Genomic DNA, 57,357 nt, shown 5'->3' with positions numbered 1-57,357 from the left:
GCCCTGCGCAACGCTCTCCAGCGCGCGCTGTGCGCGGCCTTCCCCGAAGCGGTCGTTTCGGGCCATAAGAAGCATCGCCTCCCGGGCAGCCTGCATATCGCCTTCCCTGGCATCGACGCCGAGCGCATCGTCTTCAAGCTGGAAGACGTGGGCGTGCTCGTGGGCACGGGCGCGGCCTGCGCGGCCAATAAGGACACGCGCAGCCACGTGCTCACGGCGATCGGGATGCCGCCCGAGCTGGCCGACGGCAGCTTGCGTCTGACGCTGGGCCATCTTTCGACCGAAGAGAACACCGCCCGTGCCGCCCGCCTCATCATCGAAGTGGTGCGCGGGGAATACGAAAGGATGGCGCGCTAGTGGAATCGGTGGAAACGACGCGCGCTGCGCTCGCGGGCGCGCGGAAACGGTGGGAGGCCGCAAGCGGCCGGGTGCCACGCGTGCTCGTGGGGATGAGCGGCGGCGTCGATTCGAGCGTGACGGCGGCGCTTCTGGCCCAAGCGGGCTTCGCGGTGACCGGCGCCTACATGAAGAACTGGATCATCGACGTGCCGGGCATGCGTTGTCCCTGGGCCGACGACCTGGCCGACGCCAAGCGCGTGGCCGTGCGGCTCGACTTGGATTTCCGCGTCTTCGACTTCCAGGATGCCTACAAACGGGCTGTGGTCGACTACCTGGTGGGGGAATACAAGGCGGGTCGCACGCCCAACCCCGACATCATGTGCAACCAGGACGTGAAGTTCGGCATCTTCTTGGATGCGGCGCTCGAGGGCGGTTTCGATTTCATCGCGACGGGCCACTATGCGCGCTCGACGGTGTGGGAGACGGCAAACGCCCTGATGGCGGGCGAGCCGGCTACCGAGCCCACGCGTTTGCTGCAGGCGGTCGACGCCCGCAAGGACCAGACCTTCTTCCTCTACCGCATGCATCAGCGGGCCCTCGCTCGCACGCTCTTCCCCCTGGGCGGGCTTGAGAAAACCGACGTGCGCGCCCTTGCGGACGACTTCGGGCTGGCCAATGCCCATAAGGCCGACTCGCAGGGCATCTGCTTCGTGGGCGAGGCGGGCATTCGCGACTTCCTGAGCCTCTACGTGCCGCCGGTGCCGGGGCCGATCGTCGACGAGGCCACGGGCTCGGTGGTGGGCTACCACGACGGGGCGATCAACTTCACCATAGGTCAGCGCAAGGGGATCGGAATCGGCGGTGGCGCCCGCTACTACGTGTGCCGCAAGGACATGGAGACCAACACCGTCTACGTGCGCGACGGCGAACCTTCGGCGCACCGGGCTTGCGGCCTTGCGCTGGAAGACGTCGCCTGGCTTTCGGGCGCGGTGCCGGCGACGGGGGCCTGCCAGGTGCGCACCCACCACGGCGAAGCGCTCTGCGAGGCGCAGCTCGAGAGCGACGCGGACGGGTTCCGCATCGTCTTCGCGCAGCCTCATGACGCGGTGGCGCCCGGCCAGTCGGCCGTGGTCTATCGCGGCGACGAATGCCTGGGCGGTGGCATCGTGGCGTAAGCCTGAGGCGATGGGGCAAGACGCCGCGACGTGGTGGTCCCATCGCCCCAAGCGGGCCGCAACGTGGGGGTCTTGTCTCATGAAACGAACATTTAACTTGACGCCGGGTGGGGCGTTTTCTAAAGTCACGTTCAACAACTGAATAGCTGTTAAAACCGTTGAAGCGAAAGTAACGTTGGCAAAGGCCTTCACAGAGAGCGGGCGATGGTGGAAATCCCGCAGGACACCGGTCAGCAAATGGTTCGCCGAGGTGAAAGGGGAAAGGCCTCAGGGCCGAGTATCCGGACCGTACGCCCACGTTACGGGCAGAACATGTGTTGGCATGTTCGTGAGAGGGTTCTCTAGCCGGAACCAAGCAAAGGTGGCACCGCAGGTTATATTGCCTGTCCTTTGGAGCTCGCAAGGGCTCGAAAGGACAGGCTTTTTTAATGTGCGGACCCGCTTCGCCGTAAGTCGCTCAAGGCGCGGTAAGACGAAGGCTCATCCGGCGCGCGCATCCTCGTTCGAAACGCCGACATGCACACCGGCCGCACGGCCACGTCGGCGGGCAACCGCCAAGAAAGGAACGAGGACAATGGCTACGATCGAAGCAATGGGACAGAAGCGCACCGTCACCGCCGTCGAGGACGCGAAGGGCTTTTCCACGCGCGACCTCATCCTTATCGCCGTCCTGCTCGCTGCGGGCGCGGTGCTCAAGCTCACCGTGTCGAGCTTCCTCACATTCGCCGGCATGAAGCCGAACTTCATGATTGCGATGTACTGCCTGGCGATTATCCTCACGCGGCCGAGGGTCTATCAGGCGGGCATTATCGGCCTGATCACGGGCTTCATCAGCCAGATTCCGATGCTCAACGCCACGCCGTTGGTCAACATTGCCTCCGAACTGGTGGGTGCGCTCGTGTGCGGCATCCTGCTCGCCGCCTTCCTGCGCGTGGCCAAGGGCAACGCTAGTCTGCACAACGTCGTCTCCCCCTTCATCATCACCTTCGTCGCGACCGTCTTTTCGGGGTACGTGTTTGCCCTCATCGTGGGCAGCGCGATGAACGGGCTGCCGGTGGCCGCTATGTTCGTGACGTACGCGGTCATGGTGTTCGGCACCGCCACCCTGAACGCCATCCTGGTCGCCATCCTCACCCCGGTCCTGAAAAAGGCCCTCAAGCTGGCCTAGCGCAGGGTGCGTACGGTTTCGGAAGGCGAACGAGAAAGGACGGGCGATGATCGAAATCGAGAACCTGAGCTTCCGCTATCGGGAAGGCGCGGACCTGGTGCTGCGCAACGTGAGCCTGACCGTCCCCACGGGCCAGTTCGTGGGCGTAACGGGTGCGGCCGGCTCGGGCAAGTCGACGCTCACCTACGCCATCAACGGTATCGTGCCGCATTGCTACCCGGGCGACTTCTACGGGTCGGTGAAAATCGACGGCCGCGATACCGCCGACACCTCGCTCACCGATCTCTCGCGCTTGGTGGGCAGCGTCTGCCAGGACATCGACTCGCAGATGGTTTCGAGCGTGGTGGAAGACGAGATGCTCTTCGGCTTAGAGAACTTCGGCTTCCCGAAGGACGAGATAGCGGGGCGCGTGGCGCAGGCCCTGGCCGACATGGGCATCTCCGACCTGCGCGACCGCACGATCGCGAGCCTTTCGGGCGGGCAGAAGCAGAAGGTGGCCGTGGCGGCGATCTTGGCTCTGGGACCGGCGGTCCTCGTGCTCGACGAGCCGACCGCCGAGCTCGATCCGGCCAGCTCGAAGGGCGTGTTCGACCTGCTTGCCCGCTATGCGCGCACGCACGGCACCACGGTGGTCGTCGTCGAGCAGAAGATCGCCCTGCTTTCGGCCTACGCCGACCGCATCCTCATCGTGAAGGACGGCGGTATCTTGCTGGACGGCGCGCCCGCCGAAGTGCTCGAGCATGCCGACGACCTGCGCGCGAGCGGCATCAACTGCCCGCGCGCCACGAGCCTGGGCAACCGCCTGCGGGAGCGGGGCCTCTACACGGGCCCGGTGTGCCGCAACGTCGAGGACGCTGTGGCGGCGGTGGAGGGGGCGATCGCATGATTCGGTTCGACCATGTATCGGCGGCCTACGCGGCGCAGACGCCCGTGGTGCGCGACGCGGACTTCACGATCGAAGACGGGGAGTTCGTCGCCTTCGTGGGCACCAACGGCGCGGGCAAGTCGACGACGATGCGCCTGTGCAACGGGCTGCTCAAGGCGACGGAAGGCCGGGTCCTCGTCGACGGCACGCCCACGACCGAGCTGCGCACGAGCGAGCTCGCGCGGCGCGTGGGATTCCTCTTCCAGAACCCCGACCGGCAGATCTGCTGCAAGACGGTGCGGGAAGAGCTCGCGTTCGGCTTCCGCGCGCAGGGAGCCCTGACCGACGAGGCCCGCGCCCGCGTGGACGCGACGATCGAGCGCTTCGGGTTCGACGCCGCAGCCGAGCCCTACCTGCTCAACCGCGGCACGCGGCAGCTGCTTGCGCTGGCTTCGATCGTCGTGATGGAGCCCGACACGATCATCCTCGACGAGCCCACCACCGGCCTGGACTTCCGCGAATGCGAGAAGGTCATGGGCGTGATCGCCGATCTGCACGCGCGCGGCACGACCGTCGTCATGGTCTGCCATGACATGGAAGTGGTGGCCGACTACGCCGAGCGCGTGATCGTGATGGCCTCGGGCGAGGTGGTGGCGTCGGGGCCCACGTTCGAGGTGCTGCGCCGCCGCGACGTGCTCGAGCGGGCGGGGCTCGTCGCCCCTCAGGTTGTCGACGTGTCGATGCGCCTGGTGGAACGCCACCCCGAGCTTGCTGCGACCCCGATCGCCCGCGCGAACACGCTCGACGAGATGACGGCGGCGATCGAAGCGTACGTCGCCGAAGCGAAGGAGGACCCGCGATGAAGGGCTTTTTGGAATACGTCCCGGGCGACAGCCTGCTGCACAGGATGAACCCGGTTGCCAAGCTCGCGGTGTCGCTGCTGATCGTGTTCGCCTGCTTCATCACGCGCAGCTTCGCCGTGCTCGTCGCCATCCTCGTGCTCGACTACGCGCTCGCGGCCCATTGCAAGTTGATGCCGCAGACCGTTGGGCTCACGAAAGCGGTCGCCGGCTTTTCGGCCGTCCTCGCGCTCATCGCCCTGTTCACCACGCCGTCCGGTGCGCAGCTCGTGCCCCTGCCGTGGGGCTATATCGGCACCGGGTCGGTGCTTGCGGCCGTGCGGATCGTCCTGCGCCTGGTCGCCTGCGCCATCCCCCTCTTCCTCACCTTCTACGTCACCAAGATCAACGACCTCTCGAATTCCCTGGTGAAGGTCTGCCGCGTTCCGTACCGCTACGCCTTCGTGTTCAGCTCGACGGTGCACTTCATCCCCGTGTTCATGAACGACATGAGCGCGATCATGGAAGCGCAGACCGCGCGCGGGGTGGAGTTCGACGGCGGCTTCGCCAGGAAGGTGCGGCTCATGGTGCCCCTGTGCGTGCCTCTGCTCGTGGGCTCGGTGCGCAAGACCAACAGCGCGGCCATCGCCGCCGAGGTGCGCGGGTTCAACCTGCGCACGCGCGCGAGCGGCTACAAGGAGTACCCCTTCGCCGGGCACGACTTCGCGGCGCTCGCACTGGGTGTGGCCCTTCTCGCGTCAAGCTTCGTCGCGTGATGCGCGCCGGGCGGGTGCGGCCCTGCGTCCGCCCGGCGCGCCCCGGTTTGGGGATTGTAGGCGCCGCGCGGAATCGCGGGCGTTCGATGCCATTCAGCGAGCGCACCACTATAATGGTGCGCATCCGAAAAGCGATTCGCTTGGCACGTTTTTGATTCGAGAAGGATCACGATGAAAGAATACAATCCGCACGAAATAGAGCCGAGGCTGCAAGGGGAATGGGCGAAGGCCGACTTGTTCCACGTGCCCGACAACGACGAGAAGCCCAAGAAGTACATTCTCGAGATGTTCCCGTATCCTTCCGGCGACATCCACATGGGCCACGTGCGCAACTATTCGATCGGCGACGTGCTCGCGCGCTACCATCGCATGCGCGGCTACGACGTGCTCCATCCCATGGGCTGGGACGCCTTCGGCCTGCCCGCCGAAAACGCCGCGATCAAGCATCATAGCCATCCCGCCAAGTGGACCTACGCCAACATCGAAACGCAGAAGTCCAGCTTCAAGCGCATGGGCTTCTCCTACGACTGGGACCGCACCGTGGTGGCCTGCGATCCCGAATACTACCGCTGGGGCCAGTGGATCTTCGAGCAGTTCTGGAAGAAGGGCCTCGTCGAGCGCCGCAATTCCCCGGTGAACTGGTGCCCGAGCTGCGAGACCGTGCTCGCCAACGAGCAGGTCATCGAAGGCCGCTGCTGGCGCTGCCACAGCGAGGTGGAAAAGCGCGACCTCACCCAGTGGTACTTCAAGATCACCGATTACGCCCAGGAGCTGCTCGACGACCTCGACCAGCTCGACGGCTGGCCGGAGCGCGTGAAGCAGCAGCAGGCCAACTGGATCGGCCGCTCCGAAGGCGCCGAAGTCGATTTCATCCTGTGCGATGCCGACGGGAACGCCCCGGCCGATCCCACCGACGACGACATCATCACCGTGTTCACCACGCGCGCCGACACCCTGTTCGGCTGCAGCTTCTTCGTGCTCGCTCCCGAATACAAGGGCCTCGACAAGCTCGTTGCGGGCACGGAATACGAACAGCCCGTGAAAGACCTGGTCGAAGCGGCCAAGAAGGTCACCGCGGTCGAGCGCGCCCAAGGCAACCATGAAAAGCACGGTGCCTTCACCGGCCGCTACGTGATGAACCCGATCAACGGCCAGAAGGTGCCCGTGTGGGTCGCCGACTACGTGGTGGCCGACTACGGCACCGGCGCCGTCATGGCCGTGCCCTGCGGCGACCAGCGCGACTTCGAGTTCGCCCGCGCCTACGACCTGCCGATCGTGCCGATCATCCTGGGCGAGGACGACCCGCTCTACGACACGCTCAAAGACGAGCAGAACCGCGTGGTGACGTCGGTCGACTGGGACGAGGCCTACGCAACCGAAGGGCGCCTGGTGCAGTCGGGCCCCTACACGGGCATGGTGGGCGGCAAGCACTCCGAAGGCGAGGCCGCCGTGGTCAAGGCCCTCGAGGAGATGGGCCGCGGCCGCCGCAAGGTCGAATACCGCCTGCGCGACTGGTTGATCAGCCGCCAGCGTTACTGGGGCAACCCCATCCCGGCCATCCACTGCGAGCACTGCGGCACCGTGCCGGTTCCCGAAGAGGACCTGCCCGTTATGCTGCCCAAGGACATCGACCTCGCCGCCGGCGAGACGCTGGCCACCCATGAAGAGTTCATCAACACCACCTGCCCGGTATGCGGCCGTCCGGCCAAGCGCGAAACCGACACCATGGACACCTTCACCTGCTCCAGCTGGTACTACATGCGCTACACCGACCCGCATAACGACCAGGCGCCGTTCGATTCGGCCAAGGTGAACTCCTGGATGCCCGTCGACCAGTACATCGGCGGCATCGAGCACGCGATCCTCCATCTGCTCTACAGCCGCTTCTACACCAAGGCCCTGCGCGACCTGGGCCTCGTCAACTTCGACGAGCCCTTCACCAACCTGCTGTGCCAGGGCATGGTGAAGGACAGCAACGGCGAGACCATGTCGAAGTCGAAGGGCAACGTGATCGCCCCCGAAGACATGATCGCCGAATACGGCGCCGACGCCGTGCGCACCTACATCCTGTTCATGGCTCCGCCCGACAAGGACCTGCAGTGGGACGAAGAGGGCCTGGCCGGCATCTACAAGTTCCTCAACCGCGTGTGGCGCCAGGTCTTCGACCTGGTGGGCGCCGCCGGAGAGGACACCCTCTACCAGCCGGCCAACAAAGGCAAGGAAAAGCCGGCCGACGCCGCCAAGACCCTGCTGCGCGAGCGCCATCGCGTGGTGGGCAAGGTGGGCGACGACATGGAGCGCGACAACTTCAACACCGCGATCGCCGCGATCATGGAGCTTTCCAACGCCGCCGGCACCTTCCTGCACGTGACCAGCGCCGAAGATCGCGCTGCCAATTCTGAATGGGCCGCGCTTGCCCGCGATGCCGCCGAGACGATCGTCAAGCTGCTGGCTCCGATGGCCCCGCACTGGGCCGACGAGCTGTGGAACACCGCGCTCGGTCACGAGGGCTTCCTCTACAACGAGCCGTGGCCCACGTTCGATCCCGAAAAGGCCAAGGCCGACGAAGTCGAACTGGCCGTGCAGGTAAACGGCAAGGTGCGCGCCCGCATCACGGTGGCTGCCGACGCCGCCGAAGACGACGTGCGCGCCGCGGCTTTGGAGGCCGTGGCTGCCCATACCGAAGGCAAGCAGGTCGTGAAGGCCATCGTGATTCCGGGGCGCCTGGTCAACATCGTGGTGAAATAGCCGCCGATGCACCGAGTTCTCAGGCTCATAGTGCGCGCAATCGCCATCGCCGTCCTTGTCGCGGCGGTGGCGATTGCCGTTCCCAACGTCTACGAAGTGGCGACCGAAGCGGGGCATATTCGCCCGGCGGACGAGGTGGAGCAGGCGGCGTCCCAGGGCGAGACCTACGACTGCATCCTCGTGCTCGGTGCCTCGATGCTGCCGAGCGGCGAGCCGTCGACAATTCTGAAGGACCGGCTCGACGTGGCGGTCGAACTCTACAAGGCGGGCGTGGCCCCCAAGATCGTCATGAGCGGCGACAACGAGAGCGACGCGACCTACAACGAGGTCGTGAACATGAAGAAGTACGCCGTCAACCAGGGCGTTCCGAGCGAGGACATCTTCTGCGACCATGCCGGCATCGACACGTACGACAGCATGTACCGCGCGCGGTTCGTGTTCGATCCGCACTCGATGGTTGTGGTCACGCAGACCTACCACATGTACCGCGCCCTGTTCGATGCGCATTCTTTCAACATCAACGCGATCGGCGTCACGAGCGACCTGCACTCCTACGAAAAGCAGGCCTACTTCGACATCCGCGAGGTGGGGGCCCGCGTGAGCGACATGATCAACGTGGCGACCAATGCGGAGGCCGCCTTCAAGAGCGCGCCGGTCTCGCTCGACAGCTCGGGCGACGCCACCGACTGGTAGGTACGCCGCCTCGCAGCGGGGCGCTCGGTGTCGCCCTACGGCCGGTCGATCAGCGCCACGCGGACGCGGCCGGTGTAGGGGGCTGCTTCGGGGACGAGCAGGCCGGGTTTTGCCACGAGCATCGTGATCGTCTCATCGGCTGTCACGCAAGCGCGAGCGGCGGTGCCGCGCTGAGCCGAAAGGCCGCTCGGCACGTCGGCCGCGAAGGTGACGAAACCGGCGCGCCCCTTCTCCTCGTTGTGCAGGCGAATCCAGCTGGCCAGGGGCTCGCGGACCTCGGCGGCATCGAAACCGGTGCCGAGCAGGGCGTCGACGACCGCGTTCGACGTGCCGAGGGCTCCCTTCAGCGCCGAAGCCTGCGGGTCCACCGTTACGGTGAGGGCGTCGCCCGCCCGGGTTGCCGCTCTGACGGCCGCCTCATGTGCGGGATGGGCGGAAATGCACGCGGCCGCCTTGGGCGAGACGAGCGTGACCTGCCATCCGCGCGCGCAGAGGCGCTCGGCCGCCACCCAGCCGTCGCCGCCGTTGTTGCCTGCGCCCGCGAGCACGGTGGCGCGGCCGGCGGCGGGAAAGAGTTCGACGACGGCCTGGGCGATCGCCTGCCCGGCGCGGTCCATAAGGGTGGCGAGCGAGGTTCCCTCGGCGGCGATGCGCTGCTCGAGTTCCACCACCTGGGGCACGTTCAGGGTCTCGGCGGCTTCGGGGGCGGCCAATTCGATCTGTTCCATGGTTCTTCCTTTCGCGTGGGCTATTCGGGCGCTTGCGCGTATTCTCGGGTCTCACTGTAGTATGCTAAAGCGAAACTATCAGGGAGGACAACATGGTCAATCAGGATATGCTCGGCTACGGCGTCGCGCCCAGCCCCATTCGCAAACTGTTCGCTTACGGAGCGGCCCGCAAGGCCGAAATCGGTGCCGACAAGGTGTTCGACTTCAGCATCGGCAACCCTTCGGCTCCCGCGCCCGCATCGGTGACCGAGGCCATTCGCGACCTGGCCCAGCAGGACCCGGTCTATGTGCACGCCTACTCGCAGTCGGCCGGCCACCCCGACGTGCGCCAGACGATCGCCGAATCGCTCAACCGCCGGTGGGGCACGACCTACACCTACGAGAACCTCTATCTGACCTACGGCGCCTCGGCTTCGATCAGCATGGTCTTCAAGGGGCTGATCGAGGACGGCGACACGATCGCCACCGTCGCCCCCTACTTCACCGAGTACCGCGTGTGGGCCACGACTCACGGGGCCGGCTTCGTCGAAGTCCCGGCGCGCGCGACCGATTTCCAGATCGACGTCGACGCGATGGACCGCATGCTCGACGAGCACACCAAAGCCGTGATCATCAACAGCCCCAACAACCCGGTGGGCACGGTGTACACGCGCGAGAACCTCGAGGCGTTCGCCGCCCTGCTCGAGCGCAAGCAGGAAACTTACGGCCACCCGATCTTCCTCATCTCCGACGAGCCCTACCGCGAGATCTCCTACGGCAAGGAAGTGCCCTGGGTGCCCGCCCTCTACGCGAACACCATCGTATGCTATTCGTATTCCAAGGCCCTGAGCCTGCCGGGCGAGCGCATCGGCTGGGTGCTCGTGCCCGACACCTGCGCCGAATGGCGAACGGTCTTCAACGCGGTGTCCGGCGCGGGCCGCGCGCTCGGCTACATCTGCGCGCCCGTGCTCTTCCAGCGCGTGATTCAGACGTGCGTGGACGATTCGGCCGATGTGTCTCAGTATCGTGTGAACCGCGATCTGCTCACCGGCATCATGGACCGGTGCGGTTTCGAGTACATCGCGCCCGACGGGGCCTTCTACCTGTGGGTGAAGGCGCTCGAGCCCGACGCTCAGAAGTTCAGCGACCAGGCCAAGAAGCACGAGTTGCTCATCGTGCCCGGCGACGGCTTCGGCGGAAAGGGCTGGGTGCGCCTGAGCTACTGCGTCGACCAGGGCGTAATCGAGCGTTCGGAGCCGGCGTTTGCCGCGCTGGCGGCCGATTACGCGTAAGGCTGCGGCGACAGATGCAACTGAAAGGGGTCCCGTCGGCACCTGCCGGCGGGACCCCTTTGCGCGGGCGGGGTGCGGGATGCCTGCGAGCGGCGCGGGCTACTTCCCGATCTGGTTGAGCTGCTGGACGATCTGCCCCAGAAGGTCCTGGCCCTGTTGGGCGCCCCAGTCGCGCAGGGCCGACTGCAGGTTCTCGAACCAGTAGGGGTTGAACTGCACGTAGTAGATGATCGCGAAGGCGCAGAGGACGGCGGCCACGATGAGGGCGATTTTGCCGGCCGACCAGCGGCGGGCCGTGGTGTTTTGGGCGGAATAGATCTGCGGAGCGCCGAAGACCCCGGCCGCTTCGCGCGCTTCGTCGGTGATCGGCGACATGATGTCGGTGTCGCCGCGCTGGTTCATGTTGGTCACCGGCGTGGCCATGACCGACGTGCGCTGGGGGTTGAGGCCCGACGTCCAGCCTTCGGGGCGTTCGGCGGCCCATTCGTCGGTCGCGCTGCCGAAGCCCTGGTCGCTCGTTGCGGTGCTCGCGGCGATTTTGGGGCCGTAGCCGTTGCCGGGAACCAGGTAGTTGTCATCGTCGAAGAAGGGCGTGGCCGGCACGTCGAAGCCGGAGAGGTCCTTGTCGGCCGATTCGGTGGCGACCGGCTCGTTGTCGGTGAGGGGCGTGTTGAAGTGGAGCACGCGCGTTTCGTCGGCGCTCACGTCGGTCGACCAGTTGAGCATCTGGGTGGCCTCGCACGAAAGAGCGCCTTCGGCGCTCTGCGGGGCAGGCGTGTGCGCCACCACGTGTTCCATATCGGGGCGGGCGAAGGCCGCGGCGCTCGGGCTGATCGTGGGGATGTTGAGCGATCGCGGGCGCGGCGAGATGAAGGGCACGTCCATAATGGGGGCCGTGGCCTCTTCGGGCATGGCCCCGTCGATGAGGACGTCTTCGACGGGCACGTCGCTGAAGTCGGCATCGGCCGCTGCAGCGGCTTCGGCCTTGACTTCTGCGGGGGCTGCGACGGCTGCGGCGGCGGCTGCTGCGGGCGAAAGCGGGTTCTCTTCGATGGGGGCCCCGCAATTCGCGCAGAAATGGGCGCCCGGCTTCAGAGCCTCGCCGCAGTTTATGCAGAAATTGGGAGTCATCGCACCGCCCTTTCGTGGAAAGGATCGAACCGTCAGCTGGAAGTAATCCCCCATCTTACCCGTCTCGCCCACCGCCGAAAGCTCTGTGGGCGAATTGATACGAATTCTTTAACGGGCGTGAGGAGTCGCGTGCGGCGGGCGAGACGAAACCGCCCCGGAGCGATCTTGCGGGAAGGGAGTCGCGCGCTCGCGCCGGGGCGGTAGAAAAGGCAGTTCTAGCGATGGTCGACGAGCCATTGAATGCGCAGGTCGCGCAGGCTGCAGTGCTCGCAGAGCAGGCAGTCGATCGCGTCTTGGTCGCAGGGGGCGACGCGATCGACTGCCTCGAGCCCGCCGTTTGCGAGCAGGAAGTCGCCGATGGCCGCATGCAGGGCTTCCACGGCGAACACGGGCGTGTCGTTCTTGTCGGCGGGTACGCCGTCGACGGCGCGCACCACATCGGCGGGGGAAAGCTTCAGGGCCTCCTCGATCGTGAGCCCGCAGGCGAGCACGCAGATCTCGCTCGCGCAGCCGGTCATGGCCAGGCAGCCGCGGCTGCGGAAGCCGATGTGCTCGATTACGTGCGTGTCGGGGTTGATGACGGCGAAGAGCTGGCAGGCGACTTCGCCGCGCTTGGATTTGCCGGCCATGCCTTCGGCGTTACACCCTTCGGGGACACCGCTGTTTTTGAAGTCGGCCACGATCGAGAGCAGCTTGTCCGAATAGCCGCGCGTGCCGATTTCCGTCTGCGTTTGGTAGACGTCGGCCGTGCGGATGACGCGACGGTCGGGGACGTCCATGTACACGTTGCGAACCTGGTCTTGCATAAGGGCCTCCAAAATGAGCGTTGCAGGGGAGTGGAAGGTGCGGGTCGCGGCGGGCTGGGGCCCGCACCGTCGTTAGGGGTTCATCCAGCGTTCGACCGAATAGTATTCTGCGAGCGCCTTGGCCTGCGCTTCGCTCAGGTAATCGGAGGAATAGAAGTAGGCATCGCCGTTGCTCGCGCTGCAGGAGGCGATGTCGGGGAACTTCTCGCTTTCCTGCACGGTCTTCCAGCAGTCGAGCACCTCGTCTTCGGTCATGTCGAAGGGGTCGTTGAGCAGGGCGCGGTAGACCATGGGGCGCGGGTAGACGCGGCTTTCCTCGCGCACGATGTCGACGAACGTGGCGACCTTGTCGTCTTCGAGCGCCAGATAGGACCAATGGGCGAACGAGTCGGTCATGAAGTCGGTCGAATACAGGTAGCGGGACTTGGCGCCCTGCAGGACCGCGATGTCGGCGGTAGGCACGGCGAACGTGCCGGCGGCCAGGGCGGCGAGCACCTGGCCGGGGAGGGATGGGGCCTCCGCGCCGGGAGGGGTGGGGGGGCGGGGGGGGGGGGGGGGGGGAGGGGGTGGGGTGGGGGGGGGGGGGGGGGGGGGTGAGGGGGTGGTGGGGGGGGGGTGGGGGAAGGGCGACTGGGTCACGGTGGGGTGGGCCGGTGTCGTGTACGCAGGGAGAGGGGTATAAGGGGGAGCTTCGGGGGGAGCGTCCGGGGGGTCGGCGGCCCGCTTGGCGTTGGCGTCGATCACGTCGAAGACGAGCTGGGCGAAGACGGCCGGGTCCATGCCGGCGGGCGCTATCTGCGCGGTTTCCCAGCGCTCGGGGGTCACGAGCGCGCTGTCGGCGCTTTGGGCGCGCACGTCGGCGAACGCGCGCGCGAGGGCCTCTTCGACGTCTTCGGCCGTGGCGGGCGCGGGCGCGCTTTCGGCTTCGGCTACCGCGTCGCCTGCTGGTTGCGCCGCGTCGCTCTCTGTTCCCATTGCGTCGTCGGCGTGGAACGCCGAATTCTGCGGGAAGGTGGGAATCGTGCTGTTCGTTTCGGCCATGAGAACCCCTTTCGTTGCTTTTAGTATGGCCGTTTCGCCTGCTCCTTTCGTACCCTCTTTGGGGGTAACGTGCCCACGGGCGCCCGTTCGCGTGAGATGTGCCCGAAAGAGGTGAAAAAAGCGGCCGTTGGACAGCGGCTTTCCTCATCGTAAGAGCGATGCGCTAGGATACGGAGAGCTGCGCTACATTCCTAGAGAGAACCAGGTAAGCAGGAAGGGCGGTTCTATGAACGAAGCGAACGCGGACGTAGCAGAGGAGAGCCCCACGCCTGTTCCCGGCTTGAAGGCGACGAGGGAAAGCCTGGCGGCCATAGCGCCGCTGTGGCCGATTGCCGTGGGCCTTGCCGTCGGCCGTTGCTCGATCATCGTTCCCACCTATGGAAGCTATGTGAACAGCGACGAGGGCGTCTACACCGACGGGGCCACCATGGTTTTCACCGCTCTCGCACTCGTCTTGGTGCTCGTTATCGCCAAGGCCGACATTCATTTGGAAAAGAAGCAGGTGCGCAGGCTCATGATCGGGGCTGTCGCGACTCAATGCGTTGTCATGCTGTGCGCGGGATATGCGAGCTCTTTCGGCGTATGGCCGCCTTCGGTGAGAATCCTGGTCAACGGCCTCAACACCCTGCTTGGCGTGATCATATTGGGATATTGGCTTCGCTACGTGCGCGGCTCCCTGTTGAGCACGGTGGTGGTCGTGCTGTTTTCCGCCCTGGCGATAAGCGAAGCGGAGCTCCTCGTGTGTGCCGTGCTGTCGAACGCGGGAGACCTTCTGCCGCTTCCCTTGTCCCTGTCGGGCATGTGGGACGATATGCTCTCCTGCGCCCTTCTCGTGCTCGAGTTCCCCCTGATGCAACAAGCGCGCAGGGCTCCGCTTGCCTGCCGGGTGGAGGTGCCGGGGCCCAGCCTCATGGAAAACGCGTCCAAGGACCGGGGCTCCGTCGCCCGCCTTCTTATCGACAACGGCGTGAGCATTGCCGTGCTCGCCCTTGCCATCGGCCTTATGCGCGGCTTTCCAGCAGGCTTGCCCATTCCCTTTACCTTCGAGGCGCGCGTGATCTGCTGCCTGGCGATTGTGGCGATCTGCCTGGGAGAGGTGATCGCCCAGCTGGCTGTGCCCCATCGCTTCCCCTTCTCTTTGCGGATGTGGACCCTTCTGCTCGTCCTTGTTGCGGTGGTGCTCATCCTCTACGCGTTTTTGCCCGATGCTCTTTATGTGGGCGCTGTGGCGACGACGGTCCTCAACGCGCTCATGGTCGCCTTCGAATGGGCTCTTATCGTGGCCTTCATGAGCTTCGGTTGGCGCGATCCCTACTATTACCTGTTCGGCGGAATGATCGTCTTTCTTTTCTTCCGCGCCCTGGCGCGCATCGGCGAATTCGGATTGGCGATGGTCGGGGTGACCCCTTCGCAGATGCTCGTGCTCATCGCTGTGCTCGCCTTCGCTTCGGGCATCTTGGTGGCGTCGCTCTACGTGCGCGTGCTCATGGACGAACGCGACCGCGTGGCCGCCCGCAAGTCGACGGCGCTGCGCGCCATGATGGGCGTCGACGCCGACAAGAAGCCCGCTTCGCTGGAGGAGCTGCGCACCGAGGCCATGCGCGAGAACGTGCGGAAGCTGGGTGAGAGCTTCTTGCTTTCCGATCGCGAAATCGAGGTGCTCACTTTGTACGCGTTGGGACACACCCAACGCAAGGTGGCCGAAGAGCTGGTGATTTCGCCCGATACGGTGCATGCACACATCAAGCGCATCTATGCGAAGACGGGCTTGCATTCCCGGCAGGACATCCTTGATTTCGTGGCCCGGTATTCGGAATAGCGAGCGCGCGGGGCGACGGGCGAAGGCCGTCCCACGATGAGTCGGAGAGATGTGGTCCCTTTGACTCATCCACACGAAAAAGCCCCCGGCCGCGAGGATGCGGTCGGGGGCTTCGCGGCGGATGAGTCAAAGGGATGTGGCCCCTCCGACTCATCCGCCGCCGCGGAGGAAGGAGGCGGGCCTACATGAGGCCGGCTTGCTGCAAGGCTTCCTTGACGTCGGACATGCCGTTCTCGTCGAGGTACTCTGCGGTCGGGCAGCCCTTCTGCTCGTCCCAGCTGAAGCGCTTGTAGAACATCGTGAGGGCGGTCTGCCAATCGTTGGCTTCCATCTTGTCGGTGCCCGCGGTGAACGGCTGGATGTCGGGGTCTTTGGTGAAGGGCCACTTGGTCACCGTGTCGTGGACGTTGCGGAAGTCGTCGGTGCCCATGCCGCGCTCGGTGTTGCAGCGCTGCAGGGTGATGATCTTCTCTCCCGCCTTGTAGAGGTCGTCGGTCGTGACGTCCTCGCCGGTGACGGCCTTGAAGAACTTGGCCTCCAAATCGAGGTCGCCGCGGTAGTCGCGGGCCTTGGTCGGGCTCATGGTCATCGGCCACACCCAGTTGCACAGGGTCAGGCTGTCGTGCAGGACGTCGGTGACGACGCTCCACCAGGCGAAGTTGGCCTTGTGCTCGTTCATGGGCGTGTAGTTCTTGTTCTGGTCGATGGCGTCGGCGCCGCCCCAGACCTCTTCGGCGATCTGCTGCTTCACGTCGAAAGGCAAACCGCAGCCTTGGAAGTTCACGGCCGAATGGATCATGTCGTCGCGGTTGAAGACCATGTTGTAGAGCAGGCCCACCTGGGCGAAGCACTCATGCGCATGGTGCACCGGCCAGCCGCGGTAGTTGATCAGGCAGGACGCCGTCGTGTCGAACCAAGACTGGTCGTTCCAGCGCTCGCACCAAACCAAGGGGCCGTGGCCCACGTAGGCCATCTCGTTGTCGTTCTGGGCGATGTGCTTGAGAATCTGCACGTAGACCGAGGGGTCCTGGGTGTCCTTGTTGAATTTGGTCCAGTCGAACATGTTGTACTCGTCGGCCGGAAGGACGCGCTGCCAGATGCCTTCCTTGATGCAGTGGCCGATGTCGCGGTAAAGCTGGGCGTAGTTGCACCACAGGCCCAGGTCGTCCATCGTCGTGCCGATCGCGTTGTTCCAGTTGATGAACTCGTTGGGCATCTGCTTCTGGTTGATGCCGGTTTTCATGATCGACTCGGTGTAGAGCCACGGGAAGTTGGAAGCGCAGGTATTGCCCGCCGTGGCGTAGGCGCCCGCATCGGCGGATGCCTGATTGCGCAGGTCGCTGTAGCAGTGGATCGGGCAGCCGTGGCAACCGTTCATCTTGATGGTATAGGCGCTGGCCGCCGCACCCAAGTCCTTGGTGGACTTCATGCAGCGGTAGCCCACGGTGTTGAGCTCGCCGGGCTTGGGCTCGCCGGTTTCGATGGGACCGTCTTCGCCCAATTCCCAGTTGAGACCCTTTTTGGCCGTCCAGCGCGAGCCCTCGTCGTAGTACTCGGCCCATTCCTGCTGGGTGCTCGGCACCACGTGGTTGTTGTTCGAGCCGATGACCTCGCGCAGCATGTAGTCGGAAAGGTCGGCCACGGCCTGGGGGTCCTTCACGTAGACGGGGCGGTTGCCCTCGACCACGAGCGCCTTGAGCTTCTTGGACCCCATCACCGCGCCCGTGCCGGCGCCGGCGGAGTGGTTGCGCGAGTTAATGATGCAGGAGTAGGGCAGGAGGTTCTCGCCGGCCGGCCCGATCGCGGCCACGCAGGCGCGGGTCGACTCGGCGCGCGAGAGGGCCTCGGTGGTGGCGCGGGTGCCCAGGCCCCACACGAACCCGGCGTCCTTGATTTCGACCTTGTCGTTGACGATGTTGAGGTAGACCGGCTTGTCGGAGGCACCCTCCACGATGATGGCGTCGTAGCCGGCCTGCTTGATGCGGGCGCCGATCATGCCGCCGCAGTGGGCGTCGACGACCAGGTGGTCCTTGGTGAAGGTGGACAGGCTGCAGATCGTGGTGCGGCCTGCCAGGGGCACGCCCGTCGCGGTGAGCGGGCCCACGGCGAAGATGATCTTGTTCTCGGGAGACAGCGGGTCGGTCCCCGCCGGCACCTCGTCGAACATGATCTTGTTGGCCAGGCCCATGCCGCCGATGTAGTCCTTGTAGGGCTCGGTCGGCTCGGTGGTGATGGAGCCCGTCGTCAGGTTGACGCGGAGCATCTTGCCCGCCCAACCGTATGACTTTTCATCAGCCATGTTGTTCTCCAAATCTCCTCGATGTTCGGGCGTTGTGCGAAACCGGGAACTATGGAGATCGCTTGTCGGGCGGGCGGTGCGCCGCGCGTCCGATACCAAGAAGAATTTCACGCGTCGCGACGTGCTCGCCATGTGCGGGTGCGGCGTCGCCGGCTTGATCGTCGGCGGGGTCGTCGCGAAGTGGGGCGTGACCGAGGATGCGATCGCGTCCGGTCGCATCGAACTTTCCACCACACCGCAGAAGATGATCGTCACCGACCGCGGCCGCTGCTCCGGTTGCCAGCGCTGCGAGATGATGTGCAGCCTGCGCAACGACGGCTGGGTTTCTCAGGAAACGGCCCGCGTGCGCGTGTGGGAAAGCTACAACTTCGGCGCGAGCCCCGATACCGAAGACGGCATCTACGGCAACTGCCAGTTCACCATCAAGGCCTGCAAGCAGTGCGAAGATGCCTGGTGCGTCAAGTACTGCCCCGTACACGCGATCCATTCCGACGAGAAGACGGGCGCGCGCGTGGTAGACACCGACGTGTGCATCGGCTGCGGCATGTGCCATGAGGCCTGCCCCTGGAACATCCCCGTGGTGAGCAGCGAAACCGGTCGTTCGACCAAATGCATCTCCTGCGGCCGCTGCGCCGAGCAGTGCCCCAACGGAGCCATCAAGTTCATCGATTGGCAGGACATCGCCGAAGAGGCGCTTTCCAAGGGCATTATCAACACCACCGAGCTCACCGGCGACCTGGTGCGTCCCTACCAGGGAAGCTGATCGGGCACAGCGTAGGTGTTGGATAGGTAAGGAAGGAGGGAAGCATGGATGCGGAAAAGAAAGCTCTCGTGTTCGACGTCGTGTGCGCGGGCTTTGCTCCCGCAGAGCTCGATGGATGGAATGCCCTCACGGGGTTCTCTGCGTGGTCGGAATACCTTGACGCGTGCGAGACGATCGCAAACGACGAGTGCTCGGTCCTGACCGACGTGCTTGCGTCCGGCGAACTCATGGCGCTGCGTCACCCCCTCGGCTTCGAAGAGGTACGCGCGTTTGCCGCGCGGCATTTCACAGGAGGGCTTCCGCAAAGCGCCGTGCCGGTGGAATCGCTCTATCGAGCGGGCGCCTCTGGCGTGCCGGCATACGACGGCATCTCTGCCCGCTACATGGGCGATCTCATTTCTTCCATGGAACTCGACGTGCCCGAACGCCTGGTATCCACGCCCGACCATGTGGCGGTAGAAGCCGGCTTGGCGGCTTCGCTCTATCGCTCCGATGAGTCCCTTGCCGATTCCTTCGTATCCGAACGCTTTACCTGGCTTGCCGACTACCGACTGGCGCTGGTGGCTTTGCATGACGATGACCGCATGTTTTTCTGCGCGCTCATCGACGTCGTTCTGGCCCTCGTCGAGTGCGTGCGGTCGCGCAAGCATGAGGCAATATCCGAGATCAATCTCGAGAGGAAATGACATGTCAGGAAACGCTATATCCAGGCGCGGCTTTCTGGCTGGCACCGCGGGCGTTATCGGCGCCGCCGGTCTTGCCGGCTATATGAGCTTCGACGCATGGGAGCAGGCGTATGCTGACGATTCCGAGAAACACGGTACCGTCAGCACGGTGCACTCTCTGTGCAACGGCTGCTCTAATAAATGCGGGTTCACGGCGTATGTCGTCGACGGAAAGCTGCGCAAGCTTATCGGCGACGAACGTCACCCAATGGCGAAGGGCAAGTTGTGCGCGCGCGGCTATGCATACGCAGAAATCGCCTACTCGAAAGATCGCCTGACCGACCCGCTCAAGAAAAACGACAAGGGCGAGTTCGAAGCGATCTCATGGGAACAGGCGCTTTCGGAAATCGGCGACAAGGTGAAGGAAATTGTTTCTTCCGACGGTCCGGGCGCCCTCATGATGGTGCAGGACCCGCGTCCTTCAGGCTCCTACTATGCGAAACGCTTCATGGCTGCGTTGGGCTCGCCGAACGTCTACACCCACGGCGCTGCGTGTTACGAATCGCGTGAGTCCGCAATCAAGCAGGTAATCGGCTCGAACAGTTGGACGAGCGATGTCGCCAACGCCAAGATGACCATCTTCATCGGCCGAAGCTATGCGGACGGGTTGCGTCCCGCAGCGCTCATGGCTGTGGAAAAGGCGCATGAGGCGGGGTCCCATATCGTCCTCATCGACCCGCGCTTCACCAATTCTCAGAAATTCGCCGATGAATGGGTGCCCATCACTCCCGGTACCGACCTTGCGCTGGTGCTCGCCATGTGCCAGGTACTGGTGACCGAAGACCTCTACAACGCCGATTACGTGGCGGCGAACGCGGTGGGGTTCGACGAATTCCGCCAGAACATCGCTCAGTACACGCCGCGCTGGGCGGCCGAAAAGACCGGCGTCGACGAAACGACGATCAAACGCCTGGCCCATCAGATGGCCGAGGCAGCACCGGCGTGCTCGATCGAATCGGGCTGGCGCGGTCCGTCCGGCTGCCAATACAAGAACTCCGGAGAGTTGGCCCGCGCCGTGGCGTGCTTCAACGCGCTTCTCGGCGTGTACAACCAGAAGGGCGGCGCCCTGCTTTATCCGGGCGTGTCTGCGGGAAAACTCGACGAGACGAAATTCCCGTCGACGCCCAAGCCCCAGTCTGCCCAGGTGGGATCGGACGAGTTCCCTCTTGCGGTGGACGGGTCGGCGCTCGCCGCAGTCAAGGCGGCCGACGAAGGCAAGATCAAGGGCTTCTTTTCCTACAACGCCAACATGGTGGGCGGGTACTCCAACCCCTCCTACCTCGCTTCGGTTGTGTCGGGCTGCGACTTGTCCGTGTGCATTGACGTGCAGATGAGCGAAACGGCAGCCGCATGCCAGTACGTCCTGCCCGATACGAGCTACCTTGAGCGTTCGGAGCTGCCGGCGTTCGCGAGCGGAGCGGTGCCCAGCGTGTCTATGCGCACTCAGGTTATCGACGTCGTTCACCCCAACACCAAGCCGGTCGACGAGATCTTCACCGAGCTGGCCAAGGCGTGCGGAGTGGGGCAGTACTTCGATTTCACGATGGAAGAGCTTGCGAAGGCCCAACTTGCAAGCGTGGGCGTCGATGTGGACGCCGCCCGCCAGATGGGCACGGTCTACTTCAACGACAAGGCCTTCTCTTACGGCACGACTCCGAAATGGAAGACGCCAACGGGCAAGATCCAGTTTGCGAGCGATGCGTGCAGGCAGGCCGGGTACGAAGCCACGCCGTCTTGGGTCGAACCCGAAACGATGCCCATGGGTAACGAGCTTCGACTGATCGAGGCCAAGCAGCCCATCCATAGCCACACGATGACGGCCAACAATGAAACGCTTATGGGGATCACGAAGAAATACGATTTGACACGCGCATGGATCAACCGTTCGTTCGCCGAGCGATTGGGCATCGAGGACGGGGATACCATCGAGGTGTCCAACGAGAAGTTCACGGGAACGATCGGCGTTCACGTGACGGACCGCATCGTCCCTGGGGCCCTCTACCTGCCTTCCGCGTACGGCGTGTCGGTGAAAGAGCAGCATACCGCCTATGGCGTGGGCTTGCGTCCCGCCGACTTCCTGGCGTTCAACCTCGAACCCGGTTACGGCTCGACCATGTCGCATGAAGCTTGCGTGACGGTGAAGAAGGTGAATGCGTAATGGCTCGTTACGGAATGCTCATCAACACCAAGAAGTGCGTGGGCTGCTACACCTGCGTGGCCGCGTGCCAGCGCCAGAACAACTTGCTGCCAAGCGAGCAGTTCATTCGATTCGAAGAGCGCGAAACGGGGGTCTATCCCACGCTGAACGTGGAGACCATCCCGCTGCAGTGCATGCACTGCGAAGACGCCCCGTGCGCTGCGGTCTGCCCCACGGGCGCCGCGCATATCGGGACCGACGGCATCGTCCAAGTCGATCAGGGTCGCTGCATCGGCTGCAAGTACTGCATGGCGGCGTGCCCCTACCAGGTGCGCGTGGTCAACGAGGAAACGGGCACGGTCGACAAGTGCCGCTTCTGCACGGTGTCGGCAAACGACGGAACGGCCATGTGCAGCTGCGTCGAAGCTTGCCCCACGGGCGCGCGTATCTTCGGCGATCTAGACGATCCCGACAGTGAGATTTCGAAGGCCATCGCGGAGACGAACGCCCAGCCTATCGCCGGTGATCTGACGAAGTCCAAAGTATTCTACGTGAGGTGATGGATATGCAATTCGAACCCATCTGGGGCGTGCCCATCGCCCTCTACCTCTTCCTCGCGGGCTTGGGCGGCGGTGCGTTCATCGCGTCCGCGTTCGTGCATTGGAAGAACCCCGATGCCGAGGTCACGCGCAAGGCGGGCCACTTCATCGCTCCCGTGGTGGTGGCCGTGGGCCTGGTGCTGCTGATGCTCGACGCCCAGGGCGGCTTCCACAACCCGCTGCGCTTCGCCCTGCTGCTGCACAACCTGGGATCGGTCATGACCTGGGGCGTGATCTTCCTGGCGGCCTTCGAGGTGATTGCGCTCATCGCTGCGATCCTCGAGATCGTGAAGCGTGCGGTGCCGCTGTGGCTTGAAGCCGCCGGATCGATCTTCGGCGTGTGCGTGGGCGCCTACACGGGCTGCCTGCTCGGCGTGGTGAAGACCTTCCCGCTGTGGAACAACGCCATTCTGCCGGTGCTCTTCCTCGTGTCGGCCATCTCGACGGGCATTGCGGCCGTGATCCTGGCATCGCTCATCGCGGCGCCTAAGGAGGCCGAAGAGCTCGATGAGCTCAAGGGCTTCCACTATTGGATGCCCGTGGTGGAACTCGTGCTCGTCGTGGCCATGCTGTTCATCGTGAACAGCGCCGGCGATGCGGCTCATGCGTCGGTGGCTTCGCTCCTTTCGGGGGCGTGGGCTCCGGCCTTCTGGCTGGGCTTCATCGTCATCGGCCTGGTGGGGCCCACCTTGGTGGAAACCTACCTGCAGCGTGCCAAGGGCGCGAATGAGCGTGCGCTTGGCATCGGCAGCGAGGCCGGCGTGCTCATCGGCGGCTACCTGCTGCGTATGATGATCGTGATGGCGGCTCTGCCAATCACGCTCACCGTGGCCTGGCTCTAGCGCGCATCCGAGCGCGACGACATGCGGCCCCGAGGCGCTTCGAACGGCGCCCCGGGGCCGCTGCTTTTTTCGTGACGACGGGGACGGAGGGTGTCGTCCCACGAAAGTGAGACGACACCCTCCGTCCCCGTCGTCACGGGCCGCCTGCTTTGCCGCTCGGGATTCTTGCGATAATCCCGCGCGAAACGCCGGTAAGGCGCTCGATCTGGCGCACCGAAAGGCTCGCTTCCCTCATCCGGGCGATCGCCGCGTTGCGCTCGCGGCGGGGCATGCCCTTCACGTCCCCTGGCTTTGCCGGGGCGATAGCCTTGCTTGCAGCTGCATAGGCGGCGCTCGCATCGAGCAGGTTTCGCCCCCTGTTCTCGTCGATGCATGGGGCGCTTGGGTCCTTCTCGCCGTGAAAATCCAGGAATGCCTCGATCCCGCCGAAGACCGATAGGACGAACGCGGTGTCGGTGATGCTGGCCGGGCCGATGTATTCGGGAAAACTGCTCCACGGGTACGCTCTCATTGCTCCGAGGCCGGCGACTTCCGGATTCTGATGAATGTAGCGGACGACCGTCATCAAGTACGCATCCGATTCGACGGGTTCGCTCTTGAAGCGGCCTTGGAAAAGGTGGCCGACGTGTTCGTTGCGCATGTTGAAAACGATGGCATATGCCGAATCGAGTCTTTTCATCATGGTGGACAATTGCTCCGTCTCGGCCTTGACCAGCAGGTGTACGTGGTTGTCCATCAGACACCAGGCGAATAGAGAGCAGTCGTGCTCTTCGGCGAGCTTTGAAAGCATGCCGAGATACGTTTGACGGTCCCGGTCGTTTTCGAAGATTATTTGCCGCCCCGTTCCGCGCGCAACGACGTGGTGGACGTTGGATTCGCTTCGCTTTCGCGGTGAACGAGTCATGGCTACCCCCGGCTTCCCGCATTTGGACGAGACGCATGCCATGGTAGAAGCCTCATCCCCCGAATCGATTTGCTATCGGTCTCGTACCTGCCCCGGATTCCCATCTGGTGGAAGCGCGTTTCGTCTCGCGACTCAGCGTGTGACGACACCCTCCGTCCCCGTTGTCTCCCCGTCGTCTCCGATCGCGTTGTCAGTTGACGGTTCGATGAACCTGCCGCGTCATCGGGCAACAGGGCTAAAATGAACGCAGGAAAAACGTTGCGGGAAGGCCGGTCCCGCAGCTTGTCGAACGGCGCGAAAGGGTGATGAGCAACAATGGACAAACATGTTGCCGAACTCATTAACAAGCAGATCAACGCGGAATTCTATTCCGGGTACCTCTATCTGTCCTTCGCGGACTACTACGAGGAGCGCGGCCTGAAGGGCTTCGCTCACTGGTACCTGATCCAGGCCCAGGAAGAGCGCGACCATGCGCTCATCATGCGCAACTACCTGCACAGCAACGGCGAGAAGGTCACGCTTTCCGCAATCGACGAGCCGGGCAACTCCTTCGGCAACGACCTCGAGCCCCTCGAGGCCGCCCTCGAGCACGAGAAGTTCGTCACCTCGCTGATCAACGCGATCTACGCAGCCGCCGACGACGTGCATGACTACCGCACGATGCAGTGGCTCGACTGGTTCGTCAACGAGCAGGGCGAAGAAGAGGAAAACGCCCAGGATCTGGTCGCCCGCATGAAGCTCTTCGGCGGCGACGCCAAGTCGCTCTACGACCTCGACCAGGAATGCGCGGCTCGCGTCTACACGCAGGCGGCGCCGCTGGCGACCGCGTAAGCGCGCTCGCAGATTCGCCGTACGTTCGGCAACGGGAGAGGGGGCCTTCTGCGGAAGGCCCCCTCTTTGCGTGGAGGGAAGGGGCGGGCGAAGAGCTTCGGCTTGCACGAGGGAAGCGCCCCTGTCCCTTTACGCCACCCGGCCGCTCCCGCGCCTGCGCGTGACGACGGGGACGGAGGGTGTCGTCCCACTCGTGACGACGGGGACGGAGGGTGTCGTCCCACCCGTGACGACGGGGACGGAGGACGTCGTCCCACCCGGCCGCTCCCGCGCGACCCGGCCGAAGCGCCTCTACCCTTTCGCGCCGGTGAGGCCGTTCACGATCGCCCCGACGATCGACACGATGATCGCGGCGAAGAAGGCCGACCCGAATCCGGCGAAGTAGATGCCCACGCCGAAGAGGCCGCTTGACAGCCAGCTGGCCAGTTCGAGCATGAGGGCGTTCACCACGATGGCGAAAATCCCCAAGGTGAGCACGCTTACCGGCAGGCTAAGCACCTGCAAAAGGGGCTTCACCGACAGGTTGATGAGCGCGAGGAACAGGGCGACGACGGCCGCGCTCATCCAAGCGCTCGAGCCGCCGATGAAGGCGGTGCCGGGCACGATCCAGACGGCGGCCGCGATCGAGACGGCGCATCCGAGCCATTGCAAGAGAAACCTCATATGCTCTCCTTTCGCTTTCCTCCCATGCTAGCGCGACGGACCGTCGCGGCGCCGGCGGGCGCCGCGGACGTTACCGGCCGGTATCCCGTGCCCCCGTTCCGACGGGCGCCCGCCCCTTTTGCGCTCGCTTTGCGCGCCGGGGCGGCGCAACCCCTATACTCGTACCATGAACGAACTTTCCCATATCCTCAACCTGCGCGACCTGGGCGGCATCCCCGTTGCGGGCGGCCATCGCGTGCGCCATGGGCGTCTGTACCGCAGCGCGTCGATCGACGATATCACGCCCAAGGAAAAGCGCGCGCTCGTGCGCGACCTGGGCGTGGGCGCGATCATCGATTTGCGCAGCGGCCTGGGACGGACGAGCGACCCCTACGTGCCGGGCACCCTGCAGGTGCACGTGCCCTTGGTCCCCATGCGCAAAACCATGGAGCTCACCTTCGAAGACGGCAACCTGCGCCAGTTCCTGCGCGGGAAGTGGCGGCCCGACACCTACGACGTGTGCGGCATCTACCGACGGATGGTCGACCCGCAGACGGCCCCGCGATGGGCGCAGATCTTCCGCGTGCTCGTCGACTCGGACGGCAGCGCGGTGCTCTGGCACTGCGCCAACGGCAAAGACCGTACGGGCTTGGTGGCGGCGGTGATCCTGAAGGCCCTCGGCGCATCCGACGCCGACATCCGCGCCGACTACCTGCAGTCGAACTGGCAGCTGGCGGCTCATCGCACGGCTCTGCTGGTGAACGCGGCGCAGACGGGCAAGAAGCCCCGGGTCCCGCAGATGCTCGGCCCTCTGCTCGAAGCCCGCCCCGAGTTCCTGAATGCCGCCTTCGACGCGATTGACGAAGGCTACGGCAGCTTCGACGGGTTCATGGAGGACGCGGTGGGCTTCAGCATCGCCGAAGACGACCGGCTGCGCAGCCTGTTCCTGGAGTAAGCCCACCGCCGCGCTGCGGGTGGCCCGCCGCAGCGCGCACCGTCTACATTCGGGCTAAGAGCGCCACCGTCTCGATGTGGTCGGTGTGGGGGAACATGTCCACGGCGCGCAGGCGCTCGAGCCGGTAGCCGCCGCGCACGAGCTGCCGCACGTCGCGCACTTGGGTCTCGGGGTTGCATGAGATGTAGACGATGCGCCCGGGCGCCAGCGCGCAGGCGGCGTCGAGGAATTCCGGCGTCGAACCCGAACGGGGCGGGTCCATCATGAGCACGTCGAGTCCGTGGCCTTCGGCTGCCCGCCGGCGCAGGTAGGCGGTGGCGTCCTCGCAGATGAACTCCGCGTTTTCGATGCCGTTGTGCGCGGCGTTCTGGCGGGCGTCGCGCACGGCGGAGGCCACCTTTTCCACGCCGGTGACCGCCAGCCCCGGCATCGCCGCGGCGGCGACGAGCCCGATCGTGCCGGTGCCGCAGTAGGCGTCGAGCAGGCTCGCGGGCGCGTCGCCTGCTCGATCCTGCGCGCGGGATAGCTGCGCCATGTCGAGCGCGGTGCGGTAGAGCACTTCGGTTTGCACGGCGTTGACCTGGTAGAACGAATGAGACGAGATGCGGAAGGAGAGCCCGCAGAGGGTGTCGAGGATGAATCCCGGCCCCCAGATCGCATGGTCCTCCTCGCCCAGGATCGCGTTGGTCGCACGGGTGTTCACGTTCTGCACGACCGTCGTGACTTCGGGACAGCGGCGCACGAGCTCACGTGCGAAGCCCTTGGCGTTGGGGAAGGTACGGCCGTTGGTGACCACGGTGACGAGTACTTCGCCCGATTCGTGCCCGACGCGCACGACCACGTGGCGGATCAGCCCGGTGCCGGCGTCTTCGTCGTAGGGCTCGATGCGGTGGGCGACCATGATCTGGCGCACCGCTTCGATCACGCGGCGGCCGGCGGGGTGCTCGACCGGGCAGCGGGGCGCTTCGACGATGTGGTGGGTGCCGGCGGCGTACATGCCGCAGAGGATTTCGCGCTTCTCGCTCTCGTTGCGACCGTGGCGCTTGCCGTGGGGCTGCACGGGCAGAATGCGGCCGGGCGCGAAGGGCGAGGCGATTTTGTCGCGGTAGCCGAAGGGCTCCTTCATGCCGGCGATGGGCTCGACCGTGCAGTCGGGGCCCGCGAGGCCGTCGAAGAGCTCTTCGACCCGGCGCTGCTTTTCGGCCAGCTGGTCGGCGTAGGGAACGTCGATGCAGGAGCAGGCACCGCATTGGCGCGCGATGGGGCAGGGCCCCGCCGTGTCGGGTGCGGCCTTCGCGCGGCGAGGCACGCGTTCGGCGGTCGCGTGGCTGTGGCGCGCGCTGCGGGCGCCTTCGGCCTGCGCGTTCGGGGTGCGCGCCCCCGTCTTCTTGCGCGCGGCGCTGCGGGCGCCTTCGTTGCCGCGGATGCGGCCGTGCTCGTTGGGGGCGGGACGCGTGCCGCCGTGCGACGCGCCTTTGCGCGCAGGGCGCGTGCGGTCATCTGCGTGCGCGCGGCCGCCGGCGTGCGGGTTGTGCCGCTCGCCGGCGAGTTCGGCGTTCAATTTGCGGGCGATGGCGCGCGCTTCGCGCAGCTCCCGGCTTTCGCGGGAGGGGCGCGAAGAACGGTGGGGCCGCTTGCCCGAGGGGGTGGGGGAATTCTTCGTCTTCATGCGGCCATTATCGCACGGAGCCGCCCGCATTTCATCTGCGCAGGCGGCTCCGCTTCTCCCCGTGGGGCGCTTACGTCTATTCGGCGACGGGGCTCTCGGGCGCGCGATGCCCGAAGATCACCTTGGCCCCCTTCACCGCCAGCACGATGGCCAGGATGAACAGGATCACCGCCAGGACGAGCTGCAGGACCGAGGCGAACACCGTCGTGCCGGCCGCGATGGCGGCCACCTTGGCCTGCGCCGTCATGGCCAGCGAGGTGAGCGTCACGGCCAGCATGAAGACCATGGGCACGTAGAACATCTTGTTGTTCTTGCCGGCGTTGCCCAACCAGGCGCACACGGCCAGCAGGGCCAGCACGGCGAGCAGCTGGTTGGCGGCGCCGAACAGGGGCCAGATCACCGTGTAGCCGGTCATGCCCAGCACGATGCCGATGACGACCGTGATGATGGTGGCCACGTAGGGGTTGGTCATGGTCTTGGCCACGCCCGTCACATCGTCGGCGGTCTTGCCCACGGGAATCCAGAGCTCCTGGAACATGTAGCGGGCCAAGCGGGTGGCCGTGTCGAGCGAGGTCAGGCAGAAGGCCGACACCGCCAGGATGAGCAGGGCGTAGGCGAGTCCCTGGGTGTTTTCCAGACCGGGGATGCAGGCGAGCATCTGGGAAAGGCCGTCGGCGAACACCGCGGTGGGCGACGCGTAGCCGCCGGACTGGTATTTGGCCCACACGAAGCCCACGGCGCACAGGGAGATGATGGCCAGCAGGCATTCGATCAGCATGCCGCCGTAGGCGATGGGCTGGGCCTGGCGCTCGTTGTCGATCTGCTTGGACGTGGTACCCGAGGCCACCAGGCTGTGGAAGCCCGAAATGGCGCCGCAGGCGATCGCGACGAACAGAGCGGGGAAGAGCCAGCCGCCCTGCGCCGCCTTGTTGATGACGGTCTTGCCCGCTTCGTCGACGATCGCGGCCCCGTTGGCGTCGACGGCGGCATTGCTGGCGAAGAAACCGGTGAAGGCGGGAATCTGCAGGTCGGTGGCGAAACCGGTCACGCTGGCCCCCACGATGCCGATGACGGCGAGGATAATCATGCCGTAGAGCATGTAGCTGGACAGGTAGTCGCGCGGCTGCAGCAGGATCCATACCGGCGCGACCGAGGCGACGAGGATGTAGACGCCAAGGATGAGCATCCAGGTGGTGTAGTCGAGCGAGATGAGCGGGAACGTGTAGCCCACGGCGATGATCACGAGGATGACCGCGATCGCGCAGGCGATGTTGGCGGCGGCGGGAATCGTACGGCCGCGCGTGGCGATGCCCCACACGATGGCCACGCCGATGAAGAGCACCGAAATCATGGCCGTGCGCATGTTGGCCAGGTTGGTGGCCGGGGTCGCGTTGGGCAAGCCCGTCGCGAAGGTGTTGGCGACGATCGACGCGAAGGCGGCGACCACCAGCAGCAGGGTCAGGTAGGCGAACACGCAGAAGAGCTTCTTGGCCGTGCCGTCGATGTTCTCTTCCACGACGGCGGCGAGAGTCTGCCCTTTATGGCGGATCGAGGCGAAGAGGCTGCCGAAGTCGTGCATGGCGCCGAAGAAGATGCCGCCGATGAGCACCCACAAGGTCACGGGCACCCAGCCGAAGACGGCGGCCTGGATTGGGCCGTTGATGGGGCCCGCCCCGGCGATGGACGAGAAGTGGTGCCCGAGCACCACGTAGGGCGGGGCCGGCACGTAGTCCACGCCGTCCTCGCATTCATGGGCGGGCGTGGGGCGTTTGGGGTCGATGCCCCACTGCTTTGCGAGCCAGCCACCGTAGAAGATGTAGCCGGCAACGATAATCGCTGCTGAAACGATCAGCAGCACCAAGGCGTTCATGCAACTTCCTCCTTACACATGAGCTTCGTTTGGGCCCGCATTGGCGCGCAGCACATCGCGCAGCACCTTGCCGGCGCCGTTGGTGCAGAGGCGCAGGGTGCTCGCGTCGATCGCCGCCAGGCGCAGGTCGGACCATCCGTGGAACCCCAGCTTGAAGTTCTTCCGGTAGCGGGTGGCGCGCAGGGCCCGCGCCGCGTCCTCATCCACGGCGTCGGCTACGATCACCAAGCTGATCGCGCTCGACATGTGGGTGGGGCCCGGCTGCACCTTCTCGATCGCGTGCGTCTTCATGAAGGCGACCGCATCTTCCAGAGCCGCCACGTCGAGGCGGTCGAGGCAATCGAAGAACAGGTACTCGTGCGTAGAAGCCTCCCAGAGCTTGGCGCGACGGGAGAGCACGTACCGCTCGCCGTAGGAATGGAATTCCGCATAGCCCGCGAAGGAGCGGCCGGCGAAGGCGTAGGGCGTCGTGACGTCGAAATAGGCTTCGTGGGCCTTGACGAGGCGTTGGACGATCTGTTCTTTGGTTGCTTGGATGACGGTTCCTTTCGAAGGGCGCGCGAGGAGCGTGCGGGTTCTGTCGCCCCGCCCGGGCGCTTATCAGGAGCGCTTCCTTAATGCGGGGCACTATCGCAGATTAGAGTGCGATAGCGCCCCCAGGGGGGAAGGTGGGCGAACGGCGCCGATGATCCAGCGAACGGTTGCGGAACCGGCGTTTTTGCGTCTAGGCGCTCTCGCTGGCGCCGGGCAGAGTGCGGTCGTAGGCGTAGACCCACCAGACCAAACGTTCCGGTTCGCCCATCGACGGCACGGCCACGCGCCTCTCGAGGAAGAGATCGGTTTCATGGCCGCCGAACCGCACCCGGTAGCGCTTCACCTGGCGCCCTTTGCGCATCACGCCGAATTGGCCTTCGTCGATGACTTCGTCGATGGGAAAGCTGCGCCCGTCCTTCCACTGCACCACCACGGGCTCGATACCGCCGAACCGCGAAAAGCGCGCGACGACGTCGACGCATTCGCGATGAACGCGCCGACGCGAATCGTCCGATGTCTTCCATTCCTCCATATGTGTTAGTATCGAACAAACGTTCGCTCAATGGTAGCGAACAGACTGTGGATTCGCCGTGAGGGAGGGGCCGTGCCCGAAAGAACGTACCTGTGCATCGACTTGAAGTCCTTCTACGCGAGCGTGGAATGCGCCGATCGCGGGCTCGACCCCTTCACCACCAACCTGGTGGTGGCCGACCCGGAACGCAGCGCCAACACCATCTGCCTGGCCATCACCCCGGCCCTGAAGGCGCGCGGCGTGCGCAACCGCTGCCGGGTGCGCGATATCCCGCCCGGCATCGACTACCTTGTCGCCGTGCCGCGCATGCGCCGCTACATGGAAGCGTCCATCGACGTCGTGAGGGTCTACCTGAGGTTCGTCTCGCACGACGACATGCACGTCTACAGCGTCGATGAGTCCTTCATCGACGTCACGCCCTACCTGTCGCTGTACCGTTGCGACGCCCGCACCCTGGCCCGCCGCATGATCGACGCGGTGCGGCGGGAGACGGGCATCACCGCCACGGCGGGCATCGGCTCCAACCTGTTTCTGGCCAAGGTGGCCTTAGACGTGTGCGCCAAACACGCGCCCGACGGCATCGCCGAGCTCGACGAGGAGTCCTTCCGCCGCGACATCTGGTTCCATCGGCCCATTACCGACATATGGGGGATCGGCCGCGGCATCGCCCACCGGCTCGAGCGCTACGGTGCGCGCGATCTGGCGGGCGTGTGCGCCCTGCGACCGGCCACTCTGCGGCGCGAGTTCGGTAAGAACGGCGACCTGCTCATCGACCACGCCTGGGGGCTCGAGCCCACGACGATCGCTCAGATCCACGCCTATCGGCCCAAGGGGTCGTCGGTGGGCAGCGGGCAAGTGCTCATGCGTGACTATTCCGCGGCCGAAGCGCGCACGGTGCTCAAAGAAATGGTGGTCGATACGGCTCTGCGGCTCGTGTCGGAAGGCAAGGCCTGCACGGGCGTATCGGTGGGGGTGGGCTTCGCCGGGGCTTTTGCCGAGCGCTTTGCAGGCGGGGCGGGCGGCAGCGCCCGACTTGCGCAGGCCACGTGTGCCGAACCCGACCTGACGGACGCCTGCTTGGCGATCTACGACGCGCATGTCGAGCCGGCGGCGCTCGTGCGTCGTTTGCAGGTGGCCTTCACGGGGCTCGTGCCCTCCCGGGCCTGTCCCCTTTAAACACCTTCATGCGTACTACAGAACGGGCCACGGGCGCTGCGTCCGTCGCGCGTGGCCCGCGCCGCCCTCGCCGTGCGCGGGCGCTTCGGGGCAAACGCCTTGCTCACGGGCACGAGCCTTCTTCCCGAAGCAAATGCGCGCGAACGTCACGGGCAGGTGGGCGGTCATCGTGCTTAAAGGCGACCATGCAAGCCCCCGGGTGCCCGACGCGCGGGCCTGGGGCGACCTTTCGGGGCCCGAGCGCGCGCGCCGCCAGGCGATTCTCGACGACATCCGCCGGCGCGTCGACGAAAACGGGCCGCGCTTCGCCGTGGCCAGCGACGACCGCGCACGCCAGTTCATCCCCTTTGCCGCCCTGACCGGCTACGGTGATCTGCTCGACGAAACCTTCGAAGAGGCCGACGCCGGCTCCTGCGAGAGCGGGCCTCCCCGCGCAGGCGACGGCGCGTCCCTCATCGACCCCGCTTGCTAAGGGCGCCGCTCGGCCACACAATAGGGGAAACGGCGCATGCGGCCCCGGGGCGGCCGCATGCCGGTTGGCGGCAGAAGGAGGAAGAATCATGGCGGTCCTGCGCGAATCGACCGAAGAACGCGTGGCGCGCACGATAGCCGAACGCAGCCTGGCGGGTTCGGCGACTCCCGTGCTGCTCATGGTGTCGGGCGGGTCGGATTCCACGGCTATGGCCTATCTGGTCTGCGATCGTGCGGCTGCGGGCGCTGTGGGCCCGGTGGGCATCCTGCACGTGAACCACCATCTGCGCGGGGCCGACGCCGACGCCGACGCCGCCTTCGTGGAATCCCTGGCCGCGGCGCTCGGCGTGCCCTTCTTCCTGGCCAACGTCGACGTGGCTCGGCTCGTTGGCGAATCGGGCGGCAACCTGGAAGCCGTGGCCCGCCGCGAGCGCTACCATGCGGCTGACGAAGCGCTCGAGAAGCTCTGCCTACAAGCGGGCGCGCCCGTGCACGAGGGCCGCATCTTCGTTGCCCACACCCAGGACGACCGGGTCGAGAACTTCTATATGCGCTCGATCGTGGGGACGGGGCCGGGCGGCTTTCGATCGATGCGCTACGCCAACGGCAACGTCGTGCGCCCCTGCCTCGACGTGGGCCGCGGCGACCTGCGCGATTACCTGCGCCGCCGCGCGCTCGATGCCGCGGCCGATGCGAGTGTGCCTCTGGTGCGCGACGAGGCGGGCGCCCTGTGGCGCGAGGACGCCACCAACGCCCACACCGACCGCTTCCGCGCCTTCGTCCGCCACGAGATCGTCCCGCGCGCCAAGGAGCGCAACCCGCGCCTGCTCGACACTCTCACGCGCACGATGAACCTCATCGCCGACGAAGACGACATGCTCGAGCGCGAGGCGGCCGCCGCGGTGGGGGCGCACGTGGAATGGGTCTCGCCGGCCGATCCGCCTGCGTGGGCCGAAGGCTGCGTCTTCCTGCCCTCTTTCGGCGCGGTGCCCGTTCCGCTCGCGCGACGGGCGGTCGACCGGGTGCTCGCCCGCATGCTGCCTTTGGCCTCGCGCGTCGAGGCGGCGTCGGTCGATGCGGTGGTGGCCGCCTTCGCCGACGGCGCCCCCATCGGCGGCTACACGGCAAACATCCAGGGCGACCTGGCGGTTTCGGCCAACAAGCGCGGCGTCCGCCTCGAGCCCATGGCCGCCTACCGAGCCCGGCGCAAGCGCCTCTAGGCCGGCATGCCGCGCAGTCGCGCTAGAATCGGTTCGGTAACTTCGCGCGGCGCGCTACCCGGCGCCCGCATCCCAACGAAAGGCTCGCATCCTATGAACGTCATCCTCGCCTCTGGGTCCCCCCGCCGCCGGCAGCTGCTGCACGATGCGGGCGTCGCCTTTTCCGTGGAACCCTCCGACGCCGACGAATCGCTCGACGACGACCTGCGCGCCAACCCCGCTAAGGCGGCGCGCGCCGTGGCCGAGCGCAAGGCGGCTTCGGTCGTCCAGCGCCTGATCGGCGGCGAACCCGTCCCGGGGCGCACCTGCGTGATCGGGGCAGACACCATGGTCGTGCTCGACGGCGCGATTTTCGGCAAGCCCCACACCTATTCCGAAGGCGTGGGCATGCTGCGCAAGCTTTCGGGCCGCACCCACGAAGTGATCACCGGCGTGTCGGTATGGATGGTAGACGTCGACGACGAGGGCAAGGTGAGCCTGGGTCGCCAGGGCTTTTCCGAGACGAGCGAGGTTACCTTCAAGTGCCTTTCCGACGATGATGTCGCCGCTTACCTGCGCAAAGGGGAAAGCTACGACAAGGCGGGCGCCTATGCCATCCAGGGCGCGGGCGCCGATCTGGTCGAGCGCTACGAGGGCGACTACGCAAACATCGTGGGCCTGCCCGTCGACACCCTGCTCGCGCTCTTTCCCGACCTCAAGGGGCAAGCGTCCGAATGAATCGGGGGAGGGGCGCGTCAAAGACCGCGTCTCTGCGACTCAGCGCGGCGCTCCGCCCGCGTGTGCCAAGCCCACGGGGCGTGGCACGCGCGGCTGTCGTGCGCCCTCTGCCTGCGGCGCACCGTGGAAATAGCGTGCGGTCTGCCGGCGCGTTACCGGATTGTATCCCTATGATTTTTTCCTTTTGCTAAACTCGTCACCTACGGCATGTCCAGGTTCGCAGTGCGCATGGTGCGTACGCCTGGCTCTACAGAAAGAGGGTTGCGCGCATGCAAGCTGTGCACGAAGACATCGATCGAGTACTGTTTACCGAAGAGGACCTGCGTGCACGGGTGAAAGACATGGGTCGCCAGATCACGGCCGACCATGAGGGCGAAAGCCTTCTCGTCGTATCGGTGCTGCGCGGCGCGGCCATCTTCATGGCCGACCTGGTGCGCGAAATCGACCTTCCGCTCGAAATGGACTACATGGCCATCTCGAGTTACGGCAACGGCGTCAAGAGCTCCGGCATCGTTCGCATCCTGAAGGACCTGACCTCGTCGGTCGAAGGCCGTCACGTGCTCATCGCCGAGGACATCCTCGACTCCGGTCTCACGCTCAAATACCTGATCCGCAACCTCGAATCGCGCAACCCCGCGTCAATCGAGGTCGCCACGCTCTTGCGCAAGAAGACCAAGGCCCAGGCCGACATCGACTGCCGTTACGTTGGTTTCGAATGCCCCGACGAGTTCATCGTCGGCTACGGGATGGATTACGCAGAGCGCTATCGCAACCTTCCCTACATCGGCGTTCTGAAGCCGGAAGTATACGAACGGGCGCAGTAGGCGCTCTCATAGGCCCGGGCGGGCCCGGGCAAGAGGAAGCAACGGACACATGCCAAAACCACAACCACCCAAGATGCCCAATTCCCGCACCACGATTGTGTGGACCATCCTCATGGTACTCATCTTCGTGTTCCTGGGCGCCCAGTTCGCGGGCGTGGGCGGACCTTCCCAGCAAACCCAGACCGACACGCTCATCACGTCGGATTTCATTTCCGCCGTCGATGACGGCCGCGTCACGTCGGTGACTTACGACACCGGCAGCGACACGGTCACGGGTACCTACTACCCGGCAGCGACCGCCGGCTCTTCGGCGACCGACGCCTTCAACACCGCCTTCAGCGCCCTGAACTCGGCGCTCGGCGTGCAGAAGACGAGCGACGGCGCCTCGATCGGTGCGGGCGTGCAAACTCAGGACCTCGACGAGCAGAACCTGGGCGAGGAGCGCCACTTCACCACCACCTGGGTGGGCAACGACTCGCTCAGCGAGCTCATGGCGGCCCATCCCAACGTGCACTACGAGGTCTCGCTGCCGAGCGGGCTTATGAGCGCGCTCATCTCGTACCTGCCCATGATCATCCTCACGGTCTTCTTCATCTGGATGTTCTACCAGATGAGCAAGGCCAACAATTCCCAGATGTCCTTCGGGCGCACCAAGGGCAAGCTCGCCAACGAAGAGCGCCCCGACGTGCACTTCTCCGACGTCGCTGGCGTCGACGAGGCCGTCGAGGAAATGAAGGAGATCAAGGACTTCTTGGCCAATCCCCAGAAGTACCAGGAAGTGGGCGCGAGCATCCCGCGTGGCTGCCTGCTGGTGGGCCCTCCGGGCACCGGTAAGACCCTGCTCGCCAAGGCCGTGGCCGGCGAGGCGGGCGTCCCCTTCTTCAGCATTTCGGGCTCCGACTTCGTCGAGATGTTCGTGGGCGTGGGCGCCAGCCGCGTGCGCGACCTCTTCAAACAGGCCAAGGAAGCGGCCCCGTCGATTATCTTCATCGACGAGATCGACGCCGTGGGTCGCCAGCGCGGCGCCGGCCTGGGCGGCGGCCACGACGAGCGCGAGCAGACCTTGAACCAGCTGCTCGTGGAAATGGACGGCTTCGAGGCCAACGATTCGGTGGTCCTCATCGCCGCCACCAACCGTGCCGACGTGCTCGACCCGGCCCTGCTCCGCCCCGGCCGCTTCGACCGCCAGATTGTGGTCGACGTGCCCGACGTGCGCGGCCGCGAGCGCATCCTCGAAGTGCATGCCAAGGGCAAGCCGATCGCCCAGGACGTCGACCTCGACCGCATAGCCAAGCTCACCCCGGGCTTCACGGGCGCCGATCTGGCCAACCTCCTCAACGAGTCGGCCCTTCTTACCGCCCGCCGCGGCAAGAAGGTCATTTCTCAGCAGGAAGTCATGGAATCGATGGAGCGCGTCATCGCCGGTCCCGAACGCAAGGGCCGTGTCATGGACGACCACACCAAGAAGACGATCGCCTACCACGAAAGCGGCCATGCCCTGGTGGGTCACACCCTGCCGCTGGCCGACCCGGTGCAGAAGATCAGCATCGTGTCGCGCGGCCGTGCCCTGGGCTACACCCTGTCGATCCCCAAGGAAGACAAGGTGCTCAACAGCCGTAACGAAATGCTGCAGGAGCTCGCTGTCTTTCTGGGCGGTCGCGTCGCCGAAGAAATCTTCTGCGAGGACATCACGACGGGCGCCAGCAACGACCTGGAACGCGCCACCAAGATGGCCCGCCAGATGGTCACCCAGTACGGCATGAGCACGGAGCTGGGCACGCAGATTTTCGGCCAACCCAACCACGAGGTCTTCCTGGGCCGTGATTACGGCAACACCCAGGACTATTCGGAAGAGACCGCCCGCCGCATCGACGACGAGGTTGCCCGCATCATGAAGCAGGCCCACGACACCGCCTACGAGATTCTGTCGGCCCACAAAGACCAGATGGACCTCATGGCGAACGTCCTGCTCGAGCGCGAGACGATCGACGGCGAAGCCTGTCAGGCCCTGCTCAACAACACCTGGAACGAGTACCTGGAACACGAGCAGAGCGAGGAGGGGCGTGCGGCTCGCGAAAAGGCGGCGACCACGGTGGTCAACCGCGAAGAGCCCGCTCCGTCAGCTCCCGCCACCTCGGCCGCGCCTCAGGCGCCCGGGCCCGATTCTGCGGCTCCCGCGCACGACCCGACCGATCCGCACGCGTAACCCCTTAGCCGTCGGCTCCGTGCCGACGGCTTTTTTTCTTGCCGTTTATCTCCCTGGAAGGAAAGCGCATCATGATTTGGAAATGCGGCACCTATGCCTTCGATACCCAGCTGCCCGTTGTCATGGGCATCTTGAACGTCACGCCCGACTCCTTTTCCGACGGCGGCTCCTACGCCGACGTCGATGCGGCCGTGGCGGCCGGGAAGAAAATGCACGAAGAGGGCGCCCTCATCATCGACGTCGGTGGTGAGTCGACGCGCCCCGGCTCTGCCGAAGTGCCGGTTGAAGAGGAGCTGCGCCGCGTGGTCGACGTCGTGCGCCGTCTGGCTGCCGATGGCATCTGCGTGAGCATCGACACCCGCCACGCCCCGGTGGCCCAGGCCTGCGTGGAGGCGGGGGCGTCCATCGTAAACGACGTGTCGGGCTTCCGCGACCCCGCCATGGTCGAGGTGGCGACCGCGAGCGAGGCCGGTCTCATCGTGATGCACATGCAGGGCGAGCCCAAGACCATGCAGGAGGCCCCGCACTACGACGACGTGGTGACCGAGGTCCGCGATTACCTGGTCGCCCAGGCTCATATGCTCGAAGAGCACGGCGTCGCCCGCGAGCGCATTTCCATCGACTTCGGCCCGGGCTTCGGGAAGACGGCCAGCCAGACCACCGAGCTCGTGCGCAACATCCAGGAGTTCGCGCGCACCGGTTACCCCGTCGTCGCGGCCCTGTCGCGCAAGAGCTATATCGGCAAGATGTACGGCATCGACGTGCCGGCCGACCGTGACGAGGCGAGCGCCCAGGAAGCGCTATTGGCCTGCGAGCAGGGGGCGTCGATCGTGCGCGTGCACAACGTTCCTCTCACGGTGGAAAAGCTTGCCGACGTGCGCCCCTACGTGTTGCTGGGCCTTGGCTGCAACGTCCCCCTCGTGGCCAATCCGGGCGAAGAGCGCGAGGGCAAGGTGGCCATGATCAACCAGGCGATCGGCGAGCTCTGCCTGCTGCCCGACAGCCAGGTCATCGACGTGTCGAGCATGTACGAAAGCGATCCGGCCTACAAGGAGGACCAGCCGTCCTTCGTGAACGCGGTCGTCCTCATGCGCACGGGCTTGGCCCCGCGCGACCTCCTTCAGTTCCTGCATACGATCGAAGACCACCTGGGCCGCGTGCGCGCCGAGGCCAACGGCCCGCGTACCTGCGACATCGACATCCTCGACTACCAGCTCTACGCGAGCGACGACGAACAGCTCACCCTGCCGCACCCCCTGCTCACCGAGCGCGACTTTGTCGTGAAGCCCCTACTTGAGCTTCTGCCCCGTCACGTCCTTTCCGATGGCACCCCGGTCACGGAACATACGGTGCGGGTGGGGAAGGCTACGCGCATCTAGGCCTTCATGCTTTCTCCTTGATTGCGGCGTACCGTTAATCGGTCATACCTGCAAGGAGCATCATGAACGAAACCGAACAGCATATCGAAGCGGAGGCACCCGGCGCGCCCTCGCGCGTGGGCAGCGACTCAGCGCATCCCACGCGCGACGACAAGGTCTCGCGCATGGGAACGGAATCGATTCCGCGCCTCATCACCGAATTTGCCATCCCGTCCATCGTGGGCATGTTGGTGGGTGCCGCCTACAACATCGTCGACTCGATCTTTTTGGGCCAGGCCATGGGGCCGACGGGCCTTGCGATTACCACGGCCGCCATGCCTATCATGATCATCTTCATGGCCATCGCCATGCTTATCGGCAACGGCGGCAATGCCCTGACGGCCCTGCGTTTGGGCGAGGGTGACCGCGAGGGCGCCGAAGTCACCCTGGGCAACACGACCACCCTGACGATTCTTGTGTCCGCCCTCGTCGCCGTCATCGCCTTTATCGAGCCCTGCATCAACTGCTTGCTGTCCATTTCGGGTACGACCCCCGAGGTGTGGGACGCCACCAAGCAGTTCGTCCAGATTCTTTCGGCGGGCTTCATTCTTCAGTGCTTCGGTTTCGGCGTTAACAACTTCATCCGAACGGCCGGCAGCCCCAACATCGCCTTGGGCACGAACGCGATCGGCACTCTTGTCTGCATCGTTGCCAACTACCTGTTCGTGATGGTCATGCACCTTGGCACGGTAGGAAGCGCCTGCGCCACCCTCACCGGTCAGGCCGTGACGGCGGTGCTCGTCCTGCTCTATTTCACGGTGAAGAAGAACGTCCCCCTGCGCTTGCACGCCCGTTTTATGCCCTTGAAGGGGCGTGTGGTGCACCTGATCTTGTCGCTGGGCTTCGCGAGCTTCGCCGTGCAGGCGGCTGCCGCCGTGGTGAACTTCGTGCTCAACAACCTGCTCGTGAAATACGGGGCGCTCACGCCCATGGGGGCCGAAGAGGCTCTTGCGTCGATCGGCGTCGTACAGCGCGTGGCCATGGTCGCGGTCATGCCCCTGGTGGGCGTGGCGATTGCTATCCAGCCGCTGCTAGGCTTCAACTACGGCGCCCACCTATTCGCTCGTGTGCGCACCACCTTGAAGGACGGCATTGCGGGGGCTACGGCGATTTCCATCTTCATGTGGGCGATCGTGCACCTCTTCCCCAACCAGATTGTGGCGGCCTTCGGCATTGCCGACCCCAACCTCGTCGACTTCACCGTCTTCGCGCTGAAGGTCCAGCTCATGCTGCTGCCTTTCGTGGGCTTCCAGATCGTGGGGTCCAATTACTTCCAGGCAACGGGTCAGCCGATGAAATCGGCCTTCCTGTCCCTTACGCGCCAGGTGCTCTTCCTCATTCCGCTCTACCTGTGGCTGCCCACCGTCCTGCCGGTCTGGTTCCCCCAGCTCACCGGCCTGGACGCCCTCTATTTCGCCGTTCCCGTAGCGGACTTCCTGGCTATCTTCACCACGATTCTGTTCATGGTGCACGAATCCCGCCGGATGGGCCGGCTCGAGCGGGGCGAGTTGGAAGCGACCTTCTAAATGACGGCGCAAGGGAAGGACTCCGGGCCCGGCGCACGCTACGGCGTGCTGGCGATCATGATCTGCGGCACCATGCTGTGCGGCATCTCGCAAACGGCCATGAACACCATGCTGCCCGCGGTGCTTCCCGAAATAGGGACCGACGTGGCCACGGGCCAGTGGCTCGTGACGATTTTTCAGCTCTGCCTGGGCGTCACGATGCCGGTGGTGGCCTTCCTGTCCCGGCGCTTTAGCCTGCGACGGCTCTGCGTGCCGTCGATGCTCGTGTTCGCGGTGGGTATCGCCCTTGTGGGGGCAGGAAGGAATTTCTGGGTGCTCTTCGCGGGGCGTGCCATCGAAGGGGTGGCGACGGGCGTCCTTATGCCCCTGGTGCAGGTGGTGGTCTTCACGCGTTTCCCGCCTCAGCGCTGGGGCACCATCATGGGCTTCGTGGGCCTTACCTTCGGCTTCGCTCCCAATGTGGGACCCACGATTGCGGGCGCGGTAACGGCCCTGTTGGGCTGGCGTGTCTTCTTCGCGGGCGCCTTCGTACTTTCGCTGGCGATTATGGCGGCTATGGCGGCCTGCCTTAAGGACGCGCGTCCCGGCGACGATGCGGCCCGCCTCGACGGGCCCTCCCTGCTCCTTTCGATTCTGGGATTCGGCGGCCTTTTGCTGGGCGTGTCGAACGCGGCGAAAACGGGCCTGGCGAGCCCGGCCTGCCTGGTGCCGATCGCCGTGGGGTGCGTCTTCGTGTTCCTCTTCGTGCGTCGCGAGGGGCGGGTGGACAACCCCATGCTCCGTTTGGCTCCCTTCCGCGCGCGGGATTTCTCTCTGGGCACCGTCATGGTGTCGCTGCTCTTCTGCGCCTTCATCGGCGTGACCCTCGTGCTGCCGCTTGAGCTGCAGAAACTGCACGGATTCGACGCCCTGCAGGCGGGGATGGCGCTGTTGCCCGGCACGGTGGCCGCCTTGGTAATGTCACCTCTGGGCGGCGTGCTCACCGACCGGATGGGCGCCCGCTTCGTCTGCGTCCTGGGGTCCACCCTGCTCACGGTGGGCACCGTGCTCATGCTGCACCTCAGTGCGATGGATTCGCTTGCCCAGGTCATGGCCCTGCAGGCGGTGCGTGCCTTCGGTATCTCCTCCCTTATCGTGCCCTACACCACCTGGAGCGTGCGCGGCCTGCCGCGTGCCGAGGTTGCCGACGCCACGTCGATTTCCAACGCCGCCCGCCAGATCGCTGCGGCGATCGGCACCTCGGCGATGGTGTTGCTCATGGCCGGCGGGGCGACCGATGGATCGGTGACGGCGGCCGGCGTCGATGCGGCGATGGCGCTCTCGCTTGCGCTCACGGTGGGGATGGCCCTGCTCACCTTCGTCTTCGTGAAAGAGTGACAACAGGATGCGTCCCCGTTGTCCCACTTGTGACAACGGGGACGCATCCTGTTGTCTCACTTGTAAACCAATTGAAACAGAATGGTTTACAAGGATGCTCCACTTGGCTATAGTGCGACACGTTGTTTGAACGTACCCGCCGAACCCTTAGGAGCGCAAGCCATGCCCAAAGCCGTCACCGCCGCCTCGTCGCGTGCCCGATCCGTCGCCTTCTGCGGCATTTCCGTCGCCCTGCTCGCCGTGTCCGCCTGGATCACCGTGCCCATCGGGCCGGTGCCCGTCACGCTGCAGACCTTCGCCGAAATGCTCGTGCTCATAGCGCTCAAGCCGCGCGAGGCCGTGTCGGCTATCGCGATCTATCTGCTCGCAGGCGCGATCGGCCTGCCTTTCTTTTCGGGGATGAAGGGCGGCATCGGCGTGATCATGGGGCCCACGGGCGGATTCCTGTGGGGCTTTCTCGTGGCGGGCATCGTCTTCGTCGTCCTGCGCAGCCTGGTCAACAAGAAGCAGCGTATCGCCGTCGACTACGTGCTCGCTTTCGTCTTCCTCGCCATCGTGTATGCCTTGGGGTGGTTCCAGCTCATGGCGGTCAACGGCCTTTCGGCCGAGGCCGCCTTCGCGGTGGGCGTGGCGCCGTTCATCGTGCCGGACGCGGTGAAGATCGCCGCTGCCGTGCCGGTGGCGCAGGCGGTGGCGCGTAGCGATCGCGAGCTCGTGGGCCCGGCCGCCCAGCTGCGCGCCCGCTATGCCGACGACGAGGTTCGCGCCCACGCTACCCACCGTACGCGATCGCCTTCCCCACCTGGTTGACGACCTGCCTGTCTCTTATACACATCTAGGTGTGTATAAGAGACAGTCCGCAGGGCGCGCGGCGTGCGTGTGCCGCCCTCTTCGGGCTGTGCGGCTCCGAGCCAGTCCCGGCGTCCGCTTAGGCTTGGCCCCTGCCGTGTACGTGCTCGTAGACGATGCGCAGGCCCTGCAAGGTGAGCTCGGGGTTTACCTCGTCGACGGTTTCGGCAAGCGGGCCGATCAGGCGACAGAAGCCGCCGGTGGCCACCACGGTGGCCGCGCAGCCGAGCTCTCGTTCGATGCGCCGCACGAGCCCGTCCATGCGGGCCGCTTCCCCGTAGACCACGCCGATCTGGATGGCCTGCACCGTGTCGGTGCCGATTGCCGTCCCGGGGTCGACGAGCTCGATCGCGGGCAGCTGGGCCGTTCCGCTCACCAGGGCGTTCATCGAGGTCTGCAGGCCCGGCGCGATAGCGCCGCCTTTGTAGCGCCCGTCGGGGCCGATCACCTCGATGTTGGTGGCAGTGCCCAGGTCGAGCACGATCGCCGGCGCCCCGTAGAGGGCGCGGGCGGCGATCGCGTCGACGATGCGGTCGGTGCCGAGCGTCTGTGCGTAGGCCGTCACGTCGAGCAGGTCGGGGGCCGTGTCCTTGTCGACGAAGAGGGCCTCGACCCCGAACAGCCCGCGCGCCACCTTCTTCCAGAGGTGTTTGAGCGCCGGTACCACGGTGTCGGCGACGACCCCGTCTATGGCGCGGGCGTCGATGTCCGCGATGGCGATAAGGCCCGCCAGGCGCGCAGCCACCTCGTCGGCGGTGGCTTGCGGGTCGGTTCCCATCCGCCACATCTGCACGAGACGGGCCCCTTGGTAGGCGCCGAGCACGGTCTGCGTGTTGCCAACGTCGATAGTGAGTAACATATGCACGCCGCCTTCCAGCGCGATTTCCTAGTGATATGCGGTGATATGATACTAGCAATTGGATGAGAGCGCCGCCGCCTGCGTCGAGCAGCGCGCCCGGAAACCCCTGTTGCAAGAAGGTCTCATATGAGCGAAACTCCCGCACGCATCCTTTGCGTTGATGACGAATCCACGATCACCGACTTCGTGAGCTATGCCCTTCAGAAGGAGGGTTTTGAAGCCGACGTGGCTTCCAACGGCGAAGACGCCCTGGAAATGGCGGACAAGAAGGATTACGACCTCTTCATTTTGGACATCATGCTGCCCGGGATGGACGGCTACGAGCTCTGCCGCCGCCTGCGCAGCAAGACGAGCGCGCCCGTGCTCTTCCTTTCCGCCCGCGACACCGAACTCGACAAGGTGGTTGGCCTGGAAATCGGCGGTGACGACTACCTGAGCAAGCCTTTCGGCCTGCGCGAGCTCATCGCCCGTGTCCGCGCCCTCCTGCGTCGCGGCAGCGGCCAGATGGAAACCGCCCACACCCTCACCGCGAGCGGCATCACGCTCGACGAGGACGCCCACACCGCCGAAGGCGACAAGGGCCCGATCGACCTCACCCCGCGCGAGTTCGAGCTCATGGCCGCCCTCATGAAGCATGCGGGCAACGTCGTGTCGCGCGAGGACCTCTTGCGCGATGCCTGGGGCTGGGAATACCTCACCGAAACCAAGACCGTCGACACGCACATCAAGCGCCTGCGCGACAAGATCAAGGCCGCCGGCTACGATCCGGCAATCGTGGAAACGGTGCGCGGATACGGCTACCGTTTCCGCAAGTAGGAGCTTCCGAAGAGGGGTCTGCGCATCAAGAAGATCGCCACATACTTCGCCTTTCTGGCCACTCTCATGGCCGTGCTGGCGGCCGCGGCCGCGCTCGTCATCGCGCGCCTGCGGGGCCTGGTGTCCTTTGTGCCGCTTATCCCCATCGCGAGCGTGGTCTTCCTCATCTCGCTCGCCATCGGGTCCTTTATCGGCAGGCCCCTCTCCGACTTGCGGGCCAAAATCAAGGCCTACCGCGCCGGCGACACGTCGGTCTCGTTTGCCCCGAGCGAGTCGCTGCAGGAGGCCGACGATTTGGCAGGCGATTTCAAGGACCTGCTCGATTCCTCGTACGCCCAGGCGACCGATTTGGCCCGCCGCGAAAAACAGCAGATGCAGTTCGTGGGCGACGTCGCGCACGAGCTGCGCACCCCCCTTACCGCAATCCATGGCAACGCCGAGCTCTTGGCCGACCCCGACCTGCCGCCCGCCATGCGCGAAAAGTTCACGCACACGATTCTCACCGAAAGCGAGCGCCTTACCCACCTGGTGAACGACCTGCTGTCCCTGCAGCATATCGAAGGCGACTCCTACGTGATGAACTTCAAGCGCGTGAACCTCCGTCCCGTGGCCCAGGAAGCCGTGGACGCCCTGGCTCCGGTGCTCGATGCGCGCCAGGCCCACGTTGAAATCGTCGGCGAGGCCCCCGACGTCTTGGGTAACCGCGACCGCCTGAAGGAAGTCGTGTCCAACCTGGTGGACAACGCGAGCCGCTTCATCGAACCGGGCGGCCACATCAAGATCGAGCTCTATGGCGTGAAGGACAATTCGGTCATCGCCGTGAAGGACGACGGCACCGGCTTCGGCGACGTCGATCCCAAGATGCTCTTCGAGCGCTTCTACCGCACCGATTTCTCGCGCGCCCGCAACACGGGCGGCAGTGGCTTGGGCCTTGCAATCGTGAAGTCGATCGTCGAGGCCCACGACGGCACGGTCGAGGCCTACAACCTGCCCGAAGGCGGCGCCTGTTTTCTCGTGGCCATTCCCTCGATCGATCCGGCCGACAATCAGTAGGCTCGGCTTTCGAGGGCGTGCTTCTCGGAAAACAACCACATTTTCTCTCTTATGCCCGGAAATTTTCGTTGCGGCAATTGAAGGCGCTCGGTTCCGAACGCAGATAACTTTTTGCCGCACCTCTGAATCCTGTTTCAGTCCGTTCTCTCTCGACAGCCGACAGGCTACAATCGGGGGGTCATGCGTCGGGTTACCGGCGCTTCGCAGGAAAGCCGCGCGTGCGGCGCCCGAAGGAGAAAGCGAGGGTTCTGAGTGCTGTCAGATATTGAAATCGCTCAAGCTGCCGAAATCCGCCCCATCACCGAAATTGCCGAGAAGGCCGGAGTGCCCGAGCAGTATCTCGAGCAGTACGGCACCTACAAGGCCAAGGTGGACTACAACTACCTGCGCGAAAGCGCGCACACGCCCGGCAAGCTCGTCTTGGTCACGGCCATCAACCCCACGCCGGCCGGCGAGGGCAAGACCACCACGACGGTGGGCCTGGCCGACGCGATGAACCGCATCGGGAAGAAGACGGTCGTCGCCCTGCGCGAGCCCAGCCTGGGCCCCGTCTTCGGCATCAAGGGCGGCGCGGCCGGCGGCGGCTATGCGCAGGTCGTCCCCATGGAGGACATCAACCTGCACTTCACGGGCGACTTCCACGCCATCGGTGCGGCCAACAACCTGCTCGCGGCCATGCTCGACGCTCGCATCCACAACGGCAACGACCTCAACATCGACCCGCGCCGCATCGTGTGGAAGCGCGTCGTCGACATGAACGACCGCCAGCTGCGCCACATCGTCGACGGCTTGGGCGGCAAGGCCAACGGCGTCCCCCGCGAGGACGGCTTCGACATCACGGTGGCCAGCGAGGTCATGGCAATCTTCTGCCTGGCCACGTCGATCACCGACCTCAAGGAGCGCCTGGGCCGCATCGTCGTGGGCTACACCTACGACGACAAACCCGTCACCGCCCACGACCTGCACGCCGAAGGCGCCATGGCGGCCCTTCTGAAGGACGCCCTCAAACCCAACTTGGTGCAGACCCTCGAAGGCACGCCCGCCTTCGTGCACGGCGGCCCCTTCGCCAACATCGCCCACGGCTGCAATTCGGTCATGGCCACGCAGATGGCCCGCGCGCTCGGCGACTATGCCGTCACGGAGGCCGGCTTCGGTGCCGATTTGGGTGCCGAAAAGTTCCTCGACATCAAGTGCCGCCTCACGGGCATCAAGCCCGACGCGGTGGTCATCGTGGCGACTGCCCGCGCCCTCAAGAAGAACGGCGGCGTGCCCAAAGACCAGCTCGACGAAGAGAATCTCGAGGCGCTCGAAGCGGGCCTGCCCAACCTCTTGCAGCACGTCGAAAACATCACCAAGGTCTACAAGCTTCCGGCTGTGGTGGCCATCAACCAGTTCCCCACCGACACCCAGGCCGAACTCGACCTTATCGAGCGCAAGTGCAACGAGCTGGGCGTGAACGTCCGCCTGTCCCAGGTGTGGGCCAAGGGCGGCACCGGCGGCGAAGAGCTGGCGCGCGAGGTCGTGCGCCTGTGCGAAGAGCCCAATGACTTCACCTATTCCTACGAGACGGGCGCGTCGATCAAGGACGCCCTCGAAGCCATCGCCACCAAGATCTACCATGCCGACGGCGTGAACTACACGGCGCAGGCTGAAAAGGACATCAAGCTGCTCGAGGCCAACGGGTTCGGCAACCTGCCCGTGTGCGTGGCCAAGACCCAGTACAGCTTCTCCGACAACGCGAGCCTGCTCGGCGCTCCGCGCGGCTTTACGATCACCGTGCGCCAGGTGAAGGTGTCGGCGGGCGCCGGCTTCATCGTCGCCCTCACCGGCAACATCATGACGATGCCCGGCTTGGGGAAGAGCCCGGCGGCTTTCCGCATCGACGTCGACGAGACCGGCAAGATCACCGGCCTGTTCTAGTCGAACAGAACATCCTGCCTGCAAGCGGCCCGCCTCGTGCGGGCCGTTTTCTTTATGCGCGTATAGGTCAGCCAAGTCTGGTCTCGAATAACGCACATTTCTCGACGATTTCTTTGAAATCTGGCTGAAGTTCGCCAGAATTGTGCGTTATTCGGCCGCCGCGCTGTGTGCGAAGCCCGTCGGATGGGTCGAAGAGACGCGGTCACTTTGGCTTATTTGGCCGGACGTGCCGCGCATCCCCTTTGGGGCTGTTCGTGGGCGGCGCGTGAAGCGCCCCAACCCCCGCGTGTCGCGCCCCCTGCGCGGGGCGTACAATGGGCGCTATGGAACACGAACCCACATATCAGGCGACTCTCGCTACCCAAGCCGACACCGACGCCCTCGCTGCCAAGCTGGCCCCCTTGCTCGAGCCGGGCGACGTCGTCTTGCTGTCGGGCGATTTGGGCGCCGGCAAGACCCGTTTCGTGCAGGGCGTCGCGCGTGCCCTGGGCATTTCGGGCGAGGTATCGAGCCCCACGTTCAATATCTTGCTCACCTACGACGGGGGACGCCTGCCCCTGAACCACTTCGACCTCTACCGCCTCGACGCTCCCGAAGACCTCGAGGACGTGGGCTATTGGGAGACGCTCGAAGGCGACGGCGCGTCGTTTGTCGAATGGGGCGAAAAATTCCCGAGCGAAGCGCCCGACGACTACGTGGACGTGCATATCGCGGTCGACCCCGCGGGCGTGCGCACCCTCACCGCACGTGCGGTCGGCGGCCCGCGTTCCGCTCGGCTGCTCTCCGACTGGCTCGCGTAAACGGCACCCGCTCGGCCGCTCCCTTTGGCGCGGACGACGGCGACCGCCTCACACTCATACGAAGGAACACGAATGGCGCACACTCACCGCATTCTCGCATTCGATACCGCCAACGAGGTCATCGCCCTCGGCTTAGGGGAGCTCGACCCCGCCACGCGCACCGTGACCTGCGTGGAATCGCTGCGCATCCCCGCGCACCGCGCGTCGAACACGATGCTTCTGCCCGCGATCGACGACCTGCTCGCCCGCCGCGGCATCGGCCGGTCGAGCATCGATGCCGTCGCCTGCGGGCGCGGCCCCGGGTCCTTTACGGGCGTGCGCATCTGCATCGCCACGGCCAAAGGCATCGCAAGCGCGCTTGGCGCACCGCTCATCGGCGTGTCGACTCTCGACGCAGTCGCCTGGCAGCTGCAAAAGGGTGGGGCGCGCGGCGAGGCCCTCGTCGTTGCCGACGCCATGCGCAAGGAAGTCTATCCCGTGCGCTACCGCCTTTCCGACGAAGGCGCCGTGCGCCTCGAGCCCGATAGGGTGGTCAAGGCTGTCGAAGAGGCGGCCGCGCTCCCCGTTAACGATGCCCTGCTCATCGCCGGCGACGCCCTGACCAAATACGTCGACCTCTTCGCCCATGCCGGCGCGCTTGCCCCCGAAGACGCCTGGACCCCCGAAGGCGCGGGTCTGCTCGCCTGCGTGCAGGCAGCCTGGCGCGCGGGTGACGTCGACCCCTTCGACGCCCGCCGTCACGACCCGGCGCTCGTCTTGCCCGTCTACACGCGCCTTTCGGACGCCGAGGAAAACGAGCGCACCCGTCTGGCTTCCCACGACGCCCGCGATCTGCGCACGGGCGTACAGCACGCCGGCAGTGCCACGATCGACCATGCGGGCGGCATCGAGTACCGGCCGCTTGACGCGGCGCATGCCGAAGACGTGGGCGCGATGGAAGCGGCGGTGATGGGCAGCGATGCCTGGAGCGTGTCGTCCGTCCTCGACGACCTGCCGCGCAAGGACCGCACCTGGTGGGCCGCCTTCGACGGCGAAGCGCTCGTCGGCTATGCCGGCGGCTGGATCGTCGACGGCCAGCTCCAGATTCTCAAGGTGGCCTGCGACCCGGCCTACCGCCGCCTCGGCATCGCCCGTACCCTGCTTGCCCAGCTCGCAAGCGACGCGCGCGATCTGGGTGCGACCGAATGTACGCTCGAGGTGCGCGTCTCGAACGCGGGCGCCCAGGGCCTCTACCGGGCTCTCCACCTGCGCGACGTGGGTACGCGCCCCCGCTATTACAGCGATGGGGAAGACGCCCTCATCATGACGGGTCCGCTGCCGCTGGCCAGCCACGACGTGGCGGGCATGGAACTGATCGTCGACCAAGCCGCGCGGGAAGACGAGTCGTCGCCGCTGGCCCTTGCCGGTCTTGCGCGCCCGCTCGTCATCGCGATCGAATCGTCCTGCGACGAAACGGCGGCCGCTCTCATCGACGGCAACGGCACGATTCTCGCCGACACGGTGGCCAGCCAGATCGACTTCCATTCGAGGTTCGGCGGGGTGGTGCCCGAAATCGCCAGCCGCAAGCACATCGAGGCCATCTGCGGCGTGACCCAGGTCTGCTTTGAAACGGCGGCCGCCCATCTGGGAATCGACCAGCTCGACTGGGGAGACGTCGACGCGGTCGCCTGCACCTACGCGCCCGGCCTGGTCGGCGCGCTCGTGGTGGGCGTGGCCTTCGCCAAAGCCGCCGCTTGGGCGGCCGACGTGCCCTTTATCCGCGTCAACCATCTGGAAGGCCATCTCTACGCCAACAAGATCGCAGCTCCCGACATTGAGCCGCCGATGGTGGTCTCCCTTGTGTCGGGAGGCCATACGATGCTCGTGCATGTGCGCGACTGGGGCGATTACCGCGTCCTGGGCACCACCATCGACGACGCGGTGGGCGAGGCCTTCGATAAGGTGTCCAAGGCCTTAGGTCTGGGTTATCCGGGCGGGCCGATCATCTCGAAGCTCGCCGCCACGGGCAATCCCAAAGCCGTGCGGTTCCCGCGCGCGATGATGCACTCCGGCGATTTGCGCTTCAGCCTTTCGGGCCTGAAAACTGCCGTCATCACCTACATCCACCAGCAGCAGGAGGCCGGCGTCGAGCTCAACCTCCCCGATATCGCCGCGAGCTTCCAGGCCGCCGTCATCGATGTTCAGGTAGCCAAGGCCGAACGGGCCCTCGACCAAACGGGCGCGCGCGAGTTCTGCCTGGGCGGCGGGGTGGCGGCCAACCCCGCTCTGAGGGCAGCCTACGAGGCGGTGTGCGCGAAGCGGGGTGTGCGCCTCACGATGCCGCCGGCGAGCGCCTGCACCGACAACGCCGCCATGATCGCCCTCGTGGCGATCGACCGCTATCACGCGGGGAAATTCGCCGGGCTCGATTGCGATGCCTGCGCCCATACCGATTTGGAAGAACCCTACTAGGAACCGTCTATGTCTGCTACCCATCCTATCGAACCTGCGGCCGGCGAGGCCGTCTCCGAAGACCGCGTTATCGACACCGCGACGGGCGAAGAGGCCCCGGCGGAGCTTTCCGAACAGCGCGTGCTGGGCATCTTCACCGAAATCGCCGGCCAGTACGAGCAGTTCAACCATGCGTCGAGCTTCGGCCAAGACCACCACTGGCTTGACCGCGTCGTGGAACTCGCCCCGGTGACGTCGCGCAGCCGCGTGCTCGACGTTGCGGGCGGCACGGGGGAGGTCACCTTCGCGCTCTGCCGGTCCTACCATCCCGCCCACATCGTGCTGTCCGACTACACGCCGGGCATGCTCGAAGTGGCCAAGCAGCGCATCGCCCGCGGCGACGCTTGCGGGGTCGACGTGGAAACCCGCGTGGTCGACGGCCAGGACATGCCCTTCGCCGACGCCTCCTTCGACGTGGTGACCATGGCCTACGGCATCCGCAATATGCCCGATCGGATGGCCTGCCTGCGCGAGATCTACCGCGTGCTCGAACCGGGCGGGACCGCCGTTATCTTGGAGTTCAGCACGCCGCCGCGCCCGATTGAGCGCGCCTTCTACAATGCCTACCTGCGCTGGGGTATTCCCGCCTGGGGCGACCATTTCACCGGCAAGCGCGACGATTTCGTCTATCTGGCCCGCTCGATCAAGGCCTTCCCGGCCCCCGACGCCTTCTGCGACATGCTGCGTCGGGCGGGCTTTTCCGATCCCGCCTTCGAGCGGAAGAGCTTCGGCGCGGTCGCGATCTACACCGCCGTCAAATAGCGGAGGGATGGGGGCGCGCGGGCGCGCTTTTGCGGTCGCGCGCCCGTCGATCGTGCGGCCGCGCTGTGTATACGGGACAGGACTCACCCTCCTAGTCGCGCGCGCGGGCGGGGCGCGTCCGCACGCCATCGCCCCAGCTTACGCGGTCCGTCGCTTTTCCTGTGCACGCGTGCCGCCCTTCTTGCGCGCGATGGTATGATGGTCGCTACGTTATGCCTCAAGGAGGATTGCCATGCTGCTGTGCGCTGACTATGTACTGCCCATCACGTCGGACCCGATCGAGTCGGGCGCCGTGCTCGTGCGCAACGGCAAGATCAAGGACGTGGGCCCGGCCGACCAGCTGCGCGCCCGCTATGCCGACGAAGAGGTGCGCGACTTCGGCCAAGCGGCCCTCATGCCCGGCTTCGTCAACGTGCATTCCCATGTGGAGTATTCCGCCATGCGCGGCGTGGTGCACGACGTGCCCTACGCCCAGTGGCTTCCTTTGGTCACCGAAAAATCGAGCGCGCTCACCGCGGCCGACCTCTACGATTCCGCCCTCATCGGCGGGCTCGAGGCCGTCGCTTCGGGCATCACCACCCTGGGCGACATTACCGGCAGCGATTCTACCGTGCGCGCCCTCAACGCGCTGGGGATGCGCGGCGTGGTCTATCGCGAGGTCGGCGCCATGGATAGGCGCCGCGTGGAATACGCGATGGAGGCCGCCGAATCCGACATCGACAAGTGGAAGAGCGCGGTCGATCCCGACCTGATCACCGTGGGCATCGCCCCGGCGCCGCTCTACCGCTGCCACCCCCTGATCTTCAAGCTGGTGAGCGCCTACGCGGGCGACTCGATTCCCGTCGCCATGCACCTGGCGGGCAGCCAGGAAGAGTACGACTTCATCAAGGAAGGGTCGAGCTCGCTTTCGGTCGAAATCATGCACCGGCGCGAGTACATGGAGATCCCGCCCTGGCTTCCCACCGGCGTGACCCCCGTCAACTACGTGCTCAACTGGGGCGCCTTCGAAGCCAAGCAGGTTATGGCCATTCATTGCGTGCACGTGTCCGACGCCGACATCCAGAAGATGCGCGAATACGACGTGGCCGTGGGCTTCTGCCCCCGCTGTAACGCCCATCTGGGCATGGGCGTGGCCCCGCTCGACGAGTTCCGCAAGGCGGGCCTGCGCATCGGCATGGGCACCGACAGCCCCGCCGCCACCGACTCGGGCGATATGTTCCCCGAAATGCGCATCGGGCTTATGGTGCAGCGTGCTGTGGGCGGCGGCCGTCACTTCCTGGCGGCCCATACCATGCTCGAAATGGCCACGATCGGCGGTGCGCGCGCCCTGCGCATCGACGACAAGGTGGGCTCGCTCGAGGTGGGCAAGCTGGCCGACATCACGGCCGTCGACATGTCGGGCTCGCATCAGACCCCAACCGACACGCCCATGTCGGCCCTGGTCAACACGGGAAGCGCTTCCGACGTGCTCATGACCATGGTCAACGGCTCTATCCTCTACGAGCAGAACAAATGGCATACCGACGTGGAGCTTGCCAAGAGCATCGCCCACGTGATGATGATCAGGCGCAAACTGCGCAAGTAGCCGCCTTCGAAGGAGACGTTCGCATGGCAAACAAGAAAATGACCGCCAAGCAGCGCGAAGCGCGCCTGGAAGAGGCTCGCAAGCGCGAAGAGGCCGCTCGGCGCAAGAAAGAGCGGGCCGAACGCGCCAAGCGCATCGGCATCGTAATCGTTTGCGTTATTTTGGTGCTCGCTCTGGGCGTTCCCACGGTCGCGCTGAGCTTTTTGAGCACGGGAGCGTAATAATCGTTAATCCGTAAGGTTAGGCTTTCTTAACGGTGGCGGGGCGAGCGCGTCCCGCTCCGCATCATGTGAAGGGAACACGACTTGTTTGGCATTGGAGCAAACGAACTAGCGCTTATCCTGCTGTTCGGATTCCTCATTTTCGGACCCGATAAACTGCCGGCGATCGCGAAAACCATCGGCAAGGCGATCGCCAAGTTCCGCAGCGCTCAGAACGAGATGAACGATGTCATCAAGCACGAGGTCTACGACCCCGATGCCGACGAGCCGTTCAAGAACCCGCTCGATTCTTTGAACAAGATCGAAAACGACGCCAAGCGCGAGGACAAGGGCGAAAGCTTCACCGAGCGCAAGGCCCGCTACGACAAGCAGCGTGCGGCCCGCAAGGCGGCCGAAGCCCGCAAGGCCGAACGCGAGGCAGAAAAGAAGGCGGCTGAGTCGGGCACTGCCGCAACGGCAGCTGCTGCCGCTTCCGCGCCCGTTGCCAAGTCAAGCGCTGCCCCCAACATCGACGAGCTCTACGGCGCCGTGCCCCATGCCAAAAAGGCCGCGCCCAAACCCGCTGCCACGGTGGCGGCTGCCGCACCCAAGCCGGCAGCGCCGGCGCCCAAACGGGCCCAGAGCGCCGACGACCTGTTCGATGACGACGCGGAAAAGGAGGAGTAACGATGCCCATCGGTCCCGCACGAATGCCCCTGTTCGACCATCTGGGGGAACTGCGCATGCGCTTGGTGCGCATCGTCGTATGCCTGCTCATCGCCTCCTGCGTGTTCTACATGGCCACGCCCACGCTCGCCCAATTCCTCCTGCAGCCGGTGCAGGAATACATGCCCCATGACGCCAACGGCAACGTCCTGCTCAACGTCTTCGGCGCTTTCGACGCCTTCGGCGTGCGCTTCAGCATCGCGCTGTGGGCGTCGCTCGTGGCCTGCATGCCCGTCATCATCTGGCAGGTGCTCGCCTTCTTCCTGCCGGCTCTGAAGCCCAACGAGCGCAAATGGTTCATCCCCACCTTCGCGATGGCCTGCGCCCTCTTCGTGCTGGGTACGGTCTTCTGCTACAACTTCATCCTCGATCCCGCCTTCCAGTGGCTCACCGACCAGGCGGGCGGCTTCGCTCAGGTCACGCCTGAAGCCTCCAAGTGGATCGACATCATCATCAAGTTCGAGATCGGCTTCGGCTTCGCCTTCGAGCTGCCCCTGGTCGTCTTCTACCTCGTCATCTTCGAGATCGTTCCCTACGCCAAACTGCGCGGCCTGTGGCGCGAGGTCTACGTGGGCCTGCTCGTACTGTCTGCCTTCATCACCCCCGACGCTTCGCCCGTCACCATGTTCCTCCTCTTCGGCGCTATGATCTCCCTTTACGAGATCAGCATGCTCGCCGCCCGCATCGTCATGGGCGGTAAGATCAAGAGGCAGAAGGAAGAGATAGAACGCCAGGCCAAGGAAGACGCCGAATGGGAGGCCGAATGGGCCGAGCGTCAGCGCCAGCGCAAGTTGGAGGATTCCGCCGACGACTAATCCGTCCTCAGCAAGGAGCTGCGTATGCATGAATTGGGACTGATGACCGGCGTGCTCGACGCCGTGACGCAATCGGCCGTGCAGGCCGGTGCGACGAAAGTTCTGAAGGTGACCTTGTCCGTAGGGGAGATGACCGAGGCGATTGAAGACTGCCTCGTCTTCGCCTACGAAGCGCTCACCGAAGACAACACGCTCTTTTCGGGGTCGAAGCTCGACATCCACATGGTCAAACCGCGGAGCCGCTGCCTCGATTGCGGCTGCGAATTCGACCACGACCGCTTCCACGTGACCTGCCCGGAATGCGACAGTCCCGCAACCGAGCTGATCGCCGGCCGCGATTTGCGCATCGACTCGATCGAGGTCGACATCCCCGACGAGGGGGAGACCGCGCCCGCAAGCAGCGCGCCTGCGGGGGAATGCGCCTAAGCGCCGCTGGCGCCGCGCACCCATGACGCGCATACTGAAACCGAACGCTCACGCATCTTTGGAAAGACGGTGACCGGTATGGCTACGCATATCGATATGAAGCAACCCATTCTCGACAAAAACGATCGTCTCGCGGAAGAGAACCGCGCCCTCTTCGCCGAAAAGCACGTGTTCGTGCTCAACATTCTGGCGAGCCCCGGGTCGGGCAAGACCTCTACCATCCTCGCGACGATCGAAGCCCTGCGCGACGAGTTCAACATCGCCGTGATCGAAGGAGACATCGCCAGCTCGGTCGATTCCGAAAAGATTAAGGCCCAGGGCATCGCGGCCGTGCAGATCAACACGGGCGGCGCCTGCCATTTGGAAAGCGACATGATCAAGCGCGCCGTCGACGTTCTCGACCTCGACGAGCTCGATCTGATCTTGCTCGAAAACGTGGGCAACCTCGTCTGCCCGACCGATTTCGACCTGGGCGAGAACGCCAAGGTCATGATCCTGTCGGTGCCCGAAGGCGACGACAAACCGCTCAAGTACCCGGGTGTTTTCCAGGTATCGCAGGCCGTCGTGCTCAACAAGATCGACACGATGCCGGTCTTCAACTTCGACCAGGACGCCTTCTGCGACCACGTCAAGCAGCTCAACCCCAACGCTCCCATCTTCCCCCTTTCGGCGACGACGGGCCAAGGCGTCGAGGCCTGGGCCGAATGGCTGGCCGAACGCGTGCGCGCGGTTCAGTAGGGAGCCCTTCGCAAGGGCCCTGTGCGCACCCTTTCGTCTATCTGAAGCGGGCCGGTTCCCTCGCGTGAAGGGAACCGGCCCGCTTTGCGTCCGAGCGTATGGCTGCAACGCCCCCTAGACGGCCTTCCAAACGCGGACGGTACACGTGGTGTTGTTTTTGGAATCGCTCTGCCCCGAGGATTCCGCTGTGACTTTGCCCACCTGGGCGGCTGTCACGATGCGTGCGTGCGTGCCCGTCGTGCACAGGTAGTCGCCCCAGCTTGCCGGGCCGCTCGGCACGTCGAAGGTGCAGTAGGTGCGGTTGCCCACGTTCACGGCGGCGACGGCTTGGGTCGATTTCACCATGAGCCAGGAAGAGCCGCACCAGGCGGGCTCGGCCGACGGAGCGCGGCCGAAGCGGAACCAGGATCCGCCGTCGTAGCTGGCCCCCGGGGCGTGCTCGGTGGCGGGGGCGTAGGTACCCATGTTGGCGATGCCGTCGCCGTAGCTGTAAATGCTCTCGAAGCAGAAGGAGAATCCGTTGGGTCCCCAGCCGACTTCGGTGGGCTTCATGCCCGAAGGCAGGGTGATCGCATCGGTGGCCTGGCCTGAATCGTCTGAGATGCGCACGAGCTGGTAGTAGCGGGACGAATCGGGATGGCGCGGGGCGATGACCACGCCATCGCTCGCCGCGTAGGGCGGGCAGGCCATGCGACCCGCGGTGCCGTAGACGTCTTCGGCGTCGCCCGACGAAAACGAGGCGCGCTTGAGCTGGGCGGTGCCCGTTTTCGCGTTGTCGGCCGATGAGGCGGGCTGGCAGACCCAGTAGGCATGGGCGCCTACGGCTGCAAGCGCGGGGGTTTCGGTGGAGGAATCGCCGCTGTCGACGATGCGCGTGTTCTGCAGGTTGCTTCCGTTGGAAAGCGACCCCACGAGCACGCGCCAGAGGCCCTCGAAGATGTTGGCCTCGATCCATACGGCACCCTGGGAGGTGGCGCGGAAATCGTAGACCTCGAAGCCGTCGGAGGCGCCGTTGGCGTTTTTCAGCACCGTTTCGTACTTGCCGGTTGCCAGGTTGAGCAGGGCGCCCTGGGCGAGGGGACTCGCCGTGTCGGTGGGCAGTAGGCAGGCGGCGAAGGCGTCGTCGTTGCTCCAGATAAGGGTTCCGTAGGGCAGGGAATAGGAGCCTTCCTGCTTGAAGGCCGACGAGGCGTCGACCTGGGTGCAGGAGTCGATCGTGAACACGTCGTCGGTCGAAACCGAAAGCGTCTCGATCGTGGGGGCGTCCGATTTCTGCGAGGCCGCCACAGCGGCTCCGCCCACCACGGCGACGGCGGCTGCGGCGGCCCCGCCCACCAGGAAGCGGCGCCGCGTCACCAGGGCGGCTTCGGGCGAGGGGGCGCCGAAGGCAGACGGCCGCGCCTTGGCTTTGGGCACCGCGCTCTGTTTGACGCGTTGGCCGCGCGCGGGCCGGGCGGGCCCGATGCTCGGGCGCGCAGACCTCGTGCACTCCTTGCGGGCGGCACGGTCGCTGCCGGTCGCGCGCTTCTTCTGCCGTTCGCGCGCAGCGGACGACCGAGCGCTGCGCGCGGGGCGCGCAGAACCCGTTCCGCGGGTGGAGGCGCTTCGCCGGCCGGAAGCCTTGGGGCGCGCGGAAGCCTTGGGGCGCGCGGCGGAAGGTCGGGCGCCGGCCGAGGGGCGCG

At 65.4% G+C, this 57,357-nt stretch carries 52 protein-coding genes (1 of these 52 running past the window's edge); 39 read left to right on the top strand and 13 right to left on the bottom strand.

Annotated features, from left to right (window positions below; genetic code table 11):
• The 8 genes from BN3270_RS00525 to BN3270_RS00490 all read left to right on the top strand — a co-directional run.
• Window positions 1–357: the end of a cysteine desulfurase family protein gene (locus BN3270_RS00525; protein WP_058985163.1), read on the top strand. Its footprint begins 804 nt before the window's first position; the window shows 357 of its 1,161 coding nt (coding positions 805–1,161); the start codon falls outside the window, past its left edge; it ends in the stop codon at window positions 355–357.
• Entirely contained in the window at window positions 357–1,514 is a 1,158-nt protein-coding gene (gene mnmA / locus BN3270_RS00520) for a tRNA 2-thiouridine(34) synthase MnmA (protein ID WP_271711853.1), read from the top strand. Before BN3270_RS00525 ends, mnmA begins: the two co-directional genes overlap by 1 nt.
• 574 nt (window positions 1,515–2,088) lie before the next feature.
• Entirely contained in the window at window positions 2,089–2,682 is a 594-nt protein-coding gene (locus tag BN3270_RS00515) for a tryptophan transporter (protein ID WP_058985162.1), read from the top strand.
• Between the two features lie 46 nt (window positions 2,683–2,728).
• Entirely contained in the window at window positions 2,729–3,568 is an 840-nt protein-coding gene (locus BN3270_RS00510) for an energy-coupling factor ABC transporter ATP-binding protein (protein ID WP_058985161.1), read from the top strand.
• On the top strand, window positions 3,565–4,410 hold the full coding sequence (locus tag BN3270_RS00505; RefSeq protein WP_058985160.1) for an energy-coupling factor ABC transporter ATP-binding protein: 846 nt from the start codon (window positions 3,565–3,567) through the stop codon (window positions 4,408–4,410). The genes BN3270_RS00510 and BN3270_RS00505 overlap by 4 nt, the downstream gene beginning before the upstream one ends.
• A complete protein-coding gene (locus tag BN3270_RS00500; RefSeq protein ID WP_058985159.1) occupies window positions 4,407–5,162 on the top strand; it encodes an energy-coupling factor transporter transmembrane component T family protein in 756 nt (251 codons plus the stop codon). Before BN3270_RS00505 ends, BN3270_RS00500 begins: the two co-directional genes overlap by 4 nt.
• Before the next feature lie 171 nt (window positions 5,163–5,333).
• Window positions 5,334–7,910, top strand: coding sequence for a leucine--tRNA ligase (gene leuS, locus BN3270_RS00495; protein ID WP_058985158.1), 2,577 nt, complete (start codon window positions 5,334–5,336; stop codon window positions 7,908–7,910).
• A gap of 30 nt (window positions 7,911–7,940) precedes the next feature.
• On the top strand, window positions 7,941–8,603 hold the full coding sequence (locus tag BN3270_RS00490) for a SanA/YdcF family protein (protein WP_167551301.1): 663 nt from the start codon (window positions 7,941–7,943) through the stop codon (window positions 8,601–8,603).
• Window positions 8,604–8,638: 35 nt separating this feature from the next.
• On the opposite strand, the gene BN3270_RS00485 is transcribed toward BN3270_RS00490, so the two are convergent.
• Window positions 8,639–9,331, bottom strand: a complete 693-nt coding sequence (locus tag BN3270_RS00485; protein ID WP_058985156.1) for an NAD(P)H-hydrate epimerase — start codon at window positions 9,329–9,331, stop codon at window positions 8,639–8,641.
• 92 nt (window positions 9,332–9,423) lie between these two features.
• Between BN3270_RS00485 and BN3270_RS00480 the strand changes: the two genes are divergently transcribed.
• On the top strand, window positions 9,424–10,602 hold the full coding sequence (locus BN3270_RS00480; protein WP_058985155.1) for a pyridoxal phosphate-dependent aminotransferase: 1,179 nt from the start codon (window positions 9,424–9,426) through the stop codon (window positions 10,600–10,602).
• Between the two features lie 99 nt (window positions 10,603–10,701).
• On the opposite strand, the gene BN3270_RS00475 is transcribed toward BN3270_RS00480, so the two are convergent.
• From BN3270_RS00475 to BN3270_RS09150, 3 genes are all read right to left on the bottom strand, one after another.
• Window positions 10,702–11,733: a zinc ribbon domain-containing protein gene (locus tag BN3270_RS00475; RefSeq protein ID WP_058985154.1), complete on the bottom strand. Its 1,032-nt coding sequence runs from the start codon at window positions 11,731–11,733 to the stop codon at window positions 10,702–10,704.
• A gap of 215 nt (window positions 11,734–11,948) precedes the next feature.
• A complete protein-coding gene (locus BN3270_RS00470; RefSeq protein WP_058985153.1) occupies window positions 11,949–12,539 on the bottom strand; it encodes an iron-sulfur cluster assembly scaffold protein in 591 nt (196 codons plus the stop codon).
• A gap of 72 nt (window positions 12,540–12,611) precedes the next feature.
• Window positions 12,612–13,001, bottom strand: coding sequence for a hypothetical protein (locus BN3270_RS09150; RefSeq protein WP_167551300.1), 390 nt, complete (start codon window positions 12,999–13,001; stop codon window positions 12,612–12,614).
• A gap of 805 nt (window positions 13,002–13,806) precedes the next feature.
• On the opposite strand from BN3270_RS09150, the gene BN3270_RS00460 reads away from it, so the two are divergent.
• Window positions 13,807–15,399: a helix-turn-helix transcriptional regulator gene (locus BN3270_RS00460; protein ID WP_058985151.1), complete on the top strand. Its 1,593-nt coding sequence runs from the start codon at window positions 13,807–13,809 to the stop codon at window positions 15,397–15,399.
• Between the two features lie 181 nt (window positions 15,400–15,580).
• On the opposite strand, the gene BN3270_RS00455 is transcribed toward BN3270_RS00460, so the two are convergent.
• Window positions 15,581–17,698: an aldehyde ferredoxin oxidoreductase gene (locus BN3270_RS00455; RefSeq protein ID WP_058985171.1), complete on the bottom strand. Its 2,118-nt coding sequence runs from the start codon at window positions 17,696–17,698 to the stop codon at window positions 15,581–15,583.
• A gap of 76 nt (window positions 17,699–17,774) precedes the next feature.
• On the opposite strand from BN3270_RS00455, the gene BN3270_RS00450 reads away from it, so the two are divergent.
• Genes BN3270_RS00450 through nrfD form a run of 5 tightly spaced genes read left to right on the top strand, consistent with a single transcriptional unit; the run spans window position 17,775 to window position 22,764 of the window.
• On the top strand, window positions 17,775–18,461 hold the full coding sequence (locus BN3270_RS00450; RefSeq protein WP_271711852.1) for a 4Fe-4S binding protein: 687 nt from the start codon (window positions 17,775–17,777) through the stop codon (window positions 18,459–18,461).
• A gap of 44 nt (window positions 18,462–18,505) precedes the next feature.
• Window positions 18,506–19,147, top strand: a complete 642-nt coding sequence (locus BN3270_RS00445; protein ID WP_058985149.1) for a molecular chaperone TorD family protein — start codon at window positions 18,506–18,508, stop codon at window positions 19,145–19,147.
• Window position 19,148: 1 nt separating this feature from the next.
• Complete coding sequence (locus BN3270_RS00440) at window positions 19,149–21,344, top strand: molybdopterin-containing oxidoreductase family protein (protein WP_058985148.1); 2,196 nt, start codon at window positions 19,149–19,151, stop codon at window positions 21,342–21,344.
• Entirely contained in the window at window positions 21,344–21,883 is a 540-nt protein-coding gene (locus BN3270_RS00435; protein ID WP_058985147.1) for a 4Fe-4S dicluster domain-containing protein, read from the top strand. The genes BN3270_RS00440 and BN3270_RS00435 overlap by 1 nt, the downstream gene beginning before the upstream one ends.
• Before the next feature lie 5 nt (window positions 21,884–21,888).
• Window positions 21,889–22,764 carry an NrfD/PsrC family molybdoenzyme membrane anchor subunit gene (nrfD, locus tag BN3270_RS00430; RefSeq protein WP_058985170.1) on the top strand — a complete coding sequence of 292 codons (876 nt, stop codon included), beginning with the start codon at window positions 21,889–21,891 and terminating at the stop codon, window positions 22,762–22,764.
• A gap of 133 nt (window positions 22,765–22,897) precedes the next feature.
• Here nrfD and BN3270_RS00425 read toward each other — a convergent pair whose 3' ends face one another.
• Complete coding sequence (locus tag BN3270_RS00425; protein WP_058985146.1) at window positions 22,898–23,668, bottom strand: transposase; 771 nt, start codon at window positions 23,666–23,668, stop codon at window positions 22,898–22,900.
• 315 nt (window positions 23,669–23,983) lie between these two features.
• Between BN3270_RS00425 and BN3270_RS00420 the strand changes: the two genes are divergently transcribed.
• Window positions 23,984–24,499: a ferritin gene (locus tag BN3270_RS00420; RefSeq protein ID WP_058985145.1), complete on the top strand. Its 516-nt coding sequence runs from the start codon at window positions 23,984–23,986 to the stop codon at window positions 24,497–24,499.
• A 291-nt stretch (window positions 24,500–24,790) separates the two neighbouring features.
• Here BN3270_RS00420 and BN3270_RS00415 read toward each other — a convergent pair whose 3' ends face one another.
• Window positions 24,791–25,162: a phage holin family protein gene (locus tag BN3270_RS00415; protein WP_058985144.1), complete on the bottom strand. Its 372-nt coding sequence runs from the start codon at window positions 25,160–25,162 to the stop codon at window positions 24,791–24,793.
• A 166-nt stretch (window positions 25,163–25,328) separates the two neighbouring features.
• Between BN3270_RS00415 and BN3270_RS00410 the strand changes: the two genes are divergently transcribed.
• Window positions 25,329–26,096 (top strand): tyrosine-protein phosphatase, encoded by a 768-nt coding sequence (locus BN3270_RS00410; RefSeq protein WP_058985143.1) that lies wholly within the window; start codon window positions 25,329–25,331, stop codon window positions 26,094–26,096.
• 43 nt (window positions 26,097–26,139) lie between these two features.
• Here BN3270_RS00410 and rlmD read toward each other — a convergent pair whose 3' ends face one another.
• From rlmD to BN3270_RS00390, 4 genes are all read right to left on the bottom strand, one after another.
• A complete protein-coding gene (gene rlmD / locus BN3270_RS00405; RefSeq protein WP_082673220.1) occupies window positions 26,140–27,765 on the bottom strand; it encodes a 23S rRNA (uracil(1939)-C(5))-methyltransferase RlmD in 1,626 nt (541 codons plus the stop codon).
• Between the two features lie 76 nt (window positions 27,766–27,841).
• Complete coding sequence (locus BN3270_RS00400; protein WP_058985142.1) at window positions 27,842–29,635, bottom strand: carbon starvation CstA family protein; 1,794 nt, start codon at window positions 29,633–29,635, stop codon at window positions 27,842–27,844.
• Window positions 29,636–29,647: 12 nt separating this feature from the next.
• The gene (locus BN3270_RS00395; RefSeq protein WP_058985141.1) at window positions 29,648–30,034 is read right to left on the bottom strand and encodes a hypothetical protein; all 387 of its coding nucleotides are present in this window, start codon (window positions 30,032–30,034) and stop codon (window positions 29,648–29,650) included.
• Between the two features lie 325 nt (window positions 30,035–30,359).
• Complete coding sequence (locus BN3270_RS00390) at window positions 30,360–30,701, bottom strand: hypothetical protein (RefSeq protein ID WP_058985140.1); 342 nt, start codon at window positions 30,699–30,701, stop codon at window positions 30,360–30,362.
• Between the two features lie 72 nt (window positions 30,702–30,773).
• On the opposite strand from BN3270_RS00390, the gene BN3270_RS00385 reads away from it, so the two are divergent.
• From BN3270_RS00385 to BN3270_RS00340, 10 genes are all read left to right on the top strand, one after another.
• A complete protein-coding gene (locus BN3270_RS00385) occupies window positions 30,774–31,877 on the top strand; it encodes a Y-family DNA polymerase (RefSeq protein WP_271711851.1) in 1,104 nt (367 codons plus the stop codon).
• A 133-nt stretch (window positions 31,878–32,010) separates the two neighbouring features.
• Window positions 32,011–32,349, top strand: coding sequence for a hypothetical protein (locus BN3270_RS00380; RefSeq protein WP_058985139.1), 339 nt, complete (start codon window positions 32,011–32,013; stop codon window positions 32,347–32,349).
• A gap of 88 nt (window positions 32,350–32,437) precedes the next feature.
• Window positions 32,438–33,568 (top strand): tRNA lysidine(34) synthetase TilS, encoded by a 1,131-nt coding sequence (gene tilS, locus BN3270_RS00375; RefSeq protein WP_148335427.1) that lies wholly within the window; start codon window positions 32,438–32,440, stop codon window positions 33,566–33,568.
• Between the two features lie 93 nt (window positions 33,569–33,661).
• A complete protein-coding gene (locus tag BN3270_RS00370) occupies window positions 33,662–34,285 on the top strand; it encodes a Maf family protein (RefSeq protein WP_058985137.1) in 624 nt (207 codons plus the stop codon).
• Between the two features lie 269 nt (window positions 34,286–34,554).
• The gene (gene hpt, locus BN3270_RS00365) at window positions 34,555–35,109 is read left to right on the top strand and encodes a hypoxanthine phosphoribosyltransferase (protein WP_058985136.1); all 555 of its coding nucleotides are present in this window, start codon (window positions 34,555–34,557) and stop codon (window positions 35,107–35,109) included.
• Between the two features lie 49 nt (window positions 35,110–35,158).
• Window positions 35,159–37,315: an ATP-dependent zinc metalloprotease FtsH gene (gene ftsH / locus BN3270_RS00360; RefSeq protein WP_082673219.1), complete on the top strand. Its 2,157-nt coding sequence runs from the start codon at window positions 35,159–35,161 to the stop codon at window positions 37,313–37,315.
• Window positions 37,316–37,386: 71 nt separating this feature from the next.
• A complete protein-coding gene (gene folP / locus BN3270_RS00355; protein ID WP_058985135.1) occupies window positions 37,387–38,694 on the top strand; it encodes a dihydropteroate synthase in 1,308 nt (435 codons plus the stop codon).
• A 62-nt stretch (window positions 38,695–38,756) separates the two neighbouring features.
• Complete coding sequence (locus tag BN3270_RS00350; RefSeq protein ID WP_058985134.1) at window positions 38,757–40,259, top strand: MATE family efflux transporter; 1,503 nt, start codon at window positions 38,757–38,759, stop codon at window positions 40,257–40,259.
• A complete protein-coding gene (locus tag BN3270_RS00345; RefSeq protein WP_058985133.1) occupies window positions 40,260–41,636 on the top strand; it encodes a DHA2 family efflux MFS transporter permease subunit in 1,377 nt (458 codons plus the stop codon).
• A gap of 162 nt (window positions 41,637–41,798) precedes the next feature.
• Window positions 41,799–42,446, top strand: a complete 648-nt coding sequence (locus BN3270_RS00340) for a biotin transporter BioY (RefSeq protein WP_082673218.1) — start codon at window positions 41,799–41,801, stop codon at window positions 42,444–42,446.
• 118 nt (window positions 42,447–42,564) lie between these two features.
• Here the strand turns inward: BN3270_RS00340 and BN3270_RS00335 are convergent, their stop codons facing one another.
• Window positions 42,565–43,344 (bottom strand): type III pantothenate kinase, encoded by a 780-nt coding sequence (locus BN3270_RS00335; RefSeq protein ID WP_058985132.1) that lies wholly within the window; start codon window positions 43,342–43,344, stop codon window positions 42,565–42,567.
• 126 nt (window positions 43,345–43,470) lie between these two features.
• On the opposite strand from BN3270_RS00335, the gene BN3270_RS00330 reads away from it, so the two are divergent.
• From BN3270_RS00330 to hypB, 12 genes are all read left to right on the top strand, one after another.
• Window positions 43,471–44,160: a response regulator transcription factor gene (locus tag BN3270_RS00330; protein ID WP_058985131.1), complete on the top strand. Its 690-nt coding sequence runs from the start codon at window positions 43,471–43,473 to the stop codon at window positions 44,158–44,160.
• Between the two features lie 66 nt (window positions 44,161–44,226).
• Entirely contained in the window at window positions 44,227–45,213 is a 987-nt protein-coding gene (locus BN3270_RS00325; RefSeq protein WP_271711850.1) for a sensor histidine kinase, read from the top strand.
• A gap of 252 nt (window positions 45,214–45,465) precedes the next feature.
• Window positions 45,466–47,133, top strand: coding sequence for a formate--tetrahydrofolate ligase (locus tag BN3270_RS00320; protein WP_058985130.1), 1,668 nt, complete (start codon window positions 45,466–45,468; stop codon window positions 47,131–47,133).
• Between the two features lie 323 nt (window positions 47,134–47,456).
• On the top strand, window positions 47,457–47,933 hold the full coding sequence (tsaE, locus tag BN3270_RS00315) for a tRNA (adenosine(37)-N6)-threonylcarbamoyltransferase complex ATPase subunit type 1 TsaE (protein WP_058985129.1): 477 nt from the start codon (window positions 47,457–47,459) through the stop codon (window positions 47,931–47,933).
• Window positions 47,934–48,005: 72 nt separating this feature from the next.
• On the top strand, window positions 48,006–50,384 hold the full coding sequence (gene tsaD, locus BN3270_RS00310) for a tRNA (adenosine(37)-N6)-threonylcarbamoyltransferase complex transferase subunit TsaD (protein ID WP_058985128.1): 2,379 nt from the start codon (window positions 48,006–48,008) through the stop codon (window positions 50,382–50,384).
• 9 nt (window positions 50,385–50,393) lie between these two features.
• Window positions 50,394–51,185, top strand: a complete 792-nt coding sequence (locus BN3270_RS00305) for a ubiquinone/menaquinone biosynthesis methyltransferase (protein ID WP_058985127.1) — start codon at window positions 50,394–50,396, stop codon at window positions 51,183–51,185.
• A 232-nt stretch (window positions 51,186–51,417) separates the two neighbouring features.
• On the top strand, window positions 51,418–52,770 hold the full coding sequence (locus BN3270_RS00300) for an amidohydrolase family protein (RefSeq protein WP_058985126.1): 1,353 nt from the start codon (window positions 51,418–51,420) through the stop codon (window positions 52,768–52,770).
• Between the two features lie 23 nt (window positions 52,771–52,793).
• Complete coding sequence (locus BN3270_RS00295; RefSeq protein ID WP_058985125.1) at window positions 52,794–52,991, top strand: hypothetical protein; 198 nt, start codon at window positions 52,794–52,796, stop codon at window positions 52,989–52,991.
• Between the two features lie 84 nt (window positions 52,992–53,075).
• Window positions 53,076–53,657, top strand: a complete 582-nt coding sequence (locus BN3270_RS00290; RefSeq protein ID WP_058985124.1) for a Sec-independent protein translocase subunit TatA/TatB — start codon at window positions 53,076–53,078, stop codon at window positions 53,655–53,657.
• Window positions 53,658–53,659: 2 nt separating this feature from the next.
• Entirely contained in the window at window positions 53,660–54,511 is an 852-nt protein-coding gene (gene tatC, locus BN3270_RS00285) for a twin-arginine translocase subunit TatC (RefSeq protein WP_058985123.1), read from the top strand.
• 24 nt (window positions 54,512–54,535) lie between these two features.
• Window positions 54,536–54,937, top strand: coding sequence for a hydrogenase maturation nickel metallochaperone HypA/HybF (locus BN3270_RS00280; protein WP_058985122.1), 402 nt, complete (start codon window positions 54,536–54,538; stop codon window positions 54,935–54,937).
• Between the two features lie 78 nt (window positions 54,938–55,015).
• Window positions 55,016–55,675 carry a hydrogenase nickel incorporation protein HypB gene (gene hypB / locus BN3270_RS00275; protein WP_058985121.1) on the top strand — a complete coding sequence of 220 codons (660 nt, stop codon included), beginning with the start codon at window positions 55,016–55,018 and terminating at the stop codon, window positions 55,673–55,675.
• 114 nt (window positions 55,676–55,789) lie between these two features.
• Here hypB and BN3270_RS00270 read toward each other — a convergent pair.
• The coding region (locus BN3270_RS00270) for a hypothetical protein (RefSeq protein ID WP_058985120.1) at window positions 55,790–57,357 on the bottom strand (1,568 nt) is incomplete at its 5' end.

The sequence above is a fragment of the Hugonella massiliensis genome (assembly GCA_001486445.1).
Taxonomy (GTDB): Bacteria; Actinomycetota; Coriobacteriia; order Coriobacteriales; family Eggerthellaceae; genus Hugonella; species Hugonella massiliensis.
The sequence above is the reverse complement of the archived record's forward strand: the minus strand, read 5'-3'. Positions and strand labels throughout refer to the sequence as shown.

Excerpts from the sequence above, each read along its gene's own strand:
- BN3270_RS00515 (WP_058985162.1), top strand. The coding sequence starts at position 2,089 with ATGGCTACGATCGAAGCAATGGGACAGAAGCGCACCGTCACCGCCGTC.
- BN3270_RS00510 (WP_058985161.1), top strand. The coding sequence starts at position 2,729 with ATGATCGAAATCGAGAACCTGAGCTTCCGCTATCGGGAAGGCGCGGAC.
- BN3270_RS00505 (WP_058985160.1), top strand. The coding sequence starts at position 3,565 with ATGATTCGGTTCGACCATGTATCGGCGGCCTACGCGGCGCAGACGCCC.
- BN3270_RS00500 (WP_058985159.1), top strand. The coding sequence starts at position 4,407 with ATGAAGGGCTTTTTGGAATACGTCCCGGGCGACAGCCTGCTGCACAGG.
- leuS (WP_058985158.1), top strand. The coding sequence starts at position 5,334 with ATGAAAGAATACAATCCGCACGAAATAGAGCCGAGGCTGCAAGGGGAA.
- BN3270_RS00485 (WP_058985156.1), bottom strand. The coding sequence starts at position 9,331 with ATGGAACAGATCGAATTGGCCGCCCCCGAAGCCGCCGAGACCCTGAAC.
- BN3270_RS00480 (WP_058985155.1), top strand. The coding sequence starts at position 9,424 with ATGGTCAATCAGGATATGCTCGGCTACGGCGTCGCGCCCAGCCCCATT.
- BN3270_RS00475 (WP_058985154.1), bottom strand. The coding sequence starts at position 11,733 with ATGACTCCCAATTTCTGCATAAACTGCGGCGAGGCTCTGAAGCCGGGC.
- BN3270_RS00470 (WP_058985153.1), bottom strand. The coding sequence starts at position 12,539 with ATGCAAGACCAGGTTCGCAACGTGTACATGGACGTCCCCGACCGTCGC.
- BN3270_RS00460 (WP_058985151.1), top strand. The coding sequence starts at position 13,807 with ATGAACGAAGCGAACGCGGACGTAGCAGAGGAGAGCCCCACGCCTGTT.
- BN3270_RS00455 (WP_058985171.1), bottom strand. The coding sequence starts at position 17,698 with ATGGCTGATGAAAAGTCATACGGTTGGGCGGGCAAGATGCTCCGCGTC.
- BN3270_RS00445 (WP_058985149.1), top strand. The coding sequence starts at position 18,506 with ATGGATGCGGAAAAGAAAGCTCTCGTGTTCGACGTCGTGTGCGCGGGC.
- BN3270_RS00440 (WP_058985148.1), top strand. The coding sequence starts at position 19,149 with ATGTCAGGAAACGCTATATCCAGGCGCGGCTTTCTGGCTGGCACCGCG.
- BN3270_RS00435 (WP_058985147.1), top strand. The coding sequence starts at position 21,344 with ATGGCTCGTTACGGAATGCTCATCAACACCAAGAAGTGCGTGGGCTGC.
- nrfD (WP_058985170.1), top strand. The coding sequence starts at position 21,889 with ATGCAATTCGAACCCATCTGGGGCGTGCCCATCGCCCTCTACCTCTTC.
- BN3270_RS00425 (WP_058985146.1), bottom strand. The coding sequence starts at position 23,668 with ATGACTCGTTCACCGCGAAAGCGAAGCGAATCCAACGTCCACCACGTC.
- BN3270_RS00420 (WP_058985145.1), top strand. The coding sequence starts at position 23,984 with ATGGACAAACATGTTGCCGAACTCATTAACAAGCAGATCAACGCGGAA.
- BN3270_RS00415 (WP_058985144.1), bottom strand. The coding sequence starts at position 25,162 with ATGAGGTTTCTCTTGCAATGGCTCGGATGCGCCGTCTCGATCGCGGCC.
- BN3270_RS00410 (WP_058985143.1), top strand. The coding sequence starts at position 25,329 with ATGAACGAACTTTCCCATATCCTCAACCTGCGCGACCTGGGCGGCATC.
- rlmD (WP_082673220.1), bottom strand. The coding sequence starts at position 27,765 with ATGAAGACGAAGAATTCCCCCACCCCCTCGGGCAAGCGGCCCCACCGT.
- BN3270_RS00400 (WP_058985142.1), bottom strand. The coding sequence starts at position 29,635 with ATGAACGCCTTGGTGCTGCTGATCGTTTCAGCAGCGATTATCGTTGCC.
- BN3270_RS00390 (WP_058985140.1), bottom strand. The coding sequence starts at position 30,701 with ATGGAGGAATGGAAGACATCGGACGATTCGCGTCGGCGCGTTCATCGC.
- BN3270_RS00380 (WP_058985139.1), top strand. The coding sequence starts at position 32,011 with ATGCGCGCGAACGTCACGGGCAGGTGGGCGGTCATCGTGCTTAAAGGC.
- tilS (WP_148335427.1), top strand. The coding sequence starts at position 32,438 with ATGGCGGTCCTGCGCGAATCGACCGAAGAACGCGTGGCGCGCACGATA.
- BN3270_RS00370 (WP_058985137.1), top strand. The coding sequence starts at position 33,662 with ATGAACGTCATCCTCGCCTCTGGGTCCCCCCGCCGCCGGCAGCTGCTG.
- hpt (WP_058985136.1), top strand. The coding sequence starts at position 34,555 with ATGCAAGCTGTGCACGAAGACATCGATCGAGTACTGTTTACCGAAGAG.
- ftsH (WP_082673219.1), top strand. The coding sequence starts at position 35,159 with ATGCCAAAACCACAACCACCCAAGATGCCCAATTCCCGCACCACGATT.
- folP (WP_058985135.1), top strand. The coding sequence starts at position 37,387 with ATGATTTGGAAATGCGGCACCTATGCCTTCGATACCCAGCTGCCCGTT.
- BN3270_RS00350 (WP_058985134.1), top strand. The coding sequence starts at position 38,757 with ATGAACGAAACCGAACAGCATATCGAAGCGGAGGCACCCGGCGCGCCC.
- BN3270_RS00345 (WP_058985133.1), top strand. The coding sequence starts at position 40,260 with ATGACGGCGCAAGGGAAGGACTCCGGGCCCGGCGCACGCTACGGCGTG.
- BN3270_RS00340 (WP_082673218.1), top strand. The coding sequence starts at position 41,799 with ATGCCCAAAGCCGTCACCGCCGCCTCGTCGCGTGCCCGATCCGTCGCC.
- BN3270_RS00335 (WP_058985132.1), bottom strand. The coding sequence starts at position 43,344 with ATGTTACTCACTATCGACGTTGGCAACACGCAGACCGTGCTCGGCGCC.
- BN3270_RS00330 (WP_058985131.1), top strand. The coding sequence starts at position 43,471 with ATGAGCGAAACTCCCGCACGCATCCTTTGCGTTGATGACGAATCCACG.
- BN3270_RS00325 (WP_271711850.1), top strand. The coding sequence starts at position 44,227 with ATGGCCGTGCTGGCGGCCGCGGCCGCGCTCGTCATCGCGCGCCTGCGG.
- tsaE (WP_058985129.1), top strand. The coding sequence starts at position 47,457 with ATGGAACACGAACCCACATATCAGGCGACTCTCGCTACCCAAGCCGAC.
- tsaD (WP_058985128.1), top strand. The coding sequence starts at position 48,006 with ATGGCGCACACTCACCGCATTCTCGCATTCGATACCGCCAACGAGGTC.
- BN3270_RS00305 (WP_058985127.1), top strand. The coding sequence starts at position 50,394 with ATGTCTGCTACCCATCCTATCGAACCTGCGGCCGGCGAGGCCGTCTCC.
- BN3270_RS00300 (WP_058985126.1), top strand. The coding sequence starts at position 51,418 with ATGCTGCTGTGCGCTGACTATGTACTGCCCATCACGTCGGACCCGATC.
- BN3270_RS00295 (WP_058985125.1), top strand. The coding sequence starts at position 52,794 with ATGGCAAACAAGAAAATGACCGCCAAGCAGCGCGAAGCGCGCCTGGAA.
- tatC (WP_058985123.1), top strand. The coding sequence starts at position 53,660 with ATGCCCATCGGTCCCGCACGAATGCCCCTGTTCGACCATCTGGGGGAA.
- BN3270_RS00280 (WP_058985122.1), top strand. The coding sequence starts at position 54,536 with ATGCATGAATTGGGACTGATGACCGGCGTGCTCGACGCCGTGACGCAA.
- hypB (WP_058985121.1), top strand. The coding sequence starts at position 55,016 with ATGGCTACGCATATCGATATGAAGCAACCCATTCTCGACAAAAACGAT.